This is a genomic window from Sporichthya brevicatena, assembly GCF_039525035.1.
GTDB classification, from domain to species: domain Bacteria; phylum Actinomycetota; class Actinomycetes; order Sporichthyales; family Sporichthyaceae; genus Sporichthya; species Sporichthya brevicatena.
This window is the reverse complement of sequence record NZ_BAAAHE010000004.1, coordinates 147482-192557: the sequence shown is the minus strand read 5'-3', so window position 1 is coordinate 192557 and position 45076 is coordinate 147482. Positions and strand designations below refer to the sequence as shown.

The 45076-nt window shown below is 72.2% G+C and carries 41 protein-coding genes, 1 other RNA gene and 1 pseudogene; 12 read left to right on the top strand and 31 right to left on the bottom strand.

Annotated elements, in window-relative coordinates:
- Positions 1-931 (top strand): SbcC/MukB-like Walker B domain-containing protein (locus tag ABD401_RS02270; protein WP_344601119.1); only part of this gene is annotated, 931 nt, incomplete at its 5' end.
- Between the two features lie 80 nt (positions 932-1011).
- Here ABD401_RS02270 and hppD read toward each other — a convergent pair.
- Complete coding sequence (gene hppD / locus ABD401_RS02265; protein ID WP_344601117.1) at positions 1012-2163, bottom strand: 4-hydroxyphenylpyruvate dioxygenase; 1152 nt, start codon at positions 2161-2163, stop codon at positions 1012-1014.
- A 140-nt stretch (positions 2164-2303) separates the two neighbouring features.
- Between hppD and ABD401_RS02260 the strand changes: the two genes are divergently transcribed.
- Entirely contained in the window at positions 2304-2786 is a 483-nt protein-coding gene (locus ABD401_RS02260; protein ID WP_344601115.1) for an Lrp/AsnC family transcriptional regulator, read from the top strand.
- A 3-nt stretch (positions 2787-2789) separates the two neighbouring features.
- Here the strand turns inward: ABD401_RS02260 and ABD401_RS02255 are convergent, their stop codons facing one another.
- The 4 genes from ABD401_RS02255 to ABD401_RS02240 form a co-directional block, all read right to left on the bottom strand.
- Positions 2790-4565: a DEAD/DEAH box helicase gene (locus ABD401_RS02255; RefSeq protein WP_344601113.1), complete on the bottom strand. Its 1776-nt coding sequence runs from the start codon at positions 4563-4565 to the stop codon at positions 2790-2792.
- Positions 4562-6580 (bottom strand): molybdopterin cofactor-binding domain-containing protein, encoded by a 2019-nt coding sequence (locus tag ABD401_RS02250; protein ID WP_344601139.1) that lies wholly within the window; start codon positions 6578-6580, stop codon positions 4562-4564. Before ABD401_RS02250 ends, ABD401_RS02255 begins: the two co-directional genes overlap by 4 nt.
- A gap of 62 nt (positions 6581-6642) precedes the next feature.
- Positions 6643-6921: a DUF3039 domain-containing protein gene (locus ABD401_RS02245; RefSeq protein ID WP_344601111.1), complete on the bottom strand. Its 279-nt coding sequence runs from the start codon at positions 6919-6921 to the stop codon at positions 6643-6645.
- Between the two features lie 46 nt (positions 6922-6967).
- A complete protein-coding gene (locus ABD401_RS02240; protein WP_344601110.1) occupies positions 6968-7540 on the bottom strand; it encodes a YqgE/AlgH family protein in 573 nt (190 codons plus the stop codon).
- Positions 7541-7650: 110 nt separating this feature from the next.
- On the opposite strand from ABD401_RS02240, the gene ABD401_RS02235 reads away from it, so the two are divergent.
- Positions 7651-8766 carry a PQQ-dependent sugar dehydrogenase gene (locus tag ABD401_RS02235; protein WP_344601108.1) on the top strand — a complete coding sequence of 372 codons (1116 nt, stop codon included), beginning with the start codon at positions 7651-7653 and terminating at the stop codon, positions 8764-8766.
- Positions 8767-8787: 21 nt separating this feature from the next.
- On the opposite strand, the gene ABD401_RS02230 is transcribed toward ABD401_RS02235, so the two are convergent.
- From ABD401_RS02230 to ABD401_RS02180, 11 genes are all read right to left on the bottom strand, one after another.
- Positions 8788-9666 (bottom strand): diguanylate cyclase domain-containing protein, encoded by an 879-nt coding sequence (locus ABD401_RS02230; RefSeq protein ID WP_344601105.1) that lies wholly within the window; start codon positions 9664-9666, stop codon positions 8788-8790.
- Positions 9667-9819: 153 nt separating this feature from the next.
- Positions 9820-10407 carry an adenylate kinase gene (locus ABD401_RS02225; RefSeq protein ID WP_344601103.1) on the bottom strand — a complete coding sequence of 196 codons (588 nt, stop codon included), beginning with the start codon at positions 10405-10407 and terminating at the stop codon, positions 9820-9822.
- A 24-nt stretch (positions 10408-10431) separates the two neighbouring features.
- Positions 10432-11448: an endonuclease/exonuclease/phosphatase family protein gene (locus tag ABD401_RS02220; protein ID WP_344601101.1), complete on the bottom strand. Its 1017-nt coding sequence runs from the start codon at positions 11446-11448 to the stop codon at positions 10432-10434.
- Positions 11432-12319, bottom strand: a complete 888-nt coding sequence (locus tag ABD401_RS02215; protein ID WP_344601099.1) for an SCO6745 family protein — start codon at positions 12317-12319, stop codon at positions 11432-11434. Before ABD401_RS02215 ends, ABD401_RS02220 begins: the two co-directional genes overlap by 17 nt.
- Complete coding sequence (locus ABD401_RS02210; RefSeq protein ID WP_344601097.1) at positions 12316-13431, bottom strand: NAD(P)H-dependent flavin oxidoreductase; 1116 nt, start codon at positions 13429-13431, stop codon at positions 12316-12318. The genes ABD401_RS02215 and ABD401_RS02210 overlap by 4 nt, the downstream gene beginning before the upstream one ends.
- 24 nt (positions 13432-13455) lie before the next feature.
- A complete protein-coding gene (locus tag ABD401_RS02205; protein ID WP_425566043.1) occupies positions 13456-14238 on the bottom strand; it encodes a DUF1295 domain-containing protein in 783 nt (260 codons plus the stop codon).
- Complete coding sequence (locus ABD401_RS02200) at positions 14235-15536, bottom strand: class I SAM-dependent methyltransferase (RefSeq protein WP_344601095.1); 1302 nt, start codon at positions 15534-15536, stop codon at positions 14235-14237. Before ABD401_RS02200 ends, ABD401_RS02205 begins: the two co-directional genes overlap by 4 nt.
- Before the next feature lie 2 nt (positions 15537-15538).
- Positions 15539-16825, bottom strand: a complete 1287-nt coding sequence (locus ABD401_RS02195; RefSeq protein ID WP_344601093.1) for a class I SAM-dependent methyltransferase — start codon at positions 16823-16825, stop codon at positions 15539-15541.
- Positions 16826-17551, bottom strand: a complete 726-nt coding sequence (locus ABD401_RS02190; protein WP_344601091.1) for a DUF1365 domain-containing protein — start codon at positions 17549-17551, stop codon at positions 16826-16828.
- Positions 17548-18849: an NAD(P)/FAD-dependent oxidoreductase gene (locus ABD401_RS02185; protein WP_344601089.1), complete on the bottom strand. Its 1302-nt coding sequence runs from the start codon at positions 18847-18849 to the stop codon at positions 17548-17550. Before ABD401_RS02185 ends, ABD401_RS02190 begins: the two co-directional genes overlap by 4 nt.
- A 27-nt stretch (positions 18850-18876) precedes the next feature.
- Positions 18877-19518, bottom strand: coding sequence for an alpha/beta hydrolase (locus ABD401_RS02180; protein WP_344601087.1), 642 nt, complete (start codon positions 19516-19518; stop codon positions 18877-18879).
- A gap of 410 nt (positions 19519-19928) precedes the next feature.
- Here ABD401_RS02180 and ABD401_RS02175 point away from each other — a divergent pair, with 410 nt between their 5' ends.
- Complete coding sequence (locus ABD401_RS02175; protein WP_344601084.1) at positions 19929-20792, top strand: coiled-coil domain-containing protein; 864 nt, start codon at positions 19929-19931, stop codon at positions 20790-20792.
- 143 nt (positions 20793-20935) lie between these two features.
- Here ABD401_RS02175 and ssrA read toward each other — a convergent pair.
- From ssrA to ABD401_RS02115, 12 genes are all read right to left on the bottom strand, one after another.
- Positions 20936-21317, bottom strand: a transfer-messenger RNA (tmRNA) gene (gene ssrA / locus ABD401_RS02170).
- A 76-nt stretch (positions 21318-21393) separates the two neighbouring features.
- Positions 21394-21870 (bottom strand): SsrA-binding protein SmpB, encoded by a 477-nt coding sequence (gene smpB / locus ABD401_RS02165; RefSeq protein WP_019878193.1) that lies wholly within the window; start codon positions 21868-21870, stop codon positions 21394-21396.
- Positions 21871-21901: 31 nt separating this feature from the next.
- The gene (locus ABD401_RS02160) at positions 21902-23155 is read right to left on the bottom strand and encodes a peptidoglycan DD-metalloendopeptidase family protein (protein WP_344601081.1); all 1254 of its coding nucleotides are present in this window, start codon (positions 23153-23155) and stop codon (positions 21902-21904) included.
- A 96-nt stretch (positions 23156-23251) separates the two neighbouring features.
- A complete protein-coding gene (gene ftsX, locus ABD401_RS02155; RefSeq protein ID WP_344601079.1) occupies positions 23252-24163 on the bottom strand; it encodes a permease-like cell division protein FtsX in 912 nt (303 codons plus the stop codon).
- A complete protein-coding gene (gene ftsE / locus ABD401_RS02150; RefSeq protein WP_344601078.1) occupies positions 24160-24849 on the bottom strand; it encodes a cell division ATP-binding protein FtsE in 690 nt (229 codons plus the stop codon). Before ftsE ends, ftsX begins: the two co-directional genes overlap by 4 nt.
- Before the next feature lie 42 nt (positions 24850-24891).
- Entirely contained in the window at positions 24892-26001 is a 1110-nt protein-coding gene (gene prfB, locus ABD401_RS02145) for a peptide chain release factor 2 (RefSeq protein WP_344601076.1), read from the bottom strand.
- 47 nt (positions 26002-26048) lie between these two features.
- The gene (locus tag ABD401_RS02140; RefSeq protein WP_344601074.1) at positions 26049-27185 is read right to left on the bottom strand and encodes a hypothetical protein; all 1137 of its coding nucleotides are present in this window, start codon (positions 27183-27185) and stop codon (positions 26049-26051) included.
- A 162-nt stretch (positions 27186-27347) separates the two neighbouring features.
- Positions 27348-28361 (bottom strand): calcium-binding protein, encoded by a 1014-nt coding sequence (locus tag ABD401_RS02135; protein ID WP_344601072.1) that lies wholly within the window; start codon positions 28359-28361, stop codon positions 27348-27350.
- Positions 28358-29299, bottom strand: a complete 942-nt coding sequence (locus tag ABD401_RS02130) for a choice-of-anchor R domain-containing protein (RefSeq protein WP_344601070.1) — start codon at positions 29297-29299, stop codon at positions 28358-28360. The genes ABD401_RS02135 and ABD401_RS02130 overlap by 4 nt, the downstream gene beginning before the upstream one ends.
- A 57-nt stretch (positions 29300-29356) precedes the next feature.
- Positions 29357-30307, bottom strand: coding sequence for a calcium-binding protein (locus ABD401_RS02125; protein ID WP_344601068.1), 951 nt, complete (start codon positions 30305-30307; stop codon positions 29357-29359).
- Between the two features lie 47 nt (positions 30308-30354).
- On the bottom strand, positions 30355-30666 hold the full coding sequence (locus tag ABD401_RS02120) for a calcium-binding protein (RefSeq protein ID WP_344601066.1): 312 nt from the start codon (positions 30664-30666) through the stop codon (positions 30355-30357).
- A complete protein-coding gene (locus ABD401_RS02115) occupies positions 30614-31390 on the bottom strand; it encodes a hypothetical protein (RefSeq protein ID WP_344601064.1) in 777 nt (258 codons plus the stop codon). The genes ABD401_RS02120 and ABD401_RS02115 overlap by 53 nt, the downstream gene beginning before the upstream one ends.
- 155 nt (positions 31391-31545) lie before the next feature.
- On the opposite strand from ABD401_RS02115, the gene ABD401_RS02110 reads away from it, so the two are divergent.
- The 3 genes from ABD401_RS02110 to ABD401_RS02100 all read left to right on the top strand — a co-directional run bounded on the left by ABD401_RS02110 (position 31546) and on the right by ABD401_RS02100 (position 37776).
- Positions 31546-32367, top strand: a complete 822-nt coding sequence (locus ABD401_RS02110; RefSeq protein WP_344601062.1) for a tryptophan 2,3-dioxygenase — start codon at positions 31546-31548, stop codon at positions 32365-32367.
- A 10-nt stretch (positions 32368-32377) separates the two neighbouring features.
- A complete protein-coding gene (locus ABD401_RS02105; protein WP_344601060.1) occupies positions 32378-37237 on the top strand; it encodes an NAD-glutamate dehydrogenase in 4860 nt (1619 codons plus the stop codon).
- 71 nt (positions 37238-37308) lie between these two features.
- A complete protein-coding gene (locus ABD401_RS02100) occupies positions 37309-37776 on the top strand; it encodes an SRPBCC family protein (protein ID WP_344601058.1) in 468 nt (155 codons plus the stop codon).
- A gap of 146 nt (positions 37777-37922) precedes the next feature.
- Here ABD401_RS02100 and pruA read toward each other — a convergent pair whose 3' ends face one another.
- Positions 37923-39548: an L-glutamate gamma-semialdehyde dehydrogenase gene (pruA, locus tag ABD401_RS02095; protein ID WP_344601056.1), complete on the bottom strand. Its 1626-nt coding sequence runs from the start codon at positions 39546-39548 to the stop codon at positions 37923-37925.
- Positions 39549-39727: 179 nt separating this feature from the next.
- Between pruA and ABD401_RS02090 the strand changes: the two genes are divergently transcribed.
- Entirely contained in the window at positions 39728-41089 is a 1362-nt protein-coding gene (locus ABD401_RS02090) for an LCP family protein (RefSeq protein WP_344601054.1), read from the top strand.
- A 30-nt stretch (positions 41090-41119) separates the two neighbouring features.
- Here ABD401_RS02090 and ABD401_RS02085 read toward each other — a convergent pair whose 3' ends face one another.
- Together ABD401_RS02085 and ABD401_RS02080 are read right to left on the bottom strand one after the other, a co-directional pair.
- The gene (locus ABD401_RS02085; protein WP_344601052.1) at positions 41120-41581 is read right to left on the bottom strand and encodes a hypothetical protein; all 462 of its coding nucleotides are present in this window, start codon (positions 41579-41581) and stop codon (positions 41120-41122) included.
- Positions 41582-41791: 210 nt separating this feature from the next.
- Positions 41792-42292: a DUF6912 family protein gene (locus tag ABD401_RS02080; RefSeq protein ID WP_344601050.1), complete on the bottom strand. Its 501-nt coding sequence runs from the start codon at positions 42290-42292 to the stop codon at positions 41792-41794.
- 169 nt (positions 42293-42461) lie between these two features.
- On the opposite strand from ABD401_RS02080, the gene ABD401_RS02075 reads away from it, so the two are divergent.
- The 4 genes and pseudogenes from ABD401_RS02075 to ABD401_RS02060 form a co-directional block, all read left to right on the top strand.
- Positions 42462-43022 carry an Rv3235 family protein gene (locus ABD401_RS02075; RefSeq protein ID WP_344601048.1) on the top strand — a complete coding sequence of 187 codons (561 nt, stop codon included), beginning with the start codon at positions 42462-42464 and terminating at the stop codon, positions 43020-43022.
- Between the two features lie 131 nt (positions 43023-43153).
- A complete protein-coding gene (locus ABD401_RS02070; protein WP_344601046.1) occupies positions 43154-43444 on the top strand; it encodes an MSMEG_0570 family nitrogen starvation response protein in 291 nt (96 codons plus the stop codon).
- Positions 43441-44709 carry an MSMEG_0569 family flavin-dependent oxidoreductase gene (locus ABD401_RS02065; RefSeq protein WP_344601044.1) on the top strand — a complete coding sequence of 423 codons (1269 nt, stop codon included), beginning with the start codon at positions 43441-43443 and terminating at the stop codon, positions 44707-44709. Before ABD401_RS02070 ends, ABD401_RS02065 begins: the two co-directional genes overlap by 4 nt.
- Positions 44709-45076: pseudogene (locus ABD401_RS02060) on the top strand (amidohydrolase family protein); the annotation flags it as partial. The gene ABD401_RS02065 and the pseudogene ABD401_RS02060, both read left to right, overlap by 1 nt.

Below are 45076 nucleotides of genomic sequence, written 5' to 3'. Positions count from 1 at the left end.
CCTCGGCCGGGCCGAGGCGGCCCGCGCCGAGGCGATGACGGCCGCCGTCGCCGCCGCCTACGAGGCGGGCTTCCCCGACCTGGACGCGGCGGCGGGCGCGGTCCGCGACGCGGCGTGGCGGGCACAGGCCGCCGAACGGGTCCGCGCCCACCGGGCCGCGGTCGACGGTGTCGCCGCCGTCCTCGCCGACCCGGACCTCGACGTGCCGACGATGCCGCCGGCCGACCTGGACGCCGCCGCGGCCGCCGTCGAGCGCGCCACGACGGACCATCAGAACGCGGTGCTCGCCCTGGCCGACGCCCGCAGCCGGGTCAGCCAGCTCGGCACGCTGGTGCCCGCCCTGGCCGACGACCTCGCCGCCCTGCCGGGCATCGCGGCCGAGGCCGAGCGGATCAAGTCCCTCGCCGAGCTCGTCGCCGGCCAGGGCGCGAACACCCGGCGCATGACGCTGTCGGCGTTCGTCCTCGCCGCTCGGCTGGAGGAGGTCGCCGCGGTCGCGAGCGAGCGACTGCTGCGCATGACCCAGGGGCGCTACTCGCTCGTGCACACCGACACCGGCCGCGACGGCCGCCGCCGCGCCGGGCTCGGTCTGCTCGCCCGCGACAACTGGACCGGCGTCGACCGTGACACCGCGACCCTCTCCGGCGGCGAGACGTTCCTCGCGAGCCTCGCCCTCGCCCTCGGCCTCGCCGACGTCGTCTGCGCCGAGGCCGGCGGGGCCCGCCTGGAGTCGCTGTTCGTCGACGAAGGCTTCGGCAGCCTCGACTCCGAGACCCTCGACGAGGTCATGGACGTCCTCGACGGCCTCCGCGAGGGCGGCCGCATCGTCGGCGTCGTCAGCCACGTCGGCGAGCTGAAGCAGCGCATCCCCGCCCAGCTCCACGTCCGGAAGCGGGAGACCGGCTCCGACGTCGTCGCCGTCGTCGCCTGACCGCCGCAGCCCTTGTCACAAAAGGGTGACACCCCTTACTGCGCAGTAAGGGGTGACACCCTTTATTGACAGCGCCGCGCCTACAGATTGCCGCGGAGGTCCTGCTCGCGCTCGATCGCTTCGAAGAGGGCCTTGAAGTTGCCCTTGCCGAAACCGGTGGCGCCGTGGCGCTCGATGAGCTCGAAGAAGACCGTCGGGCGGTCCTGGACGGGGCGGGTGAAGATCTGCAGCAGGTACCCGTCCTCGTCGCGGTCGACGAGGATGCCGCGGGTCTTGAGCTCCTCGACGTCGACGCGGACCTCGCCGATGCGGGCGCGGAGCTCGGGGTCGTCGTAGTAACTCGCGGGCGTCGCGAGGAACTCGACGCCGGCAGCGCGCATCGCGTCGACGGCGCCGAGGATGTCGTCGACGGTCAGCGCGATGTGCTGGACGCCCGGGCCGCCGTAGAACTCGAGGTACTCGTCGATCTGCGAACGCTTCTTGCCGGCGGCCGGCTCGTTCAGCGGGAACTTCACCTTGCGGGTGCCGTCGGCGACGACCTTGCTCATCAGCGCCGAGTACTCGGTGGCGATGTCCTCGCCGACGAACTCCGCCATGTTCGTGAAGCCCATGACGCGGTGGTAGAAGCCGACCCACTCGTCCATCCGACCGAGCTCGACGTTCCCGACGACGTGGTCGACGCCGACGATGCCGGCGGCCGCGGAGTGCGCGGGGGCGACGATCGGGTCGCGCGCAACGAAGCCGGGCAGGAACGGGCCGCGGTAGTCGGAGCGGTCGATCAGGGTGTGCCGGGTGTCGCCGTAGGCGGCGATCACCGCGTAGGTGACCGAGCCGTGCTCGTCGCTGATCGTGGTCGGGGCGGTGAGGCCGTGCGCGCCGCGGGCACAGGCCGCCGCGTAGGCCGCGGGCACGTCGGCGACCTCGAGCGCGACGTCGCGGACGCCGTCCCCGTGGCGAGCGACGTGCGCGGCGACGGAGGTGCCCGCCCGCACCGCGCCCGCGATCACGAACCGCGCGTCGCCGGCGACCAGGACGTACTCGGCGGTGTCGCGGTAGCCCTGCTCCGGTCCGCGGTAGGCGACGCAGGTCATGCCGAACGCCGTCGAGTAGTAGTGCGCCGCCTGCCGCGCGTTGCCGACCTCGAAGCGGATGTGGTCCAGGCCGAGGAGCGGGAAGGTGCCCGCGGGCGTGCGCGCCTGCTGCTGCGCGGGGATCGCGACGGTCTCGGTCATGGCGGGGACCTCCTCGGTTCAACCGGTCCCCGCAGGATGAGCCAACCCGCCAGGTTGCGCAATCGATCGCCGAAAGACTGATCAATCTGTACAGTGAATGAGCGAACCGGTCGCACACACTGCACAGATTGCGAGCCCCGATGAGCGTCGACGATCTCGACGTCCGGCTGATCGACCTGTTTGCCGCCGAGCCGCGCCTCGGCGTGCTCGAGGCATCCCGCCGACTCGGCGTCGCCCGCGGGACCGTCCAGGCCCGGCTCGAACGCCTCCAGCGCGAGGGCGTCGTCACCGGCTTCGGGCCCGACCTCGATCCGGCCGCGCTCGGCTACCCCGTCACCGCCTTCGTGACGCTGGAGATCGTCCAGGGCCACGGGCACGAGGCGGTGGCCGCGCACCTCGCGACGATCCCCGAGGTCCTGGAGGCCCACACGATCTCCGGCGCCGGCGACCTGATGTGCCGGGTCGTCGCCCGCTCCAACGCGGACCTGCAGCGCGTCCTCGACCTCGTCGTCGCGGACCGCTCGATTCACCGCAGCTCGACGACGATCGCCCTCGCGACCCAGATTTCGTTCCGGACCCTCCCCCTGCTCCGCCAGACCGGCCGCGCGGCGGCGTCGCACTGAGGCTCAGGGTTTGCCCTGGGTCTGCCACTTCCGGAGGGTGTCGATGCGGCGGCGGAGGTCGTCGACGCTCGCCTGGGCGGTGGCGGGGCCGCCACAGACGCGACGGAGCTCGGCGTGGATCGCGCCGTGCGGGGCGCCGCTGCGGTGGTGCCAGGCGCCGACGAGGGCGTGGAGTTCGCGACGCAGGGCGCTGCGCTCCGCGGAGGTGACGACAGGTCGCGCCTCGGCCGGGGGCGCGATGGTGCTCCCCTCCCGGCGGGCGCGGCGCTGGGCCGCCTTGAGCTGGTCGGCCTGACGCTTCTTCAGAACCGTCGCGACCTGGTCGGCGTCGAGCAGGCCGGGCAGGCCGAGGTACTCCTGCTCCTCCACGCTGCCGGGCGACGCGGGGAGACCGAACTCCGCTCCCCCGAACATGACCCGGTCGAAGTTGGCCTCGGACTCGAGCGCCTGCCACTCCCCGAGCAGGTCGCCATTGCCCTGCTCCCGCTGCGCGGCCTCGAGCAGCGCCTCCTCGGGAGCGAACAGGTCCTCGTCCGCCGGCGCGGGCTTGCCGAGGACGTGATCCCGCGTCAGTTCCAGTTCGGCGGCGTGCTTGAGCAACGGCGCGACGGTCGGGAGGAACACCGACGCGATCTCGCCCTTGCGCCGGGCTCGCACGAAGCGCCCGACGGCCTGGGCGAAGAACAGCGGCGTGGAGGCGTTGGTCGCGTAGACGCCGACGGCGAGGCGCGGGATGTCGACGCCCTCGGACACCATGCGGACCGCGACCAGCCAACGGTCCTCGCTGTCGGAGAACTCGGCGATCCGCTTGCTCGCACCCTTGTCGTCCGAGAGGACCACGGTCGGCGCGGTGCCGGTCATCTCCCGGATCAGGCGCGCGTAGGCGCGGGCGTTGTTCTGGTCGGTGGCGATGACCATGGCCCCGGCGTCGGGTACGTGGCGGCGCACCTCGTTCAACCGCTGGTCCGCGGCGCGCAGGACCGCCGGCATCCACTGACCGCCGGGGTCGAGCGCGGTCCGCCAGGCCTGGTTGGTCAGGTCGTTGGTCAGCGGCTCGCCCAGGGTCGCGGCGAGCTCGTCCCCGGCGCGCGTGCGCCAGCGCATCTGCCCGGCGTAGGCGAGAAACACGACCGGCCGGACGACCGCGTCGGCGAGGGCCTCGCCGTAGCCGTAGACGAAGTCGGGGACGCTGCGGTCGATGCCGTCCGGCCCCGGGGCGTAGGTGACGAACGGGATCGGGTTCGTGTCGGACCGAAAGGGCGTTCCGGTGAGCGCGAGACGGCGCGTCGCCGGTTCGAAGGCCTCGAGGATCGCCTCGCCCCAGCTCTTCGCGTCGCCGGCGTGGTGCACCTCGTCGAGGATCACCAGCGTCGGCCGCGCCTCGGTGCGGTTGCGGTGCAGGATCGGGTGCGCGGCGACACCGGCGTAGGTGACGGCGACGCCGGAGAAACCGCGGGCCGTCTTGCCGTCGGCGTTGCGGAACCCGGCGTCGATGCGAATGCCCGCCCGCTGGGCCGCCTCGGCCCACTGCGTCTTCAGGTGCTCGGTCGGGGCGACGACCGTGACGGCGCGGACGATCTTGCGCTCGAGCAGGTCGGCGGCGACCCGGAGCGCGAAGGTCGTCTTGCCGGCGCCCGGGGTCGCGACCGTGAGGAAGTCTTTGCGCGGGTGGGAGTGGTACGACTCGAGCGCGGCCTCCTGCCACGCACGCAGCTTCCCGGCGGTGCCCCACGGCGCCCGGTCCGGGAACGCGGGGGGCAGGTGTTCGGCGCGGCTCATGAGCTGCTCCAGGACACACCCGGGATCGGCAGCACCTCGGCGTCCCCGCCGGCGCCCGCGTCGTGGGCGGACCGCAGCGCGGCGGCGACCGCGCCGGCCGCGACCCCGGCGGCGCCCTTGGGCACCGGGCCGTCGAGCAGGTGGAGCCGGACGGCGTCCGGCCGCACGGTCGCCTCCGGCAGCGCGAGGCGGACGCCGGTCGACACCGACGCGTCGACCGCGGCCCGGGCCCGGACGTCGTCGAGCACCTGCCCGCAGTCGGCGGCGACGTCGAGCTGGACGATCTCGACCTCACCGCGGGCCGTCAGGCTCAGCACCGCGCGCGCGGCCGCGTAGGCGAAGCCCGCGAACGCGTCGCCCTGACCGTCACCGTCCAGCACCTCGGTGTCCGGCGGGACGTACGTCGCCTCGGCCGGGTCCGGGTCGCCCGCGAGGGCCTCGGCCAGCGGGACGTCGACGACGCCGTCGAAGGACCGCAGCCGGCCCGCGGCGGCCCGCAGCAGCGCCGGCGAGAGCCCGACCTGGCTCCCGAGCCGCTCCCGCGCCGGGGCGGTCAGGGCCTCGACCGCCGCCGTGACGGCGCGGCCGACCGTGGCCGCGGACCCGCCCGGCGCCGGCTCCCCCGTCGCCGCAAAGCGCATCGGGACGTCGAAGGCCCGCGTCGCCACGGCGACGGCGGCGGCCTCCAGCGACTCGTCGCCCTCGGCCGCGGGGCACGACACCGTGCCGGCGCGGTGGGACACCGTGGCCGTCACCGGCAGCGCGAATCCCTCGGCCGTCCCGAACGGCACGACGCCGAACCCGGTGCCGACGCCCCAGGCGTGATCGCGTCCACCGTCCGGCATCGACGGCAGGGGCGCGGCGTCGAGGAGCTCGAGCAGCGCCGGCAGCGGCGAGGCCTCGAGCGGCATCTGCCCGGTCGGGAACGGCTCGTCGAGACCGAGCAGGTTGCGCTCGCGGACCGCGCGCCGGTCGGCGACGAACCGCGCCGCCTCGCGCCCCTGCGGGTACGAGAGCAGATCGGCCAACCGGTCCAGCTGCGCCTCGACCGCGAAGGTCACCGCGGCCGCCGCGGCCCCGGGTTCGATCAGCGGCGGCGGGGTGGTGCTCCGCAGCGCGCGGACGCGGAGGTCGACCGCCGGCACCCGGTACGGCCCGACGCCGACGGCGCAGAGCTCCGCGACCAAAGACTCCCCGATCCCGGCGTACGGGCCGATCTCGATCTCGATCTCGCCGGACACCGCCGCGAGCGTCCCGTCGGGCCGGACGTGGTGCCGGTACCGGGCGACGACGAAGGGTCCGCCGCCCTGCCCGTGCGTCGGCGGACCGACGACGAGGGAGACCGGCCGGTGGTGCCGGCGGGCGAACAGCGCCGCGAGCACCGGGCCCCCGAGGTCGGTGGAGTGGTCACGCGACCCGGTCGAGCGGAGTTCGACCTGACGCGGGATCAGGTTCAGGCACTGAGCGATCTGGTCGCGGTCCTCCGGGTGCCAGCGCCGCGGCGCGGCGATCCGGACGCCGGTGTCCGTCGGCTCCGCCTCGATCAGCGCCGGCACGGCGGGAGCGCCGTCGGTGCCGAACCGTTCCTGACGCGGGACCCAGCCGTGGGTGTTGTAGCTGCCCTCGACGACGGTCCCGGCCGCCTTCGGCCACTCCCCGCGGCGGACGTGGACCGTCCGCACGACGTTGCCGTCCGGGTGCAGGGGGTCGGCCTCCTCGCCGCGGAACCAGGACACCTCCGGCAGCGGGCGGTACGCCACGCCCACGGCGTACGCCGCCCGCGTCGCACTCGCCGGGTCGGTCGCGAGCACCGCGGCGACCGGCTCACCGACGTGCCGGACCACCCCGGCGGCCAGCACGGGCCGGTCGGCCCGGACCGGCCCGGTCCAGAACTGGCCGGGCAGGTCCGCGGCGACGAGCACGTCGACGACGCCGGTCGAGCGCAGCGCGGCTGCGGTGTCGACGCCCAGCACGGCGGCATGCGCATGCGGGCTGCGAGTCAGCGCAGCGTGCAGACGTCCGTCCAGTTTCCGTTCCCCCCGTGCCGATCCGTACGCGATGAAGCGATGTCGCCGCCCTACGCGTCCGAGTCGTCACCCTCGCCCGGCGGGATGCCGTCGTAGATCTCCTTGCACTCCGGGCACACCGGGTACTTCTTGGGGTCGCGGCTGGGGACCCACACCTTGCCGCACAGCGCCTGCAGCGGGGTGCCTTCGACCATCGCCTCGGTGAGCTTGTTGCGGACCACGTAGTGGGCGAAGCGGTCGTGATCACCGTCGCCGGTCGAGGTCTCGACGCGCTCGTCGGTGATCGTGCTCAGGGCGCCGGCGGGCTCCGGCTGGTCGGGGTAGCTCATCCCAGAAGTCTAGAACCCGGATCCGCGGTTCCCCAGACGTCGCGGCTCAGTTCAGCGACGGATCGGCCGGACAGGTGGCGAGCAGCCGCAGGTCACCGGGCTGCCGACGCAGGACGTCGCCCCAGAGCCGCTCGGGCCGGGGGCTGAACGCGTCGCCCGGCAGCGAGTCGGCGACGACCCAGGCACCCTGGGAGAGCTCGGAGTCGAGCTGGCCCGCGCCCCACCCGGCGTAGCCGGCGAAGATCCGCAGCGCGCGCAGGTCCTGGCGGACCGCCTCGGGGTCGGAGTCCAGGTCGATCAGACCGATCCCGCCGATCACGGGCCGCCAGCCGCGGGGCCGGGACCCCAGCGCCGCGGGGACGCTGTCGAACGCGGCCAGCGCGAGGGCGCCGTCGACGCCGACCGGACCGCCGGAGAACACGACGTCCGGGGACGAGGAGTACCCGGACCAGGGCACGAGGACCTCGGCCACGGGCAGCTCGGTCGGACGATTGACCACCACGCCGAGCGAGCCCGAGCCGTCGTGGTCGAGCAGGAAGATCACGCTGCGCTCGAAGTTCGGATCGCCCAGATCCGGTGCCGCGATGAGCAGCTGACCTGCGCACACGCTCGGGACCATGGGAAAAGCGTGTCAGAGCCGAGCACGGTGGGAAAGATGCCGCGCACGAACCTGCCGGAAAGTTGGGGGCGGGGAACTACGGTGTTCGCACCCTGAGAGCTGGAGACCGCATGCCCCTGCACCGGCGCACCACGTCCGTCGCCCTGGCGGCCCCGCTCGCGCTCGCCCTCACCCTGACGGCCCTGCCGGAGGCCGCGGCCGCACCGACGGCCCCCGTCCGGACCGCGGCCTACAGCCCCGCGCTGACACCGAAGGTGCACAAGGTCGTCGCCAAGAACCTGAACGCGCCGTGGGGCATGGCGTTCATCTCGACCACCCGGGCGCTGGTCGCCGAGCGGAACTCGGGACGGATCAAGCGCCTCGACGGCAAGGGTCACGCCACGAGCATCGGCCGGGTGAAGGGCGTCGTCGCCGCCGGCGAGGGCGGCCTGCTCGGGCTCGCGGTGCCGAAGGACTTCAGGACCTCGCGCTGGGTCTACGCCTACTACACCTCGGCGAGCGACAACCGGATCGTCCGGTTGAAGTTCGCCAAGGGCAAGCTCGGCAAGGCGCACGTCGTCCTCAAGGGCATCCCGAAGGGCTTCATCCACAACGGCGGCCGGATCGTCTTCGGCCCCGACGGCATGCTCTACGCCGGCACCGGCGAGGCCGGGAACCGGCCGCTGTCCCAGAACTCGAAGTCGCTCGGCGGCAAGATCCTGCGGATGACGCCGACCGGGAAGGTGCCGGCCGACAACCCGAAGAAGGGCTCGTACGTCTACAGCAAGGGCCACCGCAACGTGCAGGGCCTCGCGTTCGACAGCGCGGGCCGACTCTTCTCCGCGGAGTTCGGGCAGAACACCTGGGACGAGCTGAACCTGATCAAGCCGGGGCGCAACTACGGCTGGCCGAACGTCGAGGGCCGCGCCAAGGACCCGCGGTACGTCGACCCGATCGCGCAGTGGCGCCCGGAGAACGCCTCCCCGTCGGGGATCGCGATCGTGAAGGGCACCGTCTTCATGGCCGGCCTGCGGGGCAAGCGGCTCTGGCGCATCCAGATCGGGGACCCGCGGGCGAACGGCGTGCCGCGCGCGCAGACGAAGGACTTCTTCGTCGGCAAGTGGGGCCGGCTCCGCACGGTGACCGCCGCGCCCGACGGCTCGCTGTGGCTGAGCACCTCGAACACCGACGGCCGCGGCAAGCCGACCTCCCGCGACGACCGCGTGATCCGGCTGCGGCTGAGCTGACCCCGGGGCCGACCGACGAGATCAGGAGGCGCCACGCCGCCGCTTGGCGGCGTACATCGACTCGTCCGCGCGGACCAGCAGGCTGCGCGGCTCGGTCCGCGAGTCGTGGGAGACGGCGTACCCGATGCTCACGCGCACCGGGACCTCGGTGCCGTCCGGCGCGAGCAGCCCGGGCGCGGCCTCGACGGCGGCCGAGAGGCGGCGGCACATCGAGTCGGCGTCGTCGGGCGAGCGCAGGTTGCAGACGACGACGAACTCGTCGCCGCCGAAGCGGGCGAGGGTGTCGCCACCACGGACCTGATCACCCAGCCGGCGGGCGACGGTGACGAGCAGCTCGTCCCCGAACGGGTGCCCGTGGCGATCGTTGACGGCCTTGAGCCCGTCGACGTCGCAGAACAGCACCGCGACGACCCCGCCCTCCCGCTCGCACGCGGCGACGGCCTGGCTGAGCCGGTCGTCGAGCAGGGCGCGGTTGGCGAGGCCGGTCAGGGGGTCGTGCAGGGCGAGGTAGGCCAGCCGGGCGTCCTGGGAGCGCCGGGCGTCGATGTCCTCGTAGACGGCGACGACGTACTCGGGGAGCCCGGCGTCGTCCCGGACCAGCGTCGCGGTCCGCCGGACCCAGAGCACGTGCCCCTCGCGGTGGCGGTAGCGCTGCTCGACGGTGACGGCCGGTTCGCCGGACGCGAGCCGCGCGGCCGCCTCCTCCTCGATCGGCCGGTCCTCGTCGTGGACGATCTGCGGCGGGTCCTGGGCGAGCAGCTCGTCGGCGGTCCAGCCGAGCATCCGGCACAGCGCGGGGTTGATCCGGAACCAGCGGCCGGTCAGGTCGAGCAGCGCCAGACCGACGGGCGCCTGGTCGAAGGCGGCGGCGACCAGCGGGTCCGGTGCGTGCGCGCCCATGCTCGCCTCCCTCCCCCGACGGCACCGTCCCGGCGGACGGCCCCGAAGTACCACTTGTCCGCGCAGTCCGTCGTGCGGAGTGTGGTGCGTTTTGTCCCCTCATTGTGCTCGCGCGAGCACAATTTGTCAGGGTGGACTTGCCAGGGGGAACTCTTAGCCCTCGGCGAGCTGCTTCGCCAGCAGCTGCAGCTGAACGGTGATGGACCAGGTGACCTCGTCGACCGGTCGGGCACCGTTGACGTTGACCAGCTTCTCCCGCTCTGCGTAGTACGCGAGCATCGGCAGCGTCTTCTCGTCGTAGACGTCGAGCCGGTGGTTGATGACGTCGAGATTGTCGTCGGCGCGGCCGCTGGCCTCACCGCGCTCGAGCAGCCGGCGGATGAGCTCGTCGCGGGGCACCTCGAGGTGCACGACGATCTGGACCTCGACCCCGAGCGTCTGCGCGACGGAGTAGGCGATCTCGGCCTGCTCGACGGTCCGGGGGAAGCCGTCGAGCACGTAGCCGCCCTGCTTGCTGGCCTCGACCACGGGCTTGCGGAGGATGTCCATGACGATGCCGTCGGGCACCAGGTCACCGCTCGCGAGGTACGACTGCACCTGACGGCCGATCGCCGTCTCGTTCTTCACGTGCGCCCGCAGCAGGTCGCCCGACGAGATGTGGACCAGGTTGAACTTCTGGGCAATCCGGACAGCCTGGGTTCCCTTCCCGGCTCCCGGCGGCCCGATCATCAGCAGTCGCATTCGGCAAAAGCTATACCGGGGCCCTCAGCGATCTTCAGCCAACACCAGTCGGGCCACCAGGGCCCCGTGGTCGGTGCCCCTGACCTCGAAGTTTGCGGTCGAGCGGGCCCCGAGCCGGGAGTTGAACAGGATGTGGTCCAACTGCACAAAGTGCGGGATCCGGTAGCGCGGGGACCACGTGCCGACGAACCCCGACCCGGCGTACTCCGGGGCGTCGCGCCAGCCGTCGGAGAGCAGGCGGCGGAACGCGGTGTGGTCCCGGGAGGCGTTGAAGTCCCCGAGGACGATCGCCGGGACGTCGGCCGGCTGGGCGGCCAGCCGCTCCCGGAGCAACCGGTGGTCCCGCTCGTAGGAGCGCGCGTGGAAGCGCGAGGTCCGGAACGGGTGCGCGACGCGGACGGCCACGTCCCGCGGCCCGGCGACGGTCGGGACCGCGACCGTGCCGCCGGGCATGCGGTGGACGCCACGCCACTCCTCGGCCGGGGTGACCGGCCACCGCGACCACAGGCCGCTGCCGTGGGCGAGGACGTCCGGGCTGAGCACGCGGTGCGGGAGCAGGTCGTCGAGCCCGGCCGCCCCGAGCGCGGCCACGGCCTCCGGGGTGAGCTCGGTGACGCCGAGGACGTCGACGTGGCGGGTGCGGACGGCCGTGACCACCTCGCCGGCGTCGGCGAGGCCGTACTGCAGGTTGATCGTCATCGCGACCAGGTCGGTACCCGGGGGCGGGTCGTCGGCCACGTAGAGCGGGGCCAGCCAGAGCGCGTTGAGGGCCACCAGGGCGGCACCGATCGCTCCGGTGCGCCATCGCCGCAGCCCGAACGCCAGCGCGGTGAGCGGGACGAGCGCGAGTGCCGCCACCGGCACGAACGTGACGATCATGATCGGCCAGGCGTGGTCGCCGTCGCCGGTGATGCGCACGGCGGACGGGGCAGCGGCGACCGCGAGGAGCGCGGGCAGGATCGAGCGGCGGCGCAGGACGCGGCGGGACAGGCGGCGGAGCCGGTCCCGGGTCGCGCCGGCGCCGTCAGGACGTGGCGGCACCGGGCAGCGGGAGGCCGATCGGGTTCGGCTCGGGCAGCAGGCCCGCCGTCACGACGCGTCCCGCGAGCGGAACCAGGAGCCGTTCGAGCTCGGCCGTCGCGTCGGGGCCGAGGTGCGCCCAAGGGCCGGCGGCCGCGCTGTCGGTGTCGGCCTCGATCGCCTCGTGGAGCGCGGTACCGGTGCCGGTGAGCCGTCCGTCGTCGTCGATCAGGCCCTGCTCGCGGGCGTGCATCTCCGCGGCCTGCCACTCGAACGTCGCCCACTTGCGGCCGAGGCGCAGCGGCTCGGCCTCGGACTCCCCCGCGCCGACCTTGAGCAGCATCGCCGTGACCGGGTGAATCCGACGGACCGTCAGAGCCGCGATGTGGCCGTCACCGCGGTGCTCGCGCAGGGTGGTGGCGGCCTGCCAGAGCGCGAGATGTGGCTCGTCCGGGCGGGGCAGCGCTCGGTTGGCGGCGGCCAGCGGCCGGCCCGCGCAGTCGGCCGCCTGCGCGGCGTCCCAGGCGAGGTCGGCGGCGGCGCGGACGTCCGGGTCGTCGGCGGCGCCCTCGCCCCAGAAGCGGCGCAGGGCCCGGTCGACCCCGGCCGACCGGGCCGCGAGGACGGCATCGGGGGTGGTGGTCTCCCAGACCGCCGGCAGCGTCGCCGCGATGCGGTCGCGGTGGAAGCCGTAGAACACCGCGGTGACCAGGTCGGCCCCGACGGGACCGAGCGGCGCCGCGCGCATCACAACGTAGTTGTCCCAGAAGCCGCTGACACCGAGGGACTCGGCGGCCGCGCGGGCGTCGGCATCGAAGTAGGTGACGGCGTGGAAGGTCTCGAACAGCTGCCACATGCGGCGAGCGGGGTTCTGCGGCAACAAGGCGGTCACGAACGCCAGCCCTCCAGGATCGCTTCGATCTCGTCGACCCACAGACCGAGCAGCCGCCCGGCCGGGAGGTCGCGGGCGCCGGCGACGCCCTGCCCGGCCCACAACGACTGCAGGTCCGAGCGTCCGGCCGCCCGGGCGGCGGCGCGCAGCTCCGTCGTCAGGACGTGGGTGACGGGGTACGGCGGCACGTCCGGGCGGACGCCGACCGTGTCGACGTAGGTGTTGCGCAGACCGCGGGCGGGCTTGCCGGAGAACGAGGTCGTCAGGACCGTCTCGCTGCCGTCGGCCGCGGCGAGTGCGGCCCGGTACGGCTCGTTGGTGCCGGCCTCGGGAGTACGGAGGAACGCCGTGCCGAGTTGCGCGGCGTCGGCGCCGAGCGCGAGAGCGGCGAGCACCGAGCGGCCGTCGCGCAGACCACCCGCGGCGACGACGGGGACGTCGGCGCCGACCGCGTCGACGACCGCGGGCACCAGGGCCATCGTCCCGATCGGGTCGCCGACCGGCGCGCCCTCCTCGCGGGGACCGGAGCCGTCACCACCGACGAACTGCCCGCGGTGCCCACCGGCCTCCGCGCCCTGGGCGAGAACGACCTGCACGCCCCCGGCCACGAGCGCGCGGGCCTCGGCGACCGAGGTGGCGGTCGCGAACACGACGGTGCCGTTCTCGCGCAGGGCGGTCACGGTCTCGGCGGGCGGGACCCCGAAGGCGAACCCGGCGACCGGGACACGTTCCTCCACCAGCACGGCGGCCTGGTCGGCGAACGGGACCATCAGCCGCTCGGGCACCGGCAGGCGGGTCGGCAGCCCGAGGTCGGCGCGCAGTTCGGCGACCATCCCCTCGACCTGGCCGACCGCGGCCGCGTCGAGGACCGGCAGCTCCGGCGGCGGGACGAAGAGGTTGATCAGGAAGGCGGCGTCGGTCAGCTCGCGCGTCGCGCGGATGGTGGCGCGGATGTCGTCCGGGGTCGAGTAGCCGAGGCCGATCGAGCCGAGCCCGCCGGCGTCACTGACCGCGGCGGCCAGCGCGGGCGTGCTGGGACCGCCGGCCATCGGCGCGCCGACGATCGGCAGCTCGATGTCGAGCAGCCGCGTCAGCCGGGTGTTCTGCCACATCGGCAGCAACTTAGCCCGGCGGGGTCATCGCTGCTTCGGCGGCAGGGGCACGAAGCCCGAGGTGCGCTCGACGTACTCGGCGAACCCGGGGCGCCCGGCCATGCGCTTCTCGGTCAACGCGGCGCCGGTGCCCTTGGTCAGGAAGAACGTCAGCACGACCGGCGAGAGCACGGTGAGGGCCCCGACCCCGGTCTCGGCCGCGACCAGCCAGACGCCCCACCACACGCAGGCGTCGCCGAAGTAGTTCGGGTGCCGGGTGTACCGCCACAGGCCGCGGTCCATGACCTGGCCGCGGTTGGCCGGATTCGCCTTGAACGCGTGCAGCTGGTGGTCGCCGACCGCCTCGAAGAACAGACCGATCCCCCAGACCGCGACGCCGAGGACGGCGAGCGGACCGATCGCGGCGTCGGCGTGCGTGCCGGCCTGCACCGGCAGGGAGATGAACAGGATGAGCGCGCCCTGCAGGCCGTAGATCATCCGCAGCGCGTAGGCCGTGCGACGCTCCGGCGGCGCCTTGGACAGCAGCTCGGAGTAGCGCGGGTCCTCCCCGTGCCCGGCGTTCCGGCGCCCGATGTGCCAGGCGAGCCGACCGCCCCACAGGACGACCATCGCGGCCAGCAGGACCGACCGCGTCCCGTTCCCGGAGGCGAGGGCGAGGCTCACCAGCGCCACGACCGCGAACCCGAGCCCCCAGGCCACGTCGACGACGCTGTGCTTCCCGAGCTTCCGGGCCACCGCGAATGTCCCCGCCATCAGCAGGAGCACCGCTCCGGCGGACGCCGCGAACCCGATTCCGAAGCCCGTCACGGCGCCTCGAAGGACTGGCGGGTCCGGGGCATCCCGGCAACGCCGGCGGGTGAGCGGCGGACGGCGAGGATCTGGTCGACACCCATGCGGCCCTCCTCGAACACGAGGGCGCCGCCGACGAGGTACAGCCGCCAGACGCGGGCGACCTCCTCGCCGACGAGCGCGACGACGGCGTCCCAGTTCTTCTCGAGCGTCTCGAGCCAGGCACGGACCGTCCAGACGTAGTGCTCGCGCAGGGCGTGGACGTCGCGGACCTCGAGGCCACCGTCCTCGATCAGCGCGACGGTCCCGCCGACCGGACGCATGTGCATGTCCGGGGCGATGTAGCACTCGATGAACTCCCCGCCGCCGGGGCGGTCGCGGCGGGACATCTGCTGAATCAGCGCCCGTCCGCCGTCGCGCAGGGCGTCGTGCACGACGCCGACGAACGTCGGGTAGTTCTCGGCACCGACGTGCTCGCCCATCTCGATCGACGACACCGCGTCGAAGCGGCCGCGGGCGGCCGGGTCGGCGAGCACGTCACGGTAGTCCTGCAGCCGGATCTCGACCCGGTCGCCGAAGCCGCGCTCAACGACCCGGGCCCGGACGAAGTCCCGCTGCTCGCTCGAGAGCGTGACGCCGAGGACCTCGGCGCCGTAGTGCTCTGCGGCGTGCAGCGAGAGCGAACCCCAGCCGCAACCGATGTCGAGCAGCCGCGACCCCGGCCCGAGGCCGAGTTTGCGGCAGACCAGGTCGAGCTTGTCGCGCTGAGCGTCGACGAGCGAGTAGTCCGGGGCGTCGGAGGTGAAGTACGCGCACGAGTACGCCAGGTGCACGTCGTCGAGGAGCAGGGCGTAGAACTCGTTGGAGAGGTCGTAGTGGTGGCTGATCGCCGCCCGGTCGCGCCGCTTGCTGTGCAGGGCACCGGTCAGCTTCGCCTGCGACGCGGGCGCCGCCGGCCGGAGTCCGATCGCGCCGAGCCGGGCCGCGGTGCCCGCCGCCCCCAACAGCTGACGAGGAGTCAGCTTCGGTGCCGCGAGCTCCCGCTCCCGGATCGTCGACCAGATCAGTCGGAAGCCCTCGGTGAGGTCACCCTCGACGTCGATCTCGCCGGTGACATAGGCCTGCGCGAGCCCGAGCTCGCCCGGCTGCCAGACCAGCCGCCGCAGCGCTCGCCGCGAACGCACGACGACCGCCGGGGCGTCCACCGGGCCCACCTCGCTGCCGTCCCAGGCCCGGACGCGGATCGGCAGGTCCCCGCCGAACAGCGGCTCGAGCAGCGCGACGAGTCGGTGCGCCGCTCCACGCTTCGCGGCCATCGTCACCCCTCCTCCCGGGTCAGCACGAACTGGTTGACGTCCAGGTACTCCGCGCGGAAGCCGGCCTCGGAGTAGCAGAGGTAGAACTCCCACATCCGCCGGAAGGTCGCGTCGAACCCGAGGGCCTCGACCTCCGTCGCGCGGGCGGCGAACCGGTCGCGCCACAACCGCAGCGTCTCGGCGTAGTGCCGGCCGAACCCGTGGCGGGCGGTGACGGTCAGCCCGGCCTGCGCGGCCGAGGACTCGACCGACTCCACCGACGGGATCAGCCCGCCGGGGAACACGTACTTGTGGATCCAGGTGTAGGTGTAGCGGGAGGCGAGCATCCGGTCGTGGGGCATGGTGATCGCCTGCAGTCCGATGCGGCCGCCGGGGGTCACCAGGCGGTGCAGCGTCGCGAAGTACTCCGGCCAGAAGTCGTACCCGACGGCCTCGATCATCTCGACGGAGACGACGGCGTCGTACTGCCCCTGCGCCGCGCGGTAGTCGCACAGCTCGATCGAGACGCGGTCGCCCAGCCCGGCCGCCGCCACCCGCTGCAGCGCCAGGGTCCGCTGCTCCTCCGACAACGTGATCGAGCGGACGGTCGCTCCGCGCGCGGCCGCCCGCAGCGCGAGTTCGCCCCACCCGGTCCCGATCTCCAGGACGCTCGAGCCGGCGCGCACCCCGGCCGCGTCGAGCAGCCGGTCGATCTTGCGGCGCTGGGCGTCGGCGAGGTCGTCCCACGTCGTGGTCGCCGCCGCGGCGTCCGAGCCGTCGCCCGGGCCGAACAGCGCCGCCGAGTAGGTCAGGGTCTCGTCGAGGAACAGCGCGAACAGGTCGTTGGACAGGTCGTAGTGCCGCGAGATGTTGCGCCGGGCGTTCTCCGCGGTCCCGCGCTCGGTGTGCGGGTGCCGGTGCACGGCGACGTCACGCAGACGCTGCAGCGACGGCGGCACCAGCGTCGCCATGCGCCGGCAGAACACGGTGAGGACGGTGGTCAGGTCGTCGGCGGTCCAGTCGCCCGCGAGGTAGGCCTCGCCGAAGCCGATCAGGCCACCGTTGCCGAGGCGGCGGTGCAGGGCCGCCGGCCGGACCAGTCGCAGCACCGGGGTGTCGGGACCGCCGGCGCCGATGTTCGTCCCGTCGGGCAGCAGGATCTGCAGCTCCATCCGCCGGGCGACGTGGGCGAAGAGCGCCCGCGCGGCCTTGGCGCGGTAGCCGCCGGGGGGCAGGGAGGCGACGTCCGGCCAGCGGACGGCGTCGACGCCGGGGTCGTAGCTGTTCCGGCGGGGCAGGGTGAGGCTCACTCAGACTCCTGGCTGACGAGGGTGGGGCGGACGGGGGACGACGGGGATGCGACGGAGCCAGAGGCGGATGCCCTGGTACCGGATCTGCGCGGCGACGGTGAGGGTGACCCAGGGGACGCGGGCCGCGGCCCGCAGCAACGCGGCGGTGCCCGCGCCCCGGCGCACCCCGCGGACGGTCGCGACGAACGGTCGCCCCTCGCCGCGGTGCAGCTCGACGGTGATCGCGACGCGCTCGTCCGGGGCGGGCAGCGACATCACGTAGCGCCCGTCGACGGGGTGGAACGGCGAGACGTAGAACTCCTTGGCGAACTCCGCCCGGCCGTCGGGCCCGGGGCGGAGCAGGTAGGCGTGCCGCTCGCCGTAGGTGTTGTGGACCTCCGCAACGACGGCGACGAGTTCGCCGGCGGGGTCGTGGCACCAGAACACCGACAGCGGGTTGAACACGTACCCGAGCACCCGCGCGTTGGCGAGCATGAGGACCCGCCCGCCGCGGACGTCGATGCCGTGGAGCGCCAGGAAGTCGTCGAGATTCTGACGGAGTGTCTGATCGGGTTCGCCCAGGTGGTCCTGCGCACGGAACTCAGCGAGCGCCCGTAGGGGCCAGGCCGGCCGGGGCAGGTCGTCCACGTCGACCAGCCAGGAGTAGCTGCGGTACCGGAACGCGTTGCGCACCGGCGTGTGCCGGACGTGCGCGATCGTCGTGTCGTACAGCGCCGGTGCGCTCACCACGTACCCCCGAGACGTTCGGCGGCCGCGACGCCGGAAGCCGCGCCGTCCTCGTGGAAGCCCCAGCCGTGGTACGCGCCGGCGAAGGCGATGCGGTCGTCGTTCAACGCCGGCAGCCGCCGCTGCGCCGCGACCGAGTCCGGCGTGTAGACCGGGTGCTCGTAGACCATCCGCGCGAGCACGGTGGCCGGGTCGACCAGCGCCGGCGAGTTCAGGCTGACGACGTACCGCTCGGGCCCGGGCAGCGCCATGAGGCGGTTCAGGTCGTAGGAGACGGCGACCGACTCCGCCGACGCCGCGCACGAGGCGAGCCGGTAGTTCCAGGACGCCTGGGCGCCGGACCGTCGCGGCAGCGGGGTGGGGTCGGTGTGCAGGACGGTCTCGTTGACCGAGTACGGGATCGCACCGAGGACGTCGTGCTCGGCGACGGTCGGTTCCGCGAGCAACGACAGGGCCTGGTGCGGGTGGGTGGCGACGACCGCGGCGTCGAAGGTCGCGAGCCCGTCGCCGTCGTCGCGGACCTCGACCCCGTCGGCGACGCGCCGCACCGCGCGGACCGGGGTCGCGGTGTGAACCGCGTGCAGCGTCTTCGCGACGCGCTCGACGTAGGTGCGGGACCCGCCGGTCACGGTCCGCCACTGCGGCGAGCCGGTGACGCTGAGCATTCCGTGGTTGGCGAGGAACGCGAACAGGTACCGCGCCGGGTACTGCAGCGCCGTCGCTGGGGAGCAGGACCAGACGCACGCCACGACCGGGGTGAGGAAATGGCGGACGAAGTAGTCCGAGTACCGGCCGCGGGCGACGAACTCGCCGAGCGTCTCCTCGCGGGTGGTCTCCCCCGCTCCGGCCGAACCCGCCGCGAACTCCGCCGACGCGAGCACAGCACGGGCGGCCCGGTGGAAGCGCGGGACCTCCGTCAGCATCCGCAGGTAGGCCGGGCAGGCGTTACCGGCGCCCGGGAACAGTCCCCGCAGTCCCCGGGCGCCGGCGTACTCGAGCCCGCAGCCGTCGCAGCGGACCGACATCGACATGTCCGACGGCTGCGTCGCGACGCCGAGTTCGGCGAACAGGCGCAGCAGCGTCGGGTAGGTCCGCTCGTTGTGGACGAGGAACCCGGTGTCGACGGCGGCGGTCCCGCCGGAGGCGCGGACGACGTCATGGGTGTGGGCGTGCCCACCGAGCCGGTCGTCGGACTCGTAGAGGGTGACGTCTGCGGTGCGGGAGAGGACCCAGGCGGCGGTCAGCCCGGAGACCCCGCCCCCGACGACGGCGATGTGGCGGCGCGAAGTGTTCGGCATGGTGCCGAGACTTCGGAGCCGCGGCCCCTAGCGGTTTGGTTTGACGCGTTCGTTGAAGCAGAGGCAGACGAACTCGCTGGTCAGGCGCTTCCACTCCCCCGCCCGGCGGAGCATGAAGTGCCCGTGCCCCCTCATCGGGACGTAGGTGGCGGGGACCCCCTCGGCCCGGACGGCCTCGACGTAGGCCTCCGAGGCGCGCGGGTCGGTCCACTTGTCCGCGGTGCCGTGGACGATCAGCAGGCGCGTCGAGCCGAGCGCGGGCCGCCGTTCGCCGGCGGGCAGCCACGGCGCGAGCCCGACGACGCCGACCACGGCCGGGTCGTCGGCCACCTGCAGGGCGGTCCGACCGCCCATCGAGTGCCCGACGAGGACGACGGGGACGTCCCCGTGCTCCTCCCGGATCCGGTCCAGCGCCCAGCGGGCGTCCGCGACCGGACTGGCCTCGGCCCCGTTCCAGCCCCGGACCCGGTAGCGGAGGGACCAGACGGCCACCCCGTCCCGGCGGACCTTGCGCGCGATCGCGCGGGCGAACGGCCGCAGCCGGAGCACCGAGGTGTGCCACGGCGACGACGGCTCCCGGCTCTCGGCCTTGCCGCCGTGGAGCAGGAGCACCACTCCGATGGTCTCGCCGCGCGCACGCGTGATGCGCACGGTCGGTTCGGCAGTCACGTCGTGTCCCCCTGGGTGGGATGTATCCGAAAGCCTGTCATGTCCGGCGGTCCGTCCGGTATTCGGAACCGCCGGCCGGACGGTTCGCCCTTTCGGGTACCACCCGCGCCCAAGCGAGTTGCCTTACCCAACGGGCCGGGCAACCCAAACCTTTCCTGGCAGCAAGTGTTCAGTTAGGCCGTTCGGGTGGTCCCAAAGCGGGTGAATTCGGACAAGCAGTTACTCACCGCACGCATTAGCGCAGTGCGGTCCAATGCCTGCCGAAGGACCGCAATCCGCTGGAAGAATTTGCCATAACAGCAGGGGCAAAAACTGCAGTCCGTCGCGCGCCGGGCATTCGCACTGCGATCATCGTGGTAACGGCAAGCCACCGTCCAAGGCCCGTACTGACAGGGGATCAGTGACCCGCGATGACCATGAACCAGAGCACCTCGAACTTTGACACCGCCATGCGCGGTTACGACCGGGCGGCTGTGGACGCCAAGGTGGCCCAGCTGACCGACGAGCGCGTCTCTTTCGAGCGCCGTGCAGCTGAGCTCGAGCGGGAGATGGCGCGGATGCGCCAGTCCCTGGAGAACGGCGAGAGCGCGCCGTACTACATCACGCTCTCCCGCAAGATGGAGGGCATCCTCCGTGAGGCCCACGAGGACGCCGACCGCGTCAAGGCCGACGCCGAGATGGCCAGCCAGCGTGAGCGCGAGCGGGCCATGTCCGTGGCCGAGGAGCTCATGGGCCGCACCAAGGACGAGAACGACCGCCGCGAGGCCGAGGTCCGTGCCCAGATCGAGGGCATGATCAACGCCGCCCGGTCCGAGGCGGACCGCGTCCGCCAGGAGGCGACCGACAAGGCCGCCCAGCTGGTCGCGAGCACGAGCGACGTCGTCGAGAAGGCGCGCATCAAGGGCGCCCAGATCGCGACCGAGGTCGAGACCAAGCTGACCGCCCAGCGCGAGCAGTTCGAGCGCGACACCGTCTCCCGCCAGGAGACCGCGGAGCGTCGTCTCGCCGAGACCGCCCAGATGGCCGAGCAGATGAAGGCCGAAGCGGCTCGGATGACCGAGGACTCCCAGCGTGCGGCCAAGGCCCTCATCGAGGCCGCCCGCACCGCCGCGTCGGAGCTCATCGCCGAGACCACCTCGCGCGCCGAGCGCCTGCAGCAGGACGCCGAGCGCGAGCTCGCCGCCCTGACGCACCGTCGCGACAGCATCAACGCGCAGCTGTCCACCGTCCGCGAGACGCTCTCCTCCCTCTCGGGTGGCGCGCTCGCCAAGTAGCACGACCAGCGAAGCGCCGGCCCGACTCCTAGCGGGCCGGCGCTTCGCCGTTAACGCGCTTCACTCGCCGGGGACAGCGCTTACTCGCCCGGTCGGGCGAGTAAGGGCTTGCCCCAGCGAGTGAAGCGCTGAGTGCTCAGGGGTGGTGGAGGTGGCGGGAATTGAACCCGCGTCCTACGGCACCGATCCAGGTCTTCTCCGGGCGCAGTCTGCTACTGATTTTCTCGGCCCCGGGTCGTCACGCAGACAAGCAACCCGACAGGCCCAGCCACTGTTCGGTGTCCTCGACGCCCCCGTGGCCCGGGCGGCGAGTAAGTCATCTAGCTGATGCCAGACACCGGGTCGATGACAATCCCCGGGCTGACAGACCTCTGAAGTGCTCTACCGTCAGGCGGCGAGAGCGAGGTCGCGCTGGTTGTTAACCTTGGCGCTTATTTTTTTGCGAGGCATGGTTAACGAGATCGTCCCCGCATCCTCGGCCCGCTTCTCCTGCAACGACATCCGCAGTCGAAACCGATCACCCCCTGTGCAGTTGTGCACCCAGGATAGCGTCGGGCACCGCCCTCGGCATTCCCGATGTCGCGCGGGGGCGGCGCGAGGGTCAGCGCTCGCCGCGGTTGCGCCGGCTGAGCTCGCGGGCCATCTCCCGTGTCGCCTGCTTCTCGGCGAGGGCCTGCCGCTTGTCGTGGAGCTTCTTGCCGCGGGCGAGGGCGATCTCGACCTTCGCCCGGCCGTCGAGGAAGTACAGCGAGAGCGGGACGATCGTCAGCCCCGACTCCTTGGTCTTGAGCATCCACCGGTCGATCTCGGCCCGGTTCAGCAGCAGCTTGCGGACCCGCCGCGGCTCGTGGTTCGTCCAGGTGCCCGCGGTGTACTCGGGGATGTGGACGGCGTGCAGGTAGGCCTCGCCGTCCCGGAACGTGACGAAGCCGTCGACCAGCGAGGCACGACCGGCCCGCAGGGACTTGACCTCGGTGCCGGTCAGGACGAGCCCGGCCTCGTAGACGTCCTCGATGTGGTAGTCGTGCCGCGCCTTCTTGTTCTGGGCGATGATCTTTCGCCCCTTCTCCCGCGACATGAGGACGAAGAGTACCCAGCGACCGGTCGGGTCAGTTCAACCATTTCATCGGGTTGACGAAGTGGCCGTTCTCCATCACCTCGAAGTGCAGGTGCGGGCCGGTCGAGTAGCCGGTGCTGCCGGAGTAGGCGAGCACCTCCCCGCGGGACACCTTCTCCCCGCGGCGGACGGCGAAGCGCGAGAGGTGGTTGTACGTCGTCACGAGGTAGACGCCGTTGACGTACCCGTGGTCGACGACGACCCGGTAGCCGTAGGCGCTGTTGTAGTAGGCGTCGATGACCCGGCCGTCGCGGGCCGCCCGGACCGAGGTCCCGGTCGGGACGCCGAAGTCGGTCCCGGTGTGGAGCTTGTTGCGGTGCAGGATCGGGTGGTACCGCATGCCGTAGGACGAGGTGATCGGACCGTTCACCGGCCGGCTCAGCCACCCGGTGCCCTGGACGACCTTGCCGCCGGTCTTCTCGGCGGCCTTGCGGGCGGCCTCGGCGCGCTTGCGGATGATGACGGCGAGTCGGTCGGACTCGGCCTTCATCGCCGCGAGGCGCTTCTCGATCTCGTCGCGGAGCTTCTCGGCCTTCTCCAGCGCCACGCCGCGGGCGACGATCAGCGCCTGGACCTCGGCCTCGGCGGCGGCCGCGGTGTTCCGGGCCTCGGTCGTCCGCGCGACCGCGGCTTCGGCGGCCTGCTTCTGCGCGACGATCCGCTCGCGGGACTCGTCGAGGAACTTCTGCTTGGCCTCCAGTTCCTTCCGGAGGGCGTCGAGGTCGGCCAGCACCTGCTTCTCGGAGCGGTTGACCGTCTCGTAGTAGGCCAGCGTCGAGGTGAGTTCCTCGGGGCTCTGCGCGTTCATGACGACCGACAGGCGCTGGAAGTCCCCGCCCATGTAGGCGGCGCGGGCCAGCGCGGCGAGGGCCTCGCGATGCGCCCGCATCCGGCCCTGGGCGCCGAGGTACTCGATCAGCGCCTGCTCGGCGTGGGACTCGGTCGCGGCGAGGTCGATCGCGGCGTCGTGCTCGGCCTTCTCGGCCTCGGCGACGGCCGTCCGGGCGGCGGCGAGCGCGGCCTGCGCCGGCGGCAGCTTGGCCTCGGCGGCCTCGAGCGCGGACGTCGCCTCGACGACCTCCTCCTCCTGCTCGTGGAGGTGGTCGTCGAGCTGCTGGACCTGCTGGTCCACCGCCCGCTTCTTCGCCTTGGGGTCGGTGTCCGCGGCGGCCGACGGCACGAGGAGCGCCCCCACCGTCACGGCGATGACGACCGCGAGCCGCTTGCGGCGGACCCAGACGGACATGGCACTCCCCCAAACCCCAACAATCACATCCGTCCCATGAGTATCACAACGGAGCGTGATCGGCCCGCAGGGCGCGCCGGGGCGGGGCCCCGCCGATCAGACGCGGAGGTAGCGGCGGAGGGTGACCGCGGAGACGAGGGCGGAGCCGCCGACGCCGAAGAGGAAGAGCCACGGGATCGTCGTGAAGACCGCGTCCCAGCCGATGAACGACGTGAACTGGAAGTTCGGCTCCAGGTAGTGGTCGACCCCGGCCCACTTCGCCGCGACGACGAGGATCGTCGCGAGCACCGCCCCCACTGCGCCGGCGATGGCGCCCTCGAGGATGAACGGCAGTCGGATGTAGAAGTTCGAGGCGCCGACCAGGCGCATGATCCCGGTCTCCCGCCGGCGGCTGTAGGCGGAGAGCCGGATCGTGTTGATGATCAGCAGCAACGCGGCGCCGAGGATGATCCCGGCGAGCAGGAGCGCGCCGATCGAGATCGCCCGCAGGACGCGGAAGAACGGTTCGAGGACGGTCCTCTGGTCCTGGACCTGGTACACCCCGGGCCGGCCGTTGAAGGCGCTGAAGATGATGTCGTACTTCGTCGGGTCCGAGAGCTTGACGCGGTAGGACTCCGGCAGCGCGTCCGGGGTGATGTTCTCGGCGATCGCAGAGCCGGAGAACCGCTCCTTGAAGCGCTCGTAGGCCTCGGGCTTGGTCTCGAAGTAGACGTCCTCGACGAGTGGCTTGAGCTTGTTGAGGTCGGCGGAGATCGCCTGCTTCTGCTCCTCCGTCGCGGCGCCGGACTTGCAGCTCGCGGCGTTGGTGTCGGTCGGCAGACAGAGGAAGAGGGTGACCTCGACCTTGTCGTACCAGTAGTCCTTCATCGTGTCGACCTGCTTGCCCGTGAGCATCGCGAGGCCGAACAGGGCGAGGGACACGGCGGTGGTGATGACCACCGCGATGGTCATCGTGAGGTTGCGCTTGAGACCGGTCGTGATCTCCTGCGTGACGAAGCTGACCCTCATGCGCTGTAGCCGTACACGCCGCGGTGCTGGTCGCGCACCATCCGACCGGTCTCGAGCTCGATGACGCGCTTGCGCATCTGGTCGACGATCGCCTGGTCGTGAGTGGCCATCAGAACGGTGGTGCCGGTCCGGTTGATGCGGTCCAGCAGCTTCATGATCCCGACCGAGGTGTTCGGGTCGAGGTTTCCGGTGGGCTCGTCCGCGATCAGGATCAGCGGCCGGTTGACGAACGCGCGGGCGATCGCGACCCGCTGCTGCTCACCACCGGAGAGCTCGTCCGGCATCCGGTCCTCCTTGCCGGAGAGACCGACGAGCTCCAGCACCTCGGGCACGACCCGGCGGGTGACCCCGCGGGACTTGCCGATCACCTCGAGCGCGAAAGCGACGTTCTCGAAGACCGTCTTGTTCGGCAGCAGGCGGAAGTCCTGGAAGACGGTCCCGATCTGGCGGCGCAGCTGCGGCACCTTCCAGTTCGAGAGGCGCGAGAGGTCCTTGCCGAGCACGTGGACGGTGCCCGACGTCGGCTTCTCCTCCTTGAGGACGAGCCGCAGGAACGTCGACTTCCCCGAGCCGGAGGTCCCGACGAGGAAGACGAACTCGCCCTTGTTGATCTCGAGCGAGATGTCGCGCAGCGCCGGCCGGTCCTGGCTCGGGTACGTCTTGGTGACGTTGTCCAAACGGATCATGGTGAGACCGATGGTAGGCGGGGCACGGCCCCGAATGGCGGATTAGGAGGTGGCGCCGGAGCGCCGCCACCGGATGCCGGCCTCGATGAAATCGTCGATCTCTCCGTTGAACACGGCCTGCGGGTTGCCGACCTCGTGCTCGGTGCGCAGATCCTTCACCATCTGGTACGGGTGCACGACGTACGAACGCATCTGATTGCCCCACGAACCGGACGAATCGTCCTTCAGGGCATTGATCTTCGCCTGCTCCTCGCGGCGGCGGACCTCCAGCAGCTTGGCCTGGAGGACCTCCATCGCCCGGGCCTTGTTCTGCAGCTGCGAGCGCTCGTTCTGGCAGGAGACGACGATCCCGGTCGGGATGTGCGTCAGCCGGACGGCCGAGTCGGTCGTGTTGACGCCCTGACCACCGGGGCCGGAGGCGCGGAAGACGTCGACGCGGATCTGGTCCTCGGGGATCTCGACGTGGTCGGTCGTGTCCGTGACCGGGACCACCTCGACCCCGGCGAACGAGGTCTGCCGGCGGCCCTGGTTGTCGAACGGCGAGATCCGGACGAGGCGGTGCGTCCCCTGCTCGACACTGAGCGTGCCGTAGGCGTAGGGCGCGTGCACGACGAAGGTGGCGGACTTGATGCCCGCCTCCTCGGCGTAGGAGGTGTCGTAGACCTCGGTCGCGTACCCGTGGCGCTCGGCCCAGCGCAGGTACATGCGGAAGAGCATCTCGGCGAAGTCCGCGGCGTCGACCCCGCCGGCCTCGGAGCGGATCGTGACCAGCGCGTCCCGGGCGTCGTACTCGCCGTTGAGGAGCGTCCGGACCTCCAGCTCGCCGATCTCCCGCTGCAGGTTCGCGAGCTCGGTCTCGGCCTCGGCGCGGGTGTCCGCGTCGTCGGCCTCCTCGGCCATCTCCCACAGGACGCCCAGGTCGTCCACGCGGCGGCGGACCTGCTCCATGCGCTTGATCTCGGCCTGCACGACCGACATCCGGCTGGTGACCTTCTGGGCCCGCTCCTGGTCGTCCCAGAGGTCCGGCGCGGCGGCCTGCTGCTCCAGGTCGGCGTACTCGGTGCGCAGCGCGTCGAGGTCGACGACCGCCTCGACGGACGACAGCGTCGCGTCGAGTGCCTTCAGCGCTTCGGCAAATTCGGGTCCGGCCACGAGGGTTCAGCCTACGTGGCCGGACCGCCGACGTTCGCCCCGGTCGATCAGACCTTGCGGTGGCGTCCCCGGGCCCGCCCCGCCCGGCCACCCGCCGCGGTGAGCGCACTCCCCGCCGCGACCAGCAACCCACCGACCGCGAGCAGGCTCCCCTCGGCCCCGCTCTGCGGGAGCGGCCGGACCCGCGGCGTCACCCCGCTCTGCGCCTCCGGCCCCGCTGCCTCCGTCGGCTCGGCGGTGTCGTTCGGGTCGGCGGTGTCGTTCGGGTCGGTCGTGTCCGACGGCCCCGACGCGTCGTCCGTGTCCACCGGGTCGGTCGGGCTCGTGGTGTCGGCCGTGTCGTCGGTGTCGGCCGTGTCGTCTGTGTCGTCTGTGTCGCCGGTGTCGTCCGTCTCCACCGGCCCGGTCGAGTCGTCGGGGCCGGTCGTGTCGTCCTGGCCCGCGGTGTCGGTCGTGTCGTCCTGACCCGCGGTGTCGGTCGTGTCGTCCTGACCCGAGGTGTCGGTCGTGTCGTCCTGACCCGCGGTGTCGGTCGTGTCGTCCTGACCCGAGGTGTCGGTCGTGTCGTCCGGCTCCGTCGTGTCCGAGGGCTCGACCGGCTCGTCCGGCGTCGTCGGCTCGTCCGGCGTCGTCGGCTCGTCCGGCGTGGCCGGCTCGACCGGCGTGGCCGGCTGGTCCGGGGTCGTCGGCTGCTGCGGGTTCGACTGCTCGACCGGGACCGACGTGGCGCAGACGAACCAGTGGCTGATGCCGGCCGGCTTGCCGTTGGGGTTCAGGGGCGAGTGGAGCTTCTCCCAGGGGAGCTGGCCGAGGCCCGTGGGCGGGTTGTTCGCCGTGCCCGGGCGGTACACGTTGTGCGCGTTCCCGCCCTTGACGATGACGCCGAGGATCTCGAAGCCGGGCTTGATCGCGGTGATCGTCGGGTAGGTCCCGCCGATCTTGCCGTCCTGGTAGCTCAGGACCGCGTTGGGATCGGCGTACTCCTTGCCGTCGATGCCGTACCGCTCGCCGCCGAGGCCCACGCCGAACTTCCCGCTCCCGCAGGAGGTGGCGTTGCCGGAGATCGCCGCGGCGCGGCTGTCGCCCGCGTTCTCGGCGGCCGGGGCCGCGCTCGCGGCCGTGCCGGCGGCGACGACGGCCGCCACGGCGGTGCCGGCGGTCACGGCAGCGCGGCCGGCGGCCACGCGGGAGGCGCTGGGCTGCTTGGTGGATCCGAAGTGTGGAGCATCAAGGAGGGTCGGCGACAGGGGCCCGAGGGCCCCAGTGAGCGACCGGGTTGAAAGAACTGAGGCGTCCCCGCGGTGCGGGGACGCCTCATGAGTTTCAACCCGGTCGCTCAGTGGGGGTCAGGACCGCTCGTCGTCCTTGCCGGGGCCGCCGTTGACGGTGTCCCGGCCCGGACCGCCGCGGAGGTGGTCGCGACCACCGTTGCCGTGCAGGACGTCGTTGCCCTTGTTGCCGGCGAGCTTGTCCTGGCCCGGACCGCCGGAGATCTTGTCGTCGCCCCCACCCCCGGCGAGGTCGTCGTTGCCGGCTCCGCCGCAGAGGATGTCGTTGCCACCCCGGCCGCGGATCTTGTCGTTCCCGCCGTAGCCGTAGATCAGGTCCGGCCCCTTGGTCCCGATCAGGACGTCGTTGCCGTTGGTGCCCTTGAGCACGTTGTACTTGCGCGCCGCCTTCGACGACAGCGCGAAGTCGCACTTCGCCTCGAGCTTCGGCTTGGGCGTCGGCTTCGGCGTCGGCTTCGGGGTCGGAGTGGGGTCGGGGGTCAAGACCCAGGTCCGGAAGGCGTAGTCGCCTTCGTCGCCGACCGCGCTCCAGGGAGTCCCCTCTCCCGCGGTTTCGAACGCCTGGCCCCCGGGGTACGCGTCGGCGAGGGTTCGGCCGGCGAAGTACGACCCGGCGCCCGCCGCGGCGCGGGCGACGACGGCGTACTGGGTCCCCGCCGAGATGGTCGGCGCCACCGGGAAGTTCACCGGGACGAAGACGGACGGCGGGTTGAAGATCTCGGCCAGCGGCAGGTCCGCGGCCGCGACCTGCGTGCTCGCGAGGACGGAGTCGCCCACCTGGCCGGCGGGCGCGTTCCGGAGTTCCACCGTGAGCGTCCCGGGGTCCTCCGGGGTCCGGGCGAGCTTCAGCTCGACCCGAACGAGAGGTCCGCTGCGCCCGGCCGTGAAGACCTGGGCGGCGGCGTAGTTCTCCTGCACGCCCTGCGCGAAGGTCTGGCTCGTCTGCTGCTGGTCCACGGCGTCGGCGGCGCCGGCGGACTGACTCAGCGTCAGTCCGCCGGCGGCCAACAACCCGACGGCGCAGGCCGCGCCCAGCGTCCGGCGGGGGCCGACCGATCCTCGCCCGATCACTGGCGCTCGTCGTCCTTGCCGGCGCCACCCTTGAGGACGTCCTTACCGGCTCCGCCGATCAGGAGGTCCGGGCCGGAGTTGCCGTAGAGGACGTCGTTGCCCTTGTCCCCGCGGAGCAGGTCCATGCCCGGGCCGCCGTAGATCGTGTCGTTCCCGCCCCCACCGAAGAGTTCGTCGTTCCCGGCGCCGCCGCAGAGCACGTCGTTGCCGCCGCGACCGCGAATCACGTCGTTCCCGCCGTAGCCGAAGATCAGGTCCGGACCCTTGGTGCCGATCAGCACGTCATCGGCGTTGGTCCCCTTGATGACGTTGTACTTCTTCGCCTTGCCCTTGAAGTCGCACTTCTTGTCCTGCTTGTGGTTCACCGGCTTCGGCGGGATGTCCAGGTAGGTGATGAACGCGAAGTCGATCCCCTGCTGCGTCCAGTCGTCGTCGGGAGGTGAGGCCAGCGTGGCCCACGCCGACCCGCGGTGGTACTTGTCGTAGTCGGACATCGTCAGGGCGTACTGCCCCTTGACGCCGTTCGTGTGCACCACGATCGCGTACTGGGTTCCCGCCGTGATCGCGGGCGGCGTCGCGAAGGTGAACTGCAGGAAGCCCTTGTCGTTGAGGGGAATCGACGACGCCGCCTTCGTGGTCTTGGCCAGGACCGTCGCGCCCGGCACACCGCCCACGGTGTTGCGGATCTCCACGTGGAGCGGCTTGGTCGCCCCGCTGTCACGAGTGAGCGCCAGGTCCACGCGCCGCAGCGGGCCGCTCCTGCCGGCGGTGAAGACCTGCGCCCATGACGAGTCGTCGTCGACGGCGTACGTCTGGTCCTCGTCCTTCTGCTTCTGGTCGACGGTGTCGACCGCGTTCGCGGACGAGGACATCGAGACCCCGGCTCCGGCCAGCACAACAGCGGCGCACGCGGCGCCGACGGTGCGGCGAACGTTCATCGGTTTCCCCCAGAGAGTTGCCGCCGGACCGACTCCGGCGCATGCGAATCGTGATGGTCACTGACGTTCGTCGTCCCGGCCCGAGCCGCCCTGGACGATGTCGTGGCCGGCACCGCCCCGCAGGACGTCGTTCCCGGCCCCGCCCTTGAGGACGTCGTTGGCCTTGTCGCCGCGCAGGACGTCGTTGCCCTTGTTGCCGACGACCAGGTCCGTGCCGGGGCCGCCGGAGATCTTGTCGTTCCCGCCGCCGCCGTAGATCTGGTCGGCACCCGCGCCGCCGCAGATGATGTCGTTGCCCCCGCCGCCGCGGATCGTCCCGACGATGCGGTCGTCGCCGTTCGTCCCCTTGATCACGTTGTACTTCTTGCGCTCCTTCGCCGAGATCGTGAAGGAGCACTCCGCCTTCAGCTTCGGCTTCGGGGCGGGGGTGGGCTTGGGCCCGAGCGGCCCGTCCACGTAGGTCGCGAAGGTCAGGTCGTAGGACTGGCTCGCCCAGGGACCGCTGGGCGGCGACGTCGGGGCGAACCAGGCATCCCCAGCCGCGTAGGTGTTGGTGGCGGAGGTCCCCACCCAGAACTGTTGGGCCGAACCGTTGGTGTGGACGGCCAGGGCGTACGTCGATCCCGCGGTGACGGAGGCCGGCGCCGCGAACGTGACCGTCTCCGTGCCGACCTCGTCGGCGGACACGGACCCCGCCGGAACAACGGCCGTCGCGAGCACGGTCGAGCCGGGGCCCGCGGCCGACGCGTTGCGGATCTCGACCGTCAACGGGTCGGAGGTCTCCTCGGCCCGGAACAGGCGCAGGTCCACCCGGGTCAGCGGGCCGGTCCGGCCGGCGGTGAAGGTCTGGGCGAACGAGTTGTCCGCGTCCACGAGGTCGGTGGAGCCGGCGACCGACTGTTGCTGGTCGAGGGCCTCGGCCGCCCCGGCGGACTGGGTCACGACCACTCCGGCCGTCGAGATCAGGGCGAGGGTGCACACGGAGCCGGCGACACGGCGAACGTTCATGTGTCTCCCAGGACGGCCGGCGGACCGCCGGGTCAAATCGGTGGTGCTCATGAGCGCTCGTCGTCCTTGCCCGGACCGCCGTTGACGGTGTCCCGGCCCGGACCGCCGCGGAGGTGGTCACGACCCCCGTTCCCCCGGAGGACGTCGTCGCCCTTGTTGCCGAGCAACGTGTCCTTCCCCGGACCGCCGGAGATCTTGTCGTTGCCCCCGCCGCCGGCGATGTCGTCGTTCCCGGACCCGCCGCAGAGGATGTCGTCGCCTCCGCGACCCCGGATCTTGTCGTTCCCGCCGTAGCCGTAGATCAGGTCACGGCCCTTCGTCCCCACCAGGAGGTCGTTGCCGTTCGTGCCCCTGATCACGTTGAACTTCTTCGACGAACCCGAGAAGTCGCAGTTCGCCTTGAGCACCGGCTTCGGCGGCGGCTTCGGCGTCGGGGCCGGCGTCGGGGCCGGCGTCGGGGCCGGCGTCGGGGCCGGGGTCGGGGTCGGGGTGCACCGACGGGTCGACGTAGGTCTTGAACGCCCAGTCCCCGGACAGCGGAAACCAGGTCGTCGGAGCGGAAGGCTCAGACCACCATCCCTGACCGCGGGCGTAGGCCGTGGAGTTCGGCGATTGACCCACTGCGTACGCGCTCCCGCCCTCGCTCGAGGCCACCAGGGCGTACGGGGTTTCGGCGACGAGCAGGGCCGGTGCCGGAAAGGAGATCGAGACGAACGCGCTCGGGTCCCCCGTCGCAGGTACCGAGTCCGCCGGCAGCACGGCCGTCGCGAGTACCCCCGCTCCCGGCTTGCCGTCCGCGCCGACGGGCCGGACCTCCAGCTTGACCGGGTCGTTGTTGGGGGCCTGGCCTCCGAGGAACAACTCGACCCGGACCAGCCCGCCGCTCACAGCCGGCGTCACGGTCTGCGCGGAGATGATCGTGGCACCCGAGCCGACCAGTCCAATTGAGGCGGGGACCCCGTCCGTCAGCAGTTGCTGTTGGTCGAGGGTCTCGGCCGCGCCGGCGGAATGAGCCAGGACCACCCCGGCGGTGAGCACCGTGAGAGCGGTGGCGGCGGTAAGCCGGCGACGGACATGCGTCATGACGAACCCCGTGACGTGTGAGTGAGTGGGACTGATCATGAGCTGAATCACGCTCAGTGGAAGCCCGAACGACGAGATCAACCCGAATGTCCGAGTCGTTCTCACCCGTTCGGCCGTCTGGCCGCGCTTTCGACCCGGGGGCGGGCGGCGACGCTATGGTCGGCCTCGTGACCAGCGCAGCGTCGCGCGCGTCGGAGGGTCGGTCCTTCGGCGAGGAGGGGGCCCGGCTCACCTACGGGTCGTACCTGCGGCTGCCCGAGCTCCTGAACCAGCAGCGGCCCGCGTCGGAGCCGCCGGCGCACGACGAGCTGCTGTTCATCACGATCCACCAGGTCTACGAGCTGTGGTTCCAGCAGTTGCTCCACGAATTGGAAGCGGTCCGGGCCGCCATGTTCGACGGGCGGGCCTGGCAGGCCCGGGCCCTGCTCAGCCGCGTGCACTCGATCGAGCGGGTGCTGGTGGGGCAGGTCGAGGTCCTCGAGACGATGACCCCGCAGGACTTCCTCGCCTTCCGGTCGCGGCTCGCTCCGGCGAGCGGGTTCCAGTCGGTCCAGTTCCGGGAGGTCGAATTCCTCTCCGGTGCGAAGGACCCCGACTTCCTCGCGCGCTTCACCGCGCTCACTGACGCCGAGCGGGCGCGTCTCGAACGCCGGCTCACCGAGCCCACCCTGTGGGACGCGTTCCTGCACCTGCTCCGTGGCCGCGGCCTCGCGACCGACTCCGACGAGGCGATCACCGCGAGCCTGCTCACCGTCGCCCGGGACCGGGACACCCACGGCGACGCCTGGGACCTGGCCGAGGCCCTCGTCGAGCACGACGCCAACGCCTGGCTGTGGCGCTCGCGCCATGTCGTCATGGTCGAACGGCAGATCGGCACGAAGTCCGGGACCGGCGGCTCGTCCGGCGGCCCGTACCTGCGCGGCCGCCTGCCGTTGCGGTACTACCCCTTGCTGTGGGAGCTGCGAGATCACTTATGAACGAGCACCGATGAGCACCCCGACGATGCCGGCCCTCACCGCCGAGGACTTCGCCCGCCTGACGCGGACCTACTACCGCCACGTCATGGCGTCGGAGATCAGCGAGCGGCCCCAGGCCGACCTCGACGGGGCCGTCCGCGCCCACCTCGCGCTCGCCGCCAACCGGCCCCAGGGCACGGTCAAGGTGCGGGTCTACACCCCGACGCCGGAGACCGACGGCTGGTCCGCGGCCGGGCGGACCGTCGTCGAGATCGTCACCGACGACATGCCGTTCCTCGTCGACTCGGTGACCGCCGCGCTGACCCAGGCCGACCGCGACATCGACCTCGTCGTCCACCCGCAGGTCGTCGTCCGCCGCGACGTCGCCGGCGCGCTGCGCGGCATCGAGGACTCCCCCGGCCACGACTCGACCGCACCATTGCCGGAGGACGGCTGCCCCGAGTCGTGGATGCACCTGGAGATCGACCAGGTGACGCCCGAGGAGATGGCGCGCATCGAGGCGGAGCTGCGCCGCGTCCTGCGCGACGTCCGCGACGCCGTCGAGGACTGGCAGAAGATGGGCGAGGCCGCCCTGCGCGCCGCCGACGACCTCATCGGCGAGGAGGGGATGCCGGGTCGCGACACCGACCCGGAGATCGCCGAGGCCTGGGAGCTGATGCGCTGGCTCGCCGACAACCACTTCACCTTCCTCGGCTACCGCGAGTACGACCTGGTGCACGAGGACGGGGAGGACGTGCTCCGCGGCGTGCCCGGCACCGGCCTCGGCATCCTGCGCTCGGACGTCCTGCGTTCGAGCTCCTTCGACGCCCTGCCGCCGGAGATCCGCGCCCGAGCGCGTGACTCACGGCCGTTGATCATCACCAAGTCGACGACCCGCTCGACCGTCCACCGACCGGGCTACCTGGACTACATCGGCGTGAAGAAGATCGTCGACGGCGAGGTCGTCGGCGAACGTCGCTTCCTCGGGCTGTTCAGCCGCGCCGCGTACACCGAGAACGTCGCGCGCATCCCGGTCCTGCGCCGCAAGGTCGACGAGCTCTACGAGCTGACCGGCTTCATCCCCAACAGCTACTCGGGCCGGGACCTGCTCGAGGCGATCGAGACCTACCCGCGCGACGAGCTGTTCCAGACCCCGACCCCGCAGCTGTACAAGGTGCTGCTCGCGGTCCTGCACCTCAAGGAACGCAAGCAGCTGCGGCTGTTCCTGCGCTCCGACGAGTTCGGCCGGTTCATCTCCGCGCTGGTCTACCTCCCGCGCGACCGGTACAACACCGAGAACCGCCTCAAGATCCAGGAGATCCTGCTCCGCGAGCTCGACGGCGTGAGCCTGGAGTACACCTCGCGCGTCACGGAGTCGGTCCTCGCGCGGCTGCACTTCGTCGTCCGCGTCGACCCGACGCTGCCCAAGGACGAACGCAAGCCGATCGACGCCGCCCGCGTCGAGGCTCTGCTCGTCGACGCGACGCGAACCTGGCGCGAGGCCCTTCATCTCGCCCTGGAGGAGCGCTACGACGAGACGAAGGCCGGTCTGCTGACGGCCCGTTACGGCGACGCGTTCCCCGCCGGGTACCGCGAGTCGAACTCCCCCACCGCGGCGGTCGACGACCTGATCCGGATCGAGGCGCTGACCCCCGACGACGGCCTCAGCGTGCGGATGTACGAGCCCCGCGGCCTGCCGGAGGGGCACCGCCGGTTCTCGGTCTACCGCCGCGGCTCGGCCCTCTCGCTCTCGGACATGCTGCCGGTGCTGCAGCACCTCGGCGTCGAGGTGATCGACGAGCAGCCGTACCGCATCGAGCTCCCCGACGGCGAGGCGTGGATCTACGACTTCGGCCTGCGGACGAACGCCCTCGCGAAGCCGACCGCCGGGGTGCGCGAGCTGTTCGAGGAGGCGTTCCTCGCCGCCCGCGACGGCCGCGCCGAGTCGGACAACTTCCAGCAGCTGGTCCTCACCGCCGGCCTGACCTGGCGTCAGGTTGCCGTGCTGCGCGCCTATGCGAAGTACCTACGCCAGACCAACACCACGTTCGGATACGAGTATCTCGAGCAGGTCGTCACCGCGAACTGCGCGATCGCGCGCACCCTCGCCCTGCTCTTCGAGGCTCGCTTCGACCCGAAGCTGGGAGCGGCCGACGCCCCCGAGCGCGTCGAGCTCTGCCAGGCCCTCACCACCGACATCACCGACGCGCTCGACCACGTCGCCAGCCTCGACGCCGACCGGATCCTGCGGGCGTTCCTCGCGATGATCCAGGCCACGCTGCGCACCAACTACTGGGTGCCCCCGCGCGGCGACGAGGCCCGCCAGGCCCTCGCGTTCAAGCTCGACCCGCACCGCTGCCCGGACCTGCCGGCCCCGCTGCCGATGTTCGAGATCTGGGTCTACGCCCCGTTCGTCGAGGGCGTGCACCTGCGCTTCGGTCCGGTCGCGCGCGGCGGTCTGCGCTGGTCCGACCGGCGCGAGGACTTCCGCACCGAGATCCTCGGCCTCGTCAAGGCGCAGATGGTGAAGAACACCGTCATCGTCCCGGTCGGGGCCAAGGGCGGGTTCGTCGTCAAGCGGCCGCCGGCGCCCTCCGGGTCCCCCGACACCGACCGCGACGCCTTCGCGGCCGAGGGCGTCGCCTGCTACCGCGCCTTCATCGGCGGAATGCTCGACGTCACCGACAACCTGGTGAGTGGTCAGATCGTGCCGGCCGCCGGCGTCGTCCGGCACGACCCCGACGACGCGTACCTCGTCGTGGCCGCGGACAAGGGCACGGCGAAGTTCTCCGACATCGCGAACGAGATCAGCGTCGCCCGCGAGTTCTGGCTCGGCGACGCGTTCGCGTCCGGCGGGTCCGTCGGCTACGACCACAAGGCGATGGGCATCACCGCCCGCGGCGCGTGGGAGTCGGTCAAGCGCCACTTCCGCGAGCGCGGGATCGACTGCCAGAACGAGGACTTCACCTGCGTCGGCATCGGTGACATGTCGGGCGACGTCTTCGGCAACGGGATGCTGCTCTCGCGGCACATCCGTCTGGTCGCCGCGTTCGACCACCGGCACATCTTCCTCGACCCGAACCCGGACGCCGCGACCTCCTACGCGGAACGGGAACGGCTCTTCGCGCTCCCCCGCTCGTCGTGGGCGGACTACGACGCGTCGCTGATCTCCGAGGGCGGCGGCGTCCACCCGCGGACCGCGAAGTCGATCCCGATCACCCCACAGGTGCGGACGTTGCTCGGGCTCGGCGAGGACGTCACCGCCATGACGCCGAACGACCTGCTGCGCGCGATCCTGCTCGCCGAGGTCGATCTGCTCTGGAACGGCGGCATCGGCACCTACGTCAAGGCGTCGACGGAGACGCACGCCGAGGTCGGCGACAAGGCGAACGACGCGATCCGCGTCGACGGCGCCGACCTGCGCGCCCGCGCGGTCGGCGAGGGCGGGAACCTCGGCTTCACGCAGCGGGGGCGCATCGAGTACGCCCTGCACGGCGTCGGTGGTGCCGGCGGCCGGATCAACACGGACGCGATCGACAACTCCGCGGGCGTGGACACCTCCGACCACGAGGTGAACATCAAGATCCTGCTCGACAGCCTCGTCGCGGGCGGGAGTCTCCCCCGCGACGAACGGGACTCGCTGATGGCGTCGATGACCGACGAGGTCGCCGCGCTGGTCCTGCAGGACAACTACGCGCAGAACATCGCGCTCGCCAATGCGCTCGCCCAGGCGCCGCAACTGCTCCACGCCCACGCGCGGCTGATCCGGACGATGGAGGGTGCCGGCGTGCTCGACCGCGCGCTGGAGTTCCTCCCGACGGAGAAGGAGATCGCGGCCCGCGAGGCCGAGGGTCGCGGCCTCACCGCGCCCGAACTCGCCGTCCTGCTCGCCTACACGAAGATCGTGCTCAACTCGGCCCTGCTGAGCTCCGACCTGCCGGAGTCGGCGGCGCTGCAGCCCGTCGCGGTGAACTACTTCCCGGTCCCGCTGCGGCAGCGTTTCGCGGCCGAGATCGCGGCCCACCCGCTGCGGCGCGAGATCCTCACGACCGCCGTCGTGAACGACCTCGTCAACGACGCCGGCATCACGTTCCTCCAGCGGCTCAGCGAGGAGACGGCGGCGCCCGCCGTGGACATAGCGCGGGCCTACCTGGTCGCGCGGGACGCGTTCGACCTCGAGCCGTTCCGCGAGGACGTCGCCGCACTGGACAACCAGATCCCCGCCGACGTCCAGACCCGGATGCGGCTGCAGGCCCGTCGGCTGGCCGAGCGCGCGACGCGCTGGCTCCTGGCCAAGCGCCGCTCGCCGCTCGACATCGACGCCGAGGTGGAGTTCTTCTCCGCCGGGGTCACCGAGGTCCTCGCGATGGTGCCGAAGATGGTCCGCGGCACCGACGCCGACGCCCTCGCCGCGGAGCGCGACTCCCTCGTCGCCGCCGGCGTGCCCCACGACCTCGCCGAGCGCTCGGCCGCGATGGACCTGGCGTTCGCGGCGCTCGACATCGTCGAGGTCTCGCGCACCAGCGGGTTCTCCCGTGCCGACGTCGCCGAGGTGTACTTCCTGCTCGCCGACGAGCTCGCGATCTCGAAGCTGCTCGCCGCGATCAACGCCCTCCCCCGCGACGACCGGTGGAAGGCGACAGCCCGGGCGAGCGTCCGCGAGGACCTGTTCGCCGCGCACGCCGCGCTCACCGCGGACGTCCTCTCGACCGGGGGCTCCACCGCGACCCCGCGCCAGCACTACGCGGCCTGGCGGGCCGAGGCCGGCGAGGTCGTCGACCGGGCGATGAAGGTCTTCTCCGAGATCACCGCGGCGGAGGCCCTCGACCTCGCGATGGCGTCGGTGGCCATGCGCTCGTTCCGGAGCCTGCTCGCGTCGCCGCGTGGCTGACTACCGCTCGGTAACTCCCGGGTGCGAGGATTCGGGCAATTCGTCCCGAATGCCGCACGAGGAGTTCCGCCGTGACCGAGAAGAACCGAGTGTCCGTGTCCACCGAGATTGCCGCGCCGGCCGAGAAGGTCTACGCGATGATCTCCGACCTCCCCCGCATGGGCGAGTGGTCGACCGAGAACCGCGGCGGCAAGTGGAAGGGCGGCGCAACCGAGCCCGCCCCCGGCGTGAAGTTCAAGGGCAAGAACGCCGTCGGCTGGCGCAAGTGGTCGACCGACGTCACCGTCCTCGAAGCCACCTCGGCGAAGGTCTTCTCCTTCCGCGTCAGCGCCGGCCCGATCGTCCTGTGCGACTGGGTCTACGACTTCGAGCCCACCCCCACCGGCTGCAAGGTCACCGAGACCTGGGTCGACCGCCGCATGCCCGGCATGGGCACCGTCGGCCGCCTCGTCAGCGGCGTCAAGGACCGCTCCGTGACGAACAAGATCGCGATGGAGGAGACCCTCGCCAAGGTGAAGGCCGCCGCCGAGCAGGGCTGACGCCGCCACTCCCCCGTCGCGTCGCGCCTCCCCCGTCGCGCCTTCCCCCGAAAGCGCAGCATGGCACCCCGATTTGACCTTCGGAGGTGCTGTGCTGCGCTTTCGGGAGTCTGGGGCGCCTGCGGAAGCAGGAGAAGTTGGGCGCGTCAGCCCAGGTGGGGGTAGCGCCAGTCGGTCGGGGGGACGAGGGTCTCCTTGATCGACCGGGGGCTGAGCCACCGCAGGAGGTTCAGGGGGGAGCCCGCCTTGTCGTTGGTGCCGGAGGCGCGGGAGCCGCCGAAGGGTTGCTGGCCGACGACGGCGCCGGTGGGCTTGTCGTTGACGTAGAAGTTCCCGGCGGTGAAGCGGAGAGCGGCGGAGGCCTGCTCGACCGCGGCGCGGTCGTTGGCGAACACCGCGCCGGTGAGGCCGTACGGGGTGCCGGTGTCGACGAGGCGGAGGACGTTCTCCCACTCGCGGTCCTCGTAGACGAAGACGCCCAGCAGCGGACCGAAGTACTCGGTGCAGAGGACCTCGTTCGTCGGGTCGTCGGTCGCGACGATCGTCGGACGGACGAACCAGCCCTCGGAGTCGTCGCACTCGCCGCCGACGAGGATGCGCGTCGACGACCCGTCGCGGGCGCGGCCGATCGCGTCGCGGAGCTTCGTGAACGCGCGCTCGTCGATGACGGCGCCGAGGAAGTTCGAGAAGTCCGCGACGTCGCCCATCGGCAGGGCCGCGGTCTCGGCGAGGAGGTCCTCGCCCATCCGCTCCCACACCGACCGCGGCACGAACGCCCGTGACGCGGCGGAGCACTTCTGCCCCTGATACTCGAACGCCCCGCGGATCAACGCGGTGCGCAGCGCGGCCGGGTCGGCGGAGGGGTGGGCGAGGACGAAGTCCTTGCCGCCGGTCTCCCCCACCAGCCGCGGGTAGGTCCGGTACGTCGACAGGTTCTCGGCCACCCCGCGCCACAGCGCGGAGAACGTCGCCGTCGACCCCGTGAAGTGGATGCCGGCCAGCGCCGGGTGCGGCAGCACCGCGGCCGAGGCCTCCGGCCCCGCCCCGGGCACCAGGTTGATGACGCCGGGCGGGAGGCCCGCCGCCTCGAGCAGCCGCATCGACGCCTGGGCCGCGAGCAACTGCGTCGTCGACGGCTTCCAGACGACGGTGTTGCCCATCAGCGCCGGGGCGGTCGGCAGGTTCGCGGCGATCGAGGTGAAGTTGAACGGCGTGACCGCGTAGACGAAGCCCTCGAGCGGCCGGTGGTCGGTGCGGTTCCACTGCCCCGGCACCGAGATCGGCTGGGTCGCGAGGATCTCCCGCGCGAAGTGCACGTTCCAGCGCCAGAAGTCGACGAGCTCGCAGACCGCGTCGATCTCCGACTGGTGGACGGTCTTCGACTGTCCGAGCATCGTCACGGCGTTGCTGTGATCGCGCTCCGGCCCGGCGAGCAGGTCGGCGGCCCGGAGGAAGACGGCAGCGCGGGCGTCGAAGGACAGCTCGCGCCACGCCGGCGCCGCGGTCAGGGCGGCGTCGATCGCGGCGGAGGTCTGCTCGGTCGTCGCGGCGCGGCCCCGGGCCAGCACCAACTCGTGCCGGTGCGGGGCGCGGACCACGAGCTCCTCGCCCGCGCCGGCGCGTTGCTCACCCGCGACGGTCAGCGTGATGTCGACGGTCTCGGCCGCGACGGCCTTGAGGGCCTCCTCCACCCGGGCCCGCTCGGGCGACCCCGGCGCGTAGGTGAGGACCGGCTCGTTGCGCGGCTGCGGTACGGCGGTGACGGCGTCCACCTGATCATCGTGACACGCCACATATGCCGAACGCCCTGCATCGCCCGCCCCGGGGAGCAAGAATCACGACCGGCTGCCCGAAAGGGTGGGGTTCGTCCGGGGGTGGGGGTTCCATGCAGGCGTCGCGACGCGATCGGGTTCGGCAGGCGCGCGCGGTGCGTCGGGCCCGGACTGCCGCCGTGGCCTCGCTCCTGCCCGGCGTCGGGCACCTCATCGTCGGCCGCCGCCGCGCCGGGATGACGCTGCTGCTGGCGACGATCGTCCTGGTCGTCGGCCTCGGCGCGGTCCTGCTGACGCTCGACGCGTCCGCGACCGAGCGCCTCGCGGTGAAGACCGACGTCCTGCTCGCGATCGCGGGCGGCCTGGTCCTCGCCGGCCTGCTCTGGTGCGCCACGATCGTCTCCGCCTACCGGGCCGCCCGCCCGCCGCGGATGTCCGGGTCCCAGGCGGCCGTCACCCGCGGGCTCGTCGGCCTGACCTGCCTCGCGGTGATGACGCCACTGACCTACGGCGCGTCGACGGTCTACGCCGCCCGCGACGTCCTGTCCGACAAGTTCCGCTCGGACCTGCTCCAGACCGCCACCGACGCGGCCGGCGTCCCGGTGACGCCGAGCCCGACCCCCACCCCGGTGCCGTTCGCCGACCGCGACCGGGTCTCGGTGCTCCTGCTCGGCGGCGACGGCGAGGACGACCGCAAGGGGGTCCGGACCGACGCGCTGATCCTCGCGACCGTCGACACCCGTACGGGCCGGACGTCGCTGATCAGCCTGCCGCGCAACCTGCAGAACATCCCCATGCGGCCGGGCACCCCGCTGGCGAAGGCCTACCCGAACGGGTATCCCGAGTTCTGGTTCGGGCTCTACACGGTGGCCGCCGACAACCCGGCGCTGATGCCGCACGTGCGGCCCGAGAACGCCGGCGCGGCCGCGATCACCGACACTGCCGCCTACCTGACCGGCATCGACATCGACTACTACGTCCTCACGGACATGGCCGGCTTCCGGAAGATCGTCAACGCGCTCGGCGGTGTGACGATGAACGTCCGCTCCGGCGACGGTCTCCCGATCCCGATCGGCGGCTCGCACGCCGGCGACGGGACGGTGACGGCGCGTCCGCACGGGGCGATCCCCCTGGGCCGGCAGAAGCTCGACGGCTACCACGCGCTCTGGTACGTCCGCTCCCGCTTCGCCAGCGGCGACGAGGAGCGCCAGGCCCGGCAGCGGTGCCTGCTCACCGCGATCGCGCGGCAGGCCGACCCGGGCTCACTCCTGACCTCGATCCGCGAGTTCACCAGCGCGGCGAAGCAGGTCCTGCTCACGAACATCCCGGCCGACGTGCTGCCGGACTTCGCGGAACTGGTCCGCGAGCACCGGCGGACCGCGCAGATCGACCGGGTCACGATCCTCGACGTCGTGGGATCCAGCGTGCACCCGAACGTCGAGGCGATCCGGGCGCGCGCGGCGGCCGCAGTCGCCGGCAGCCTCACCCCTGAGGCCACCAGCGACCACGGCGTTCCGCGGCCGATCTGTCCGAACCTGTAGCCGGCCCGGCAGCCGACCCCGCCGTTCGGGTCAGCGAGCGGCGGTGCGGGTGAAGGTCACCCAGTTCGCGCTGTTCTTGTGCACGAAGCCGGCGGTCGACATGGTCTTGCGCGGCTTGACGGTGAAGCTGGAGCGGCTGACGCTGCTCAGGCTCTGGTCGCCCTTGCCCGAGACCCCGCCGGCCATCCAGCCGGTGGTCACGTAGCCCTTGGGCGCGGTGTGCCGGACCTGGTACTTGCCGTTCGGCAGCCCCTTGCCCTTGGTGAGCACCTTGCAGCCCGCGAGGCGGAAGGTCTTGACGACCTTGCCCTTGCGGACGAGCTGGATCTTCGAGCTCGGACCGTCGGCACGGCCCGCGCAGATGGCCAGCGTCCCGTAGGACTGCTCGCTGGTCGAGGCCGCCGCCCCGATCTCGCCGGCGTGAGCGGCGGTCGGAATGGCGACGGCGGTGGCCGTGGCGAGCAGCACCGCGGCACGGGTCATCTTCGGCATGGTTCCCCCTGAGTTAGTTCCTGCCCCCCGCAGTACTGGTGCCTTGGACCGCCGGATGCCCCTCGCCGATCCCGATCAAACCATCGCTTGACGAAGCCTTGCCCGTGGGCCTGTAACCCCGCGCGGATCGCCCGAAGTGCCCGATTCACAACGACTCTGACTATCAGTCAGGTCATGTCCGTCGAGACCTGTCCGGCAAGTCCCACCGGGTCAGGACACCGTGGCGATCAACGCCTCGATCTCCTGGGTGGCGTACCAGTGCAAGTCGTGGTCTTCGGCACCGTCGACCACAAAAGCCGCATCCGCGTCGCCGGCGTCGGCGGCCGGGACGGCGGCGACCGCCGCGCGGATGTCGTTCTCGGCCTCCGGCTCGTCGACGTGGACCGACGCGACCTTGCGCATCGGCACCTCGGCGGTCAGGTGCACGGCCGCCGGATGGACGTCGGGAGCCGGCTGCACGGACTCGTCCGGGACGTCGGCCGCGACCACGACCCGGCGCGGTGGCGCGGTGGGGTCGGCGGCCAGGCGGCGCAGGCACTCGCGGGCGGCGTCGACGGTCGCGGCGTACTCCAGCTCCTCCGCGTCGCCGGAGGCGTACCACTCGCGCAGGGCCGGGGTGACGGCGAACGCGAGCAGCGGCGCCGGACCGAAGCCACCGGCCGCCGCGGCGGCGGCCAGCGCCGGAAAGGTGGTCGGCAGATAGACCCGCACCGGCCCTGACCTCCTGCGATCGGTTGTCCACAAGGCTCGGGACGAACCTTGACTCGCCAGTAACTTAGCGCGTAGAACTTGCCCACCCGCACCCACATGATCACGAACAGGACGTCGCCCGGTCCCCACCGCCATGGGGAGCCGGCCCGCGCCGTCCGGGGGAGTTCGTATGTCCGTGGCCGCCGCCGCGTACCGCCTGCGCCGCCTGCCCGCGCCCGCCACCGAGCCGCCCTACGACGAGTCCCCGGTGCTTCCGGTCGCCCCGGTCGCCCCGGTCGCCCCGGTCGCCCCGGTCACCGCCGTCCAGGGCACGCTCGCCCTCACCTTCACGCTCCCCTCCGGGGTGCCGGCCGCTCCGACGCCGGTGCTGCGCGTGCTCGCGGAGCCGCCGGTCGAAGACCCGGACGACGACACGCTCCCGCCGCTACGGTGCTGGGCGGACACGCTCGCGATGGCGATCGCCCAGATCCTCACCGGCGAGCGCACCCCAGGGCAGTTCCGGCAGTGGACCCTGCCCGAGGTGTTCGACGTCCTCGCCCGCCACGCGGCCCTCGCGGCCGCGCGCCCGCGCCGCCGGGCGGCCCTGCGCGCCGTGCGTATCTGCTCCCCCGCCGCCGGCATCGCCGAGGTGACGACGGTGGTCCATGGCCTCACCCGGCCGAAGGCCCTCGCCTTCCGGCTCGAGTCGCGCCGGTCCCGCTGGCTGTGCACGGCGCTGGAGGTCGGCTGACGGGCCCGGGCCCGGGGGAAACGTCGAGCAGAGCTCGCAACCGAACGGAAACGAAGGCCGTGAGAACTCGGTTACCTGCTCCCGTTCCGGAGGCAACCACCGGGACATGAGCCGCGGATCTACTCGCCGTCATGCCCGAGATCTTCGTCCGGACGAGTTGGCCCGACGGCTCGCAGATGCGCTGCTACTCCCCCTCGCTGGTGATCGAGGAATACCTCACCGCGGGGACCTCCTACCCGGTCCGCGACTTCGTCGAGCGCAGCCGCCAGGCGCTGATTCTCGGCTCGGACCGGGTCCGTGCCAAGTACGGCTTCGGCTGTGGCCAGGCGATGACGCAGCTCGAGCTGATCGAGATCAAGGCGGCCGGGCTCTCCCCTGAGCACGCGTCCGGCGCCGTCGTCGTCGACGGGTTCGACCGATGACCGCCGGCCGCCTGGACGGGCTGCACCGCACGGTCGTGGTGGTCGGGGGTGGCCAGGCCGGCCTGTCGATCAGCGCGTGCCTGCGGGCGCGGGACGTCGACCACGTCGTCCTGGAGAAGCACCGCCCGGGGCACGAGTGGCGCTCCCGGCGCTGGGACACCTTCTGCCTCGTCACGCCGAACTGGCAGTGCACGTTGCCCGGGCACCCGTACGACGGCGCCGACCCCGACGGGTTCATGCTCCGCGACGAGGTCGTCGCCTACCTGGAGAAGTACGCGGCCGCCTGTCCCGAGCTGCACACCGACGTCGCGGCCACCCGGCTGCGTCGCCGGCCCGAGGGCGGGTTCGAGATCCAGACCTCGGCCGGGACGCTGACGGCGGATCAGGTCGTCGTCGCCACCGGGCCGTACCAGGTTCCCCGCGTCCCGCGCGCCGCGGAGCGGCTGCCCGCCGGGGTCGTGTCGCTGCACTCCAGCGAGTACCGCAACCCCGACTCGCTCCCCGCCGGCGCCGTGCTCGTCGTCGGCACCGGTCAGTCGGGCTGCCAGATCGCGGAGGACCTGCACCTGGCCGGCCGTCAGGTCCACCTCGCCACCGGGTCCGCGCCGCGCGTGGCCCGCCGCTACCGCGGGCGCGACGTCGTCGCGTGGCTGGAGGACATGGGCTACTACCGCAGGACGATCGACGAGTTCGACAACGCGGACGCGGTCCGGTTCCGGGTCAACCACTACGTCACCGGCCGGGACGGCGGGCGCGACATCGACCTGCGGGCCTTCGCCCGCGACGGCATGGCCCTGCACGGCCGGCTGCTGGAGATCGCCGACGGTACCGTCCGATTCGGCACGGACCTGGCAGCCAACCTCGACGCCGCCGACGCGGTGTCGGAGTCCATCAAGGACTCGATCGACGCCTGGATCGACGCCGCCGGCGTGGACGCCCCGACCGAGGCGCGGTACGTCCCGGTGTGGACACCGCCGGCGGACGCGGCGCTGACGCTGGACCTCGCCGACGCCGGGGTGAGCGCGGTCGTGTGGAGCACCGGCTTCACCCGGGACTACACCTGGATCGAGGCGCCGGTCTTCGACGGGCGCGGGCATCCGGTCCACACGCGCGGCGAGACCACGTGCCCCGGGCTGTACTTCCTCGGCCTGCCCTGGCAGTGGACCTGGGGCTCCGGGCGGTTCTGCGGGGTCGGCGCCGACGCCGAGCACCTCGCCGAGCGCATCGAGGCCGTCCGCCACGCCGGACTCGAGGCGGTGGCCTGATGGCGCCGGTCGGGGCCCCGGGCGCGGGACTGCGCGACGCGCACCGCCACCTCGGGGTGCTGCCCCCGTTCGGGTTCTACGGCGGCCCCGCGGTGAACCCCGACGTCACCGCGCGCGCGACGGTCGGCGAACTGCTCGCCGACCTCGAAGCCGAGGGTGTCGAGCGCGCGCTGGTCATCCCGAACTACGGCGTCCCCGACCCGGACGTCGCGTTCTCGTTCAACGAGCTCGTGCTCGAGGCCGCGGCCAAGGACGACCGCGTCCGGGCGGCGCTGTGGGCCTCACCCCTCGCCCGGGACGTCGAGCGCACCGCGGCGGCGCTCGCCCTCTGCAGCGAACCCGGGGTGCGCGCGATCAAGATCAGCTT

Excerpts from the sequence above, each read along its gene's own strand:
- ABD401_RS02185 (WP_344601089.1), bottom strand. The coding sequence starts at position 18,849 with ATGCCGAACACTTCGCGCCGCCACATCGCCGTCGTCGGGGGCGGGGTC.
- ABD401_RS02075 (WP_344601048.1), top strand. The coding sequence starts at position 42,462 with ATGTCCGTGGCCGCCGCCGCGTACCGCCTGCGCCGCCTGCCCGCGCCC.
- ABD401_RS02255 (WP_344601113.1), bottom strand. The coding sequence starts at position 4,565 with ATGAGCCGCGCCGAACACCTGCCCCCCGCGTTCCCGGACCGGGCGCCG.
- ABD401_RS02085 (WP_344601052.1), bottom strand. The coding sequence starts at position 41,581 with ATGCCGAAGATGACCCGTGCCGCGGTGCTGCTCGCCACGGCCACCGCC.
- ABD401_RS02210 (WP_344601097.1), bottom strand. The coding sequence starts at position 13,431 with ATGTGGCAGAACACCCGGCTGACGCGGCTGCTCGACATCGAGCTGCCG.
- ABD401_RS02245 (WP_344601111.1), bottom strand. The coding sequence starts at position 6,921 with ATGAGCTACCCCGACCAGCCGGAGCCCGCCGGCGCCCTGAGCACGATC.
- ftsE (WP_344601078.1), bottom strand. The coding sequence starts at position 24,849 with ATGATCCGTTTGGACAACGTCACCAAGACGTACCCGAGCCAGGACCGG.
- ABD401_RS02200 (WP_344601095.1), bottom strand. The coding sequence starts at position 15,536 with ATGGCCGCGAAGCGTGGAGCGGCGCACCGACTCGTCGCGCTGCTCGAG.
- ABD401_RS02125 (WP_344601068.1), bottom strand. The coding sequence starts at position 30,307 with ATGAACGTTCGCCGTGTCGCCGGCTCCGTGTGCACCCTCGCCCTGATC.
- ABD401_RS02130 (WP_344601070.1), bottom strand. The coding sequence starts at position 29,299 with ATGAACGTTCGCCGCACCGTCGGCGCCGCGTGCGCCGCTGTTGTGCTG.
- ABD401_RS02115 (WP_344601064.1), bottom strand. The coding sequence starts at position 31,390 with ATGACGCATGTCCGTCGCCGGCTTACCGCCGCCACCGCTCTCACGGTG.
- ftsX (WP_344601079.1), bottom strand. The coding sequence starts at position 24,163 with ATGAGGGTCAGCTTCGTCACGCAGGAGATCACGACCGGTCTCAAGCGC.
- ABD401_RS02065 (WP_344601044.1), top strand. The coding sequence starts at position 43,441 with ATGACCGCCGGCCGCCTGGACGGGCTGCACCGCACGGTCGTGGTGGTC.
- ABD401_RS02105 (WP_344601060.1), top strand. The coding sequence starts at position 32,378 with ATGAGCACCCCGACGATGCCGGCCCTCACCGCCGAGGACTTCGCCCGC.
- ABD401_RS02260 (WP_344601115.1), top strand. The coding sequence starts at position 2,304 with ATGAGCGTCGACGATCTCGACGTCCGGCTGATCGACCTGTTTGCCGCC.
- ABD401_RS02110 (WP_344601062.1), top strand. The coding sequence starts at position 31,546 with ATGGTCGGCCTCGTGACCAGCGCAGCGTCGCGCGCGTCGGAGGGTCGG.
- ABD401_RS02235 (WP_344601108.1), top strand. The coding sequence starts at position 7,651 with ATGCCCCTGCACCGGCGCACCACGTCCGTCGCCCTGGCGGCCCCGCTC.
- ABD401_RS02230 (WP_344601105.1), bottom strand. The coding sequence starts at position 9,666 with ATGGGCGCGCACGCACCGGACCCGCTGGTCGCCGCCGCCTTCGACCAG.
- ABD401_RS02225 (WP_344601103.1), bottom strand. The coding sequence starts at position 10,407 with ATGCGACTGCTGATGATCGGGCCGCCGGGAGCCGGGAAGGGAACCCAG.
- ABD401_RS02240 (WP_344601110.1), bottom strand. The coding sequence starts at position 7,540 with ATGGTCCCGAGCGTGTGCGCAGGTCAGCTGCTCATCGCGGCACCGGAT.
- hppD (WP_344601117.1), bottom strand. The coding sequence starts at position 2,163 with ATGACCGAGACCGTCGCGATCCCCGCGCAGCAGCAGGCGCGCACGCCC.
- ABD401_RS02070 (WP_344601046.1), top strand. The coding sequence starts at position 43,154 with ATGCCCGAGATCTTCGTCCGGACGAGTTGGCCCGACGGCTCGCAGATG.
- ABD401_RS02160 (WP_344601081.1), bottom strand. The coding sequence starts at position 23,155 with ATGTCCGTCTGGGTCCGCCGCAAGCGGCTCGCGGTCGTCATCGCCGTG.
- ABD401_RS02175 (WP_344601084.1), top strand. The coding sequence starts at position 19,929 with ATGACCATGAACCAGAGCACCTCGAACTTTGACACCGCCATGCGCGGT.
- smpB (WP_019878193.1), bottom strand. The coding sequence starts at position 21,870 with ATGTCGCGGGAGAAGGGGCGAAAGATCATCGCCCAGAACAAGAAGGCG.